Source organism: Nocardia sp. FBN12 (genome assembly GCF_050320175.1).
Lineage (GTDB): Bacteria > Actinomycetota > Actinomycetes > Mycobacteriales > Mycobacteriaceae > Nocardia.
Genome location: NZ_CP190048.1, coordinates 276,434 through 333,148, shown reverse-complemented (window position 1 = coordinate 333,148; position 56,715 = coordinate 276,434). Strand labels below are relative to the sequence as shown.

Genomic DNA, 56,715 nt, shown 5'->3' with positions numbered 1-56,715 from the left:
ACTGCAACCGGGCTGGCGCCTGCGGATCAACGACTTCCTGCTGACCTACTGCGTGTAAATACCTGCAGACCATCCCGACGCCCGTGCATCCAGCTCCACGGGCGTCGGATCGCGAATCGGCTCAGGCCTCGAGGGCGTCGAGCAGTGCCGCGCGCTGACGAGCACCGAGCCCACCGATACGACGATCCTCGGGAATCTCGGCCTGATCCATCAGCTTGGCGGCCTTGACCGGACCAACGCCCGGCAGTGCCTTGATCACGGCAGCGACCTTGGTCTTCTTCACCAGGTCATCGCTGTCGGCTTTCTTGAGCAGATCGGCGACGGTGACCTTGCCCTCCTTCACCTTGCCGATCAGTTCCGAGCGCGCCTTGCGCACGGCAGCCGCTTTGGCCAACGCCTCGGTGCGCTGTTCGGCGGTCATCGTAGGCAGTGCCATGTCTCCTCCGCTTCCACTCGTCACTCGAACATCTGATTGACGGACCGAGTAAACAGCACGAAATCGGCAGCACCAGTCCGACACACCGCGAGGATACGCCGATGAGTTTTGCGTGCCGAACCCGTCGTATTCATTGAAGGCCTTGCAAGACGGACCAAACGGACGAAAAGACAGGCGGTTCTCGCCGACGTAACACCGCGGTGACCAGCAGCGAAACATCATCAGAAGCACTTTTACGGGATCAAGGTTCAACGGCGAACCATGGAGGATCAACGAAGCTCCTCGGCCCGGGCGCGACCCGTTCTCGAACGGTCGTCACCGTCTCCCGCATCGCTGCACCGACAGCTACACAGTTGTGCGCCAGACATTTTCAGCGCCTGCGGGCCGAGCAATTCGGGCCCGCGGGTGTCGTCTCCCCGCTCGATGCGCAACAATGACGCGACCCGGCGAACCCTTTTGCTACCTGGAGTTGCGATGCGCGAGGAACACCCGCTCGATCACGAGGTCACCGCTCTGCCCGTGCGGGTGGAACGGGCCAGGCGTCGCATCGCCTATCAGTCCGACCCCGCACTGACCGACGCGCTGTCCGAAGACGAGTTGCGCGCCGAGCGCGAACTCGCCGAGAAGATCCGCACCTACGAGCGCGACCAGCGCTGGAAGCACATCAAGGCCGCCTCCTCGCACGCCGACCGTCTGCGTGACACCACCGCCGAACTCGAGCGGGCCGAGATGTCGGACCTGATGCTGGCCCGCAAGGCCATCGCCGCGCAACGCCGCGAATCCAACCCGCGCGCCCGGCTGGCCTCGCTGTATCAGCACCGCACCTGGTCGCTGCGCGCGCTGGCAGGCGTGGTGATCACGGGCATGCTGTGGTCGGCGGTGAACGTCCAGCACAACATCGCCCCCGGCGGACCGAGCGATCCGCTCTACTGGGCCAGCTTCGGCTTGGAGGCGATGATCAGCGTGTGCCTGATCATCATCATGATCGGCACCACGCGGGTGGCCGAGTGGGGCGTGATGGGCAACCGCAACCAGGTGCTGATCGCGGAGCTGTTCCTGCTCACGCTGACCATCGCCCTCAACACCTATCCCCATCTGAGCGCAGGGCACTGGTACGACGCCGCTGTGCACGCGGTGGCCCCGGTGATGATCGGTGTCGCACTGCTCATCCACAATGCCGCCAGCGCCCGCTACAGCACCGCGATCGTGCGTGCCAGTGCGGAGATCCCGGCAGACGACGGCGACGATCTCCTGGCCGCGCCGAGCCTGGGAAACCCGGCCACCATCTAATCGCTGCCAGCGCACAGCGAAGGGCCCCTCCGGATCAGATCCGAAGGGGCCCTTTGTCGTTGGCTTGTTACGCCGACTTCTCGCGACGCTCGGGACGCTGCGCCTTGCGCGGCACGATCGTCGGGAGGACGTTGTCGACGACGGTGTCGGCGTTCACGACCACCTTGGCGACATCGTCACGACCCGGGATGTCGTACATCACGGGCAGCAGGACTTCCTCCATGATGGCGCGCAGACCGCGAGCACCGGTACCACGCAGGATGGCCTGATCGGCGATCGCCTCGAGGGCGTCGGTGGTGAACTCGAGGTCGACGCCGTCCATCTCGAACAGGCGAACGTACTGCTTGACCAGTGCGTTCTTCGGCTCGGAGAGGATGGTGACCAGCGATTCCTTGTCCAGGTTCGTCACCGAGGCGACGATGGGCAGACGGCCGATGAACTCGGGGATCAGACCGAACTTGATCAGATCCTCGGGCATCACGTCGGCGAAGTGGTCGTCGGTGTCGACCTCGGCCTTGGAGCGCACCTCGGCGCCGAAGCCGATGCCGCGGTGACCGGTGCGGTCGGAGATGATCTTCTCCAGGCCCGCGAAGGCGCCCGCAACGATGAACAGCACGTTGGTGGTGTCGATCTGGATGAACTCCTGGTGCGGGTGCTTGCGACCGCCCTGCGGCGGCACACTCGCCTGGGTGCCCTCCAGGATCTTCAGCAGCGCCTGCTGCACGCCCTCGCCCGACACATCGCGGGTGATCGACGGGTTCTCGCTCTTGCGGGCGATCTTGTCGACCTCGTCGATGTAGATGATGCCGGTCTCGGCGCGCTTGACGTCGTAGTCGGCGGCCTGGATCAGCTTCAGCAGGATGTTCTCGACATCCTCGCCGACATAGCCCGCCTCGGTGAGCGCGGTGGCATCGGCGATGGCGAACGGCACGTTCAGCATCTTGGCCAGCGTCTGCGCGAGGTAGGTCTTACCGCAACCCGTGGGGCCGAGCATCAGGATGTTCGACTTCATCAGCTCGACGGCCTCACCGCGGCTGTCGCGGCCCTTGTCGCCCGCCTGGATGCGCTTGTAGTGGTTGTAGACCGCGACGGCGAGGGTCCGCTTGGCGGTGTCCTGGCCGATCACGTAGTTCTCCAGGAAATCCCGGATCTCCGAAGGCTTGGGCAGCTCGTCGAGCTTCACTTCGCTCGACTCGGCCAGCTCTTCTTCGATGATCTCGTTGCACAGGTCGATGCACTCGTCGCAGATATATACCCCGGGGCCCGCGATGAGCTTCTTGACCTGCTTCTGGCTCTTTCCGCAGAACGAGCACTTCAGCAGATCGCCGCCGTCTCCGATGCGCGCCATCTCGTAGGTCCCTACTTCCTTGTCCGAGTGCGACCGTCGTCCCCCGATTGGGCCGGAAATACGTCTCGGTGCCGTCAATCAGAGCAATGGTCCCTGAGTCGACCGTACCTGTTGTGCGCGAATGAGGTCGACAACTCGCGCATGTTTGTCTGCAGTGCTGTGCGGGTCCTCACCATTGTGAGCCACCGCGGGTGAAAAAGCCGGGCCCGCCGCCCAGATGAGGACAGCGGGCCCGGGCGTGTCACTTCTGTCCGCTGAGCTTGCGGTAGTCGAAGACCTGATCGATGATGCCGTAATCCTTGGCTTCTTCGGCGGTCAGGATCTTGTCGCGGTCGGTGTCCTTGCGGACCTGCTCCTCGGGCTTGCCGGTGTGGCGCGAGATGGTGACTTCCATCAGGCGACGCATCCGCTCGATCTCGGCCGCGGCGATCTCGAGGTCGGATACCTGGCCCTGCACACCGCCCGAGGACGGCTGGTGGATCAGGATGCGCGCGTTGGGCAGCGCGGCACGCTTACCGGGGGCACCGGCGGCCAGCAGCACCGCGGCGGCCGAGGCGGCCTGACCCAGGCAGACCGTGACCACGTCGGGGCGCACGTACTGCATGGTGTCGTAGATCGCCATCAGCGCGGTGAACGAGCCACCGGGCGAGTTGATGTACATGGTGATGTCGCGGTCGGGGTCCTGGGACTCCAGCACCAGCAGCTGCGCCATGATGTCGTTCGCCGAGACGTCGTCGACCTGGTTGCCCAGGAAGATGATGCGCTCCTCGAACAGCTTGTTGTACGGGTCGGAGGTCTTGACGCCGAACGAAGTCTGCTCGGTGAACTGCGGCAGGATGTAGCGCGACTGCGGGAGGCCCGCACGGGAGCCGCCGTGGCCGGCGCGCGGGTCGAAGAGGTTGGCCATCGTTATCTCCAAGCTTGTCTCGAGTGAGGGGGGACGGCGGCGGTTACTTCGCCTGGTTCGCGTGCGCGACCACGTGGTCGATGAAGCCGTATTCCAGGGCTTCCTTCGCCGTGAACCAGCGGTCGCGGTCCGCGTCCTCGGTCACCTGCTCCACCGACTTGCCGGTGTGCAGCGACTGCAGTTCGTTGAGCTCACGCTTGGTGTGGGCGAACTGCTCGGCCATGATCGCGATATCGGCCGCCGAACCACCGATGCCCGCCGACGGCTGGTGCATCATGATCCGGGTGTGCGGCAGCGCGAAACGCTTGCCCTTGGTGCCCGCGGTCAGCAGGAACTGTCCCATCGACGCCGCCAAGCCCATCGCGACGGTCTTGATGTCGCACTCGGCGAACTGCATCGTGTCGTAGATGGCCATGCCCGCGGTGACCGAGCCACCGGGCGAGTTGATGTAGAGCGCGATGTCCTTCGTCGCGTCCTCGGCCGAGAGCAGCAGGATCTGCGCGCAGATCTTGTTCGCGATCTCATCGTCGACCTGGGTGCCCAGGAAGATGATGCGCTCGCGAAGCAGCCGTTCGTATACGGAATCACTGAGGTTGAGTCCAGCGGTAGCGGCTGTCATGACCCCTGCCTGGTTGATCGTCACGGATACCTGCCTTCTCTTCTCACCGATTGCTACGGCCATACGAATACGGTTCGTCGTCACAAACACTAACGAAGCAGGGCGGCACCGAACTCCCGGCACCGCCCTTCTTCGCTCAGAGCGCAATCTCGCCGCGCTCGATTCCACTCTTCGCGAGACGCGCTGCGACATTGGTTCGCTCGCGGCGCTTCCTCACGTGCGCAATCAAATCACGCGTCCGAAAGCTACTCGGCAGCGGCGTCTACCGGCTCGGCGTCAGCGGATTCCGCAGGGTCACCGAACATTTCGGTGGTGTCGACCACGTTGCCGTCGGAGTCGGTGACCTTCACCTGACCGACAACTCCGGCAAGGGCCTTGCCGCGTCGCACGTCGGCGAAGACCGCGCCGAGCTGGCCGGCCTGCTGCACCTGCTGGATGAACTGCTCCGGCGACATGCCGTAACGCTGGGCCTGGAACAGGATCCGCTCGGTCAGCTCCTGCTGGCCGACCTGGGTGTTCTCGGCCTCGGCGATGGCGTCGAGCAGCAGCTGGGTCTTCACCGACTTCTCGGCAGCTTCCTGGGTGTCCTTGTCGAACTCCTCGCGGGAGGAGCCCTGCGCCTCGAGCGCCTCGGCCAGCTTGGCCTCGTCGTGGTCGAAACCGTGCACGGCGTCGTGGACCACGGCGTCGACCTCGGCCTTGACGACGGCCTCGGGCAGCGGAACCTCGACGGTCTCGAGCAGGGTGTCGAGCACCTTGTCGCGGATCGAACCGGCCTGCTCGACCTTCTTGACGCGCTCGACGCGGCCCTTCAGGTCTTCCTTGAGCTCGTCGATGGTGTCGAACTCACTGGCCAGCTGGGCGAACTCGTCGTCGGCCTCGGGCAGCTCGCGCTCCTTCACCGACTGCACGGCGACGGTGATCAGTGCTTCCTTGCCCGCGTGGTCGCCCGCGACCAGGGTGGAGGTGAACTCGGCGGACTCGCCGGCCTTGAGGCCGATGACGGCCTCGTCGAGGCCCTCGATCAGCTGACCCGAACCGACCTCGTGCGACAGGCCGGTGGTGGCCGCCTCGGGGACGTCCGCACCGTCGACGGTGGCCGACAGATCGATCGACACGAAGTCGCCGTCGGCGACCGCGCGCTCGACACCGGTGAGGGTGCCGAAGCGCTGACGCAGCGAGGTGAGCTGCTCTTCGATGTCGTCGTCGCCGATGGTGAAGGAATCGACACTCACCTCGATGCCCGAGTAATCGGGCAGGGTGATCTCGGGGCGCACGTCGACCTCGGCGGTGAACGCCAGCTCGTCGCCGTCTTCGATCTTGGTGATCTCGATCTCGGGCTGGCCGATGACCTTGACCGCAGCGGTCTCGACGGCCTCGGCGTACTTGTTCGGCAGTGCGTCGTTGACGACCTGCTCGAGCACGGCGCCACGGCCGACACGGGTCTCGATCAGCTTGGCCGGAGCCTTGCCGGGACGGAAGCCGGGGATCTTGATCTGCTGTGCCAGCGCCTTGTATGCCTTGTCGAAGTCGGGCTTCAGCTCCTCGAAGGGCACCTCGACGTTGATCCGGACCCGGGTCGGGCTCAGCTGCTCGACGGTGCTCTTCACGGACATACTCCTTGGTTCGTAGTTCATGGTGGTGTCCCCGCGTGGGGCGACGCGCCATAGTCAGGCACGGCTAAGCCAGGTGCGGCGCGTAACGCGCATCCCGACCAGGGTAGTTGACCGCCTACGTGCTCGCGCAATCGGCGGTTGGTTGTGGGTGCGCTAGCGGCCGACCTGCACGGCATCGGTCACGAAGACCAGCGTCTCGTTCGGCGCCACGCCGTTGCCACCTTCGCCGTAGCCGAGGTTCGGCGGCACGATCAGCAGCCTGCGCGTGCCCTGCTGCACGCCGATCAGGCCCTCGTCCCAACCCTGGATGACCTGGCCGGTACCGAGGGTGAGCCCGAACGGCTTGCCGCGCTGGAAGGAGCTGTCGAGCACCTGCTTGTCCGACCAGGTGACCAGCTCGTAGTTCATGGTCAGCGGCTGTCCGGCCACCGCGCCGGGCCCGGTGCCGACCACCAGATCCTTGGTGATCAGGGTCTTGGGCGCATCGCAGGTGTCGGGGATGGTGATCTTGGGCGTCTCGCCGAAACCACCGCTGACCTTCACGTCGTCGGCGGTGCACTCGAGACCCGTGCTGGCGGAGTTGCCCGCCGCGCTGGTGCTCGGGGAGCTGGTCGAATCCGTGTCCGAGCCGCAGGCCGCTGTGGTGATCGCGGCGGCCGCGACGAGTCCGATTCCGATGATCCTGCCGAGAGAATGCATGGCCCGCACAGTAATCGACCGTCGTTTCGGCATCGGGTACCGGCACGACGGTAGGCTCGTCGGTGCGTTTCTCCACCGGTGTCGCCGGTCCTCGATCGGCGCCCGTGCAGGCCCCGCGGCGCGGACGGCGCCGCAAACTCCGGCGAGTACGAGGAGAGCCCGCGATGACCACGTTCGGCGATACCGCGGCGGACAACGTCGGCGACGACCAGGGCGAGACGATCGCCCCCGAGCCCTACGTTCTCACCGACGCGCCCGGCCCGCTCGCCCGCGCCGAGCTCGTCGCCGTCGACGCGTGGTGGCGGGCGTCGAACTATCTCGCGGTCGGCCAGATCTATCTGATGAGCAATCCACTGCTGCGCACCCCGCTGGTCCCCGACGACATCAAGCCGCGTCTGCTCGGCCACTTCGGCACCGTGCCCGGGTTGAATCTGGTCTGGGCCCATGCCAATCGGGTGATCCGGGAGCGCGGGCTGAACGCGGTGTACGTCGCAGGCCCCGGCCACGGCGGCCCTGGTCCCAACGCCTGCGCCTGGCTCGAGAACGCCTACGCCGAACTCGAGCCCGACATCGCCCGCGACGTGGACGGCATGCGCGAATTCTTCCACCGGTTCTCCTTCCCCGGCGGCGTGCCGAGTCACTGCGCGCCCGAGACACCCGGTTCCTTCCACGAGGGCGGCGAGCTCGGCTACTGCCTGCTGCACGCCTACGGCGCGGCCCTGGACAACCCCGATCTCGTCGTGTTCTGCGTGGTCGGTGACGGCGAGGCCGAGACGGGTCCGCTGGCGGGCAGCTGGCACGCGAACAAATTCCTCAACGCGGGTCGCGACGGCGCGGTGGTGCCGATTCTCGCGCTCAACGAGTACAAGATCGCCAACCCGACGATCTTCGCCCGCATCCCCGAGTCGGAACTGGTCGAACTGCTGCGCGGCTACGGCTACGAACCGCTGATCGTCTCCGGCAACGACCCTGCACCGGTGCACCAGGCGATGGCCGCCGCGATGAACACCTGCATGGACCGGATCGCCCAGTACCAGCGAGCCGCCCGCGAGGACGGCGACACGACCCGACCGCGCTGGCCGATGATCGTGATGCACACCCCGAAGGGGTGGACCTGTCCCCCGGTGGTCGACGGCCAGCGGGTCGAGGGCACGTTCCGCGCGCATCAGGTGCCGCTGCCCAACGCGCGCACCGACCCGGAACACCGCCGGGTGCTCGAGCTGTGGTTGCGGTCGTATCGACCGGAGGAATTGTTCGACGACGACGGCTCGCCGGTGCCCGCCCTCGTGGAGCAGATCCCAACGCGGCCGATGAGCCTCAATCCGATTGCCAACGGCGGCTTGCTGATTCGCGATCTCGACCTGCCCGACTGGCGTGACTACTGCGTAGACGTCGTGGCGCCCGGCGCGGGGCAGCACGAGGCGACCAGGGTGCTCGGCAGCTGGCTGCGCGATGTCACCGCGCGCAATCCGCACAACTTCCTCACCTTCGCCCCCGACGAACTGGCCAGCAACCGGTTGCAGGACATTCTCGAGGTGACCGGACGCGACTGGCAGGGCGAAGTCGGGCGCTGGGACGTCGATCTGTCGCCGGTCGGACGCGCGGTCGAGGTGCTGTCCGAGCACATGTGCGAAGGGCTGCTCGAGGGCTATCTGCTGACCGGCCGGCACGGCGTGTTCACCTGCTACGAGGCGTTCATCCACATCGTCGACGCGATGTTCAACCAGCACGCCAAGTGGCTCGATGCCAGCCTGCAGGTGCCGTGGCGGCGCAAGATCCCCAGCCTGAACTACCTGCTCACCTCGCATGTGTGGCGCCAGGACCACAACGGTTTCACCCATCAGGACCCCGGTTTCCTCGATGTGGTGGCAAACAAGAGCCCCGACATCGTGCGCGTGTATCTGCCGCCCGACGCCAATACCCTGCTCTCGACCTACGACCACTGTCTGCGGTCGCTGCACTACGCGAATGTGGTGGTCGCGGGCAAACAGCCAGGGCCCGACTGGCTTTCGGCCGAGCAGGCGGGGCCGCACTGCACGCGCGGACTCGGGATCTGGGATTGGGCGTGTCACAACGACGATCTCGGCACGACGCCCGATGTGGTGCTCGGCTGCGCGGGTGATGTGCCGACGCTGGAAACTCTGGCCGCGGTGGCGATTCTGCGAGATCGGCTGCCGGACCTACGGATTCGATTCGTCAATGTCGTCGACCTGATGCGCATGCTGCCTGCCGACGAACACCCGCACGGGCTGCCCGATGCCGAGTTCGACGCCCTGTTCACCACCGACCGCCCGGTGATCTTCGCCTTCCACGGCTACCCGTGGCTGGTGCACCGGCTCACCTACCGCCGCACCAATCACGCCAACCTGCATGTGCGCGGGTACAAGGAGAAGGGCACCACGACCACGCCCTTCGACATGGTGATGCTCAACGATCTCGACCGCTTCCACCTGGTTCTCGACGTGATCGACCGGGTTCCCGGACTGCGTGAACAAGCGGCTGGGCTGCGCCAGGAGATCGTCGACGCCCGGTTGATCGCCCGCCGGTGGACCCGTGAACAGGGCGCCGACATCCCGGTCGTCGCGAATTGGGCCTGGCCGGACTCGGCGATCCCCACCGCGGAGTAACGCAGTTGCGGCGCGGGCCCGCCCTGCACGACGATGAAGAGGATATGACCGAACCCCGCCGCACCGACCTGCTCCCCCGCGACCGCCGCGACCTGACCGGACCGTTCGACGTGATCGGCGACGTCCACGGCTGCCGCAGCGAACTGGAGACCCTGCTCGGCGAGCTCGGCTTCGCGATCGACCGCGACGACCGCGGCCGCGCGATCGGCGCTACCCACCCCGAGGACCGCACCGCGGTTTTCGTCGGCGATCTCGTCGACCGCGGCCCTGACACTCCCGGCGTGCTGCGCCTGGTGATGGGGATGGTGGCAGCGAAGACCGCGCTGTCGGTCACCGGCAATCACGACCACAAACTGATGCGCGCCCTCGACGGCCGCAATGTCCGCATCGCGCACGGCCTCGAACAGTCGCTGGCCCAACTGGCCGACGAAGACCTCGAATTCCGGACCGCCGCACACGCTTTCCTGCGCGATCTGCCCGCCCACTATCTCCTGGACGGCGGCAAGCTCGTCGTAGCCCACGCCGGTCTGCCCGCGAGCCTGCACGGCAGCACCTCCGGCCGAGCCCGCTCCTTCGCCCTCTACGGCGCCCCCACCGGCGAACTGGACGAGCACGGCTACCCCGTCCGCTACGACTGGGCCCAGGACTACCGGGGCACCGCCACCGTCCTCTACGGCCACACCCCGGTGCACAATCTGACCTGGGTCAACAACACCCTCTGCCTCGACACCGGCGCGGTCTTCGGCGGCACGCTGTCGGCGGTGCGGTATCCGGAGCTGACCACGATCTCGGTTCCCGCCGAACAGGTCTGGAGCGAGCGCGCGGGCATCACCCCGGGCGCGGCCGTACCGGACTAGACCTCGCCGCGGTCCTTCTTTATCTTGCGCCAGCCGCCCGCCCGGTTGTCGGCGATGATCTGTTTCAGCATCTTCGCCAGTGCTCGTTCGTTGAGGGTCTCGCCCTCGTGGACCGCGACCGTTCGGGCGGTCTTGTTGTCGTGGCCACCGGTGATGATGTTGTCGGGGTCGGGAACGATCGCGCCGTCGTAGAGGAAGATGTTGACGTGCGTCTTAGCGGCGAGCAGGGCGCAGATATTGCCGTCGAGGACGAAGTAGGGCCGGACTCTTCGCTTGACTGTTTCCGTCACATCGGGGTCGACCCCGTGGACGAGGACGCGCACCTGGTGACAGATCGCCTGCTGCCAGGCGGGGAGCGCGTCGATGTAGGCGTCGACGCGTGGATCGGCGACATAGGTCATCGGTCGATCCTGGATCGATCGTCATCGAATCGTCAACGCGAAACCCGGGTGTGACGTCGGTTTCTCGTGAGGGCAGGCCTACGATCAGCGCTGGACGACCCACTCACTGTTGAGGAGAGGTTCATGCGCCGAACACTGCTCGCACTGTCCGTACTCTGCCCGCTCGCGGTTGCTGGTATCGCGAGCGCCGATCCGGCACCGCCGGGGACCGGGACGTTGACGGTGCGGGCGTTCACCGGGTCCGAACCGATCCCGGTGAACCGGGCCACGATCGAGGTGACACCGTGCGATGCGAAGCAGGTCGTCGCCACCCTGGTGAGCGGGGCCGACGGGCACGTCACGGCGGACCTGCCCGTCGGCTGTTACGAGGCGCGGGTGGCGACGGTGCCCGGCGGCTGCGGGCTCACCGATACCGAGCCGGTCCGGGTTACCGTGGCGGCGGGCACCGACGCCCGCGCGGGTTTCCGCTTCGGCTGCGCCTAATCCTGCGGTCCGCCCGCCACGTAGAGCACCTGACCGGACACGAAACCGGCACCCTCGCTCGCGAAGAAAGATGCCGTGTTGGCGATATCGGCGGGAGTGCCGACCCGGTTGACCGGGATCGCCGCGGCGGCAGCGGCTTTGAACGCCTCGAAGTCGGCGCCGACGCGGGCGGCGGTGGCCGCGGTCATGTCGGTTTCGATGAAGCCGGGGGCGATCGCGTTGGCGGTGACGCCGAACTTGCCGAGTTCGAAGGCGAGAGTCTTGGTGAAGCCCTGCATGCCCGCCTTGGCGGCGGAGTAGTTGGCCTGGCCGCGGTTGCCGAGCGCCGAGGTGCTCGACAGGTTCACGATGCGGCCGAACTTCGCCTCCACCATGTGCTTCTGCACCGCGCGGGTCATCAGGAAGGCGCCGCGCAGGTGCACGTTCATGACGGTGTCCCAATCGTCGACCGACATCTTGAACAGCAGGTTGTCGCGCAGCACGCCCGCGTTGTTGACCAGGATCGTCGGCGCGCCGAGTTCGGTGGCGATCCGCTCCACCGCGGCCGCGACCGCCGCTTCGTCGGAAACATCGGCACCGACGGCCAGCGCGGTTCCGCCCGCGGCCTCGATGGCGGCGACGGTGCCGGCACAGGCGGCTTCGTCGAGGTCGAGCACGGCGACAGCATTGCCGTCGGCAGCGAGTTTGGCGGCGACGGCAGCACCGATTCCGCGTGCGGCACCGGTGACGATCGCGACCCTGGAGTCAGAAGGCATGAGCGCCACTCTATCGCGCCCCGAAATCGAAAAAAGCCCCTGGTCCGGGGCTGGATTCGAGTGATGGTCGGGGTGACAGGATTTGAACCTGCGACCCTCCGCTCCCAAAGCGGATGCGCTACCAAGCTGCGCTACACCCCGATACTTCACCGGCGGAGTACACCGACGAGGCAATACATGTTTGAGCGGGTGACGGGAATCGAACCCGCACCATCAGCTTGGAAGGCTGAGGTTCTACCATTGAACTACACCCGCAGGCATACGACATCGATGGGATCGCCACGATGTCGTGTGCGCCACGACTGTACCGAACCCCGCGCGAAAAACGCCAATCCGGCCCCGGCTTGCCCGTCGAGGCGCGCGCATCGGGCGCCGGTGTACCCACTCCCCCACGCGACCAACCGTCGCCATGCCCGATTAGGGCCTAATGACCCTATCCCCGAAACACCCTCCCGGCGACGATGGTTGGTGCGCTCACGGGGACCGGCGCCTGCTCCACCGGGGGATTAAACAGGAGAATTTTCCTTAAAAACCTGGCACGTGGGCGGCGAGTAGGCCACCATGAGAGTGCGCGTGACGGTTATTGCCACATCGTCACGACTCGCACCCGTGCCAGGAGGGACCCATGGCGACGCAACGGCCACCGCCCAGCAGAGGGCATCACGCTGCACGTTTCGGACTCTCGAAATTCTTTTCGGGAAATATGTAACGCCGGAGACTCTGCAGCGATGTCATAGCCGATCGCCATTCGCGAGAGATGCGAGAACACGTTCTAGAACGTGACTTTTCGGTCTCGGGTGGCTTGCTAGGATCCTTTTTGCCGGACGGGGGTATCTGGAAAGGGGGCGGTGAGCGTGTGCCGAACTCGGTGGACCCAACCGCGTAGCAGTGCGAATGATCGAGGTGGCAAGTTCGTCGCCACCCACCGCCGGTGATCTCGATGACCCACATCGAGCCACCGGTAGCCGCGATGGCCCGCGCCTGGGCCCGCGCGGTCTGCGCCGAACCGGGCTCTTCCACGGCGCCGCACCAGTTGGAGCCGGTGCTCGTCGACATCGTCGAGCGGCTGCTGCACCTGGCCCGGACCGAACCGTTCCCGGTTCCACAGGCGCGCAAGCTCGGCGCGCGGTTGGCCGAGGCACCGTTCGAACGCACCAGAATGCTGGCCCATGCCAGTCGCTGGCTGCTCGGTTTCCCCTCGGGGGTTCCGGGTTCGCTGGTGGCGACCCGCTGGCCGCTGGTGGCCAGCCAGGCCATCGACAGCTACGCACAGGCACTGCAGGAACGCGCTCTGGCGCAACAGGAACAGAACATCTCGGCGAAAGTGTCACTGCGCGTACAGGAGATCGCCGCGCTGCAGCACCGCTTGCGCCACGAGGCGACCCACGACGCACTCACCGATCTGGCGAACCGCACGCTGCTGCAGGAACGGGTACGCGCGTTCGCCGCCGACCCGAGCCGCGGTGTCGGTGTGCTGGTGGTGGACCTGGACCGCTTCAAACAGATCAACGACGGCTACGGACACGCGATCGGCGACGAGGTACTGGTCGAACTGGCCAATCGTTTGCGTGAGGTGTGCCCGCCCGACACGGTGATCTGCCGTTACGGCGGCGACGAGTTCGTGGTGGCGGCCAACCCGCGCCGCGACACCCTCGGCGAGCTGGCTCACCGGGTGGTCGCGGCACTGCGCGACCCGGTGTGGTCGAGCGCGGGACCCGTACCGGTTTCGGCCAGCGTGGGCACCGCTTTCTGCCCACCGGGAAAGACGTGCGATTTCACCGATCTGTTGCGTCGCGCCGACCGCGCGATGTACTCGGCGAAATCGGCGGGCGGGCGGCGTTTCGCGCTCGCTGAATCGGGCGACCCCGAACTGGGAACGGCGGTCGCCGGCTGAGTCGGATCGCGAAGCCTGCACTTCGCGGTCCGGCTCAGCCGATTTCTACCCGGGCTGACAGGTGGGGCACCAGAAGAGGTTTCGGCCTTCCATGACCTTGTGCGCGATGGGAGTCGCGCAGACCCGGCAGGGTTCGCCCTGGCGCCGGTAGACATAGGTGCGGGGGCGGTCCTTGTTGTAGGACGGTGCGCCGGTGTCGTGTTCGGGGCGGACCACGTGCATGCGGCCGGTGCTGACGCCGATCGGCATGAGGTCGACCAGGTCGGCCCAGAGCGCGTCCCAGTCGGCCGGGGTGATCGACGTGCCAGGACGAAAGGGTGAGATGCCGTGGCGGAACAGGACTTCCGCGCGGTAGACGTTGCCGACACCGGCGATCAAGGCCTGGTCCATCAGCAGTGCGCCGATCGCCCTGCGGGAGCGGCGGATTCGCGCGCCCGCTCGTTCATGGTCGGCGTCGGCGCGTAACGGATCGGCGCCGAGTCGCGCGGTGAGTACGTCCACCTCGGGCGGCATCAGCACTTCACACGCGGTTGGTCCGCGCAGATCGGTGCCGAAATCCGTTGCGGCACCGAGCATTCGCATCCGTACCTGCCCGACCGGCGCCGTCATCGGCAACTCGACCTCGCTGAAGGTGCCATACAACCCGAGATGCACGTGCACCGTCAGCCCGGACACATAGTGATGCAGCAGATGCTTGCCATAGGCCTCAGCCCGCTCCAGCACCTGTCCGTCCACGAGCGCGGCACCCTCGGTGAACCGCCCCTGCGGACTCGAAACCCGTACCACCCCACCGGAAAACCGCTGCTGATGCAGCTGCGCTATCCGGTGGAGGGTGTGTCCTTCAGGCACTCAGTACGCGGGGATCTCGGGGGCTTCGCCGGACTTCTCGTAGTCGGCCAGGATGTCGATGCGGCGCTGGTGGCGCGGCTCTTCCGACCAGGCCTGCGCGAGGAACGCGTCGACGATCGCGAGGGCTTCGGAGGTGGAGTGCATGCGGCCGCCGATGCCGATCAGCTGGGCGTTGTTGTGTTCGCGAGCCAGCTTGGCGGTTTCGACGCTCCAGGCCAGGGCGCAGCGGGCGCCGGGGACCTTGTTGGCGGCGATCTGCTCGCCGTTGCCGCTGCCGCCGAAGACCAGGCCGAGCGAGCCCGGATCGGCGACGGTGCGACGCGCGGCTTCGATGCAGAAGCCGGGGTAGTCGTCGAGAGCGTCGTATTCGAGGGCGCCACAATCGACGACCTCGTGTCCGGCCTCCTGCAGATGGGCCTTGACGTGATTCTTCAGTTCGAAACCGGCATGGTCGGCACCCAGGTAAACGCGCATGGCTGCGATTGTCGCAGGCCCGCTTAGAGTCGTTTCATGCACCCGCACGAACCGCATTCCCCGCATTCGGCAGGTTCCCCGCCGGAGCACACCGACCCCCAGCCCGAGCACACGCCGTCGCTGAACAAAGACGCCGCGCCGCCGTCACCGTGGGCACAACCCGATCCACGGACCGGCGGTTTCCCCGCGCATGGCAGTGCACCGCAGCCGCCTTTCCCTGGCCCGACCGGCCAGTATCCGCCCGTCGCACCGGGTCAGTACGCTCCCGGCCACTACCCGCCCGGCGGTCCGCCCGCACCCCCGCTGCACCGCCCGCGCGGCCTGATGCCGTGGGACCGCCCCGCCCGGCATCCCTGGGAGATCCCGCTGCTGATCGTGGTCATCATGATCACCGCCGTCGCGTACCTGCTGGCGCTGCTGCTGATGACGGTCGAGTTGTTCGCCGATCCTGTCGTCGACGAGAACGGTGTGGAGCAAGCCGGTTCGATTGCCACCAGCCCGTATGTCCTGCTGCTGTTGTTCGCGCCGGTGCTGCTGTGGGCCGGTCGTGGCATGAACCTCGCGACCCAGCGCGTGAACGGGGTGAAGATGTCGCCCACCCAGTTCCCCGAGGGGTACCAGCTGGTGCAAGAGGCGGCGGCGCGATTCGGGATGCACAAGGCGCCGGACGCGTACGTGATCCTGGGCAACGGCCAGATCAACGCGTTCGCCGCCGGGCACGGGTTCCGCCGGTTCGTGGTGGTCTACAGCGACCTGTTCGAAATCGGCGGCGCCGCACGCGAACCCGACGGCCTCGCGTTCATCATCGGCCATGAGGTAGGCCATATCGCCGCGGGCCACGTGTCGTATTGGCGACAGCTCGGGATGTTCGTCGCGCCGTGGTTGCCGCTGCTCGGGTCGTCGCTGATCCGCGCCCAGGAGTACACCGCCGACAATCACGGCTTCTGTTTCCGTCCGCACGGCGCACCCACCGCGATGGCCACGCTGGCCGCGGGCAAGTACCTCAACACCGATGTCGGTGTCGACGAGATGGCCGATCGGGCCGCCTCCGACAGGGGCGGTTTCATCTGGCTGGTCAACGCGATGGCCAGCCACCCGGTGCTCACCTGGCGGATGTGGGCACTGCGCGATCGCAGCAAGCCGGGCCCGATGTTCTGGCGTCCGAGCGCCCCGCAACCCGGCATGATCGGGCCGCCGGGTGGTTATCCGCTGAATTCGGCGCCGCCGGCGTTGCCGCCGAAACCCGTCTGATCGGTGCGGGGGGGTGCCGACGCCGGCACCCCCCGCACTGCACGATCAGTCGAAGACCGGGTCCTCGGTGCGCGTGCGCTTGAGCTCGAAGAAGTGCGGGTACGAGGCCAGCGCGACCACGCCGTCCCACACCCGGCCCGCGTCCTCACCGCGCGGAATGCGCGAGAGCACCGGCCCGAAGAACGCGGAGCCGTTCACGTGGATGGTCGGCGTACCCACATCGGGGCCGACCTTGTCCATGCCCGCGTGATGGCTGGCCCGCAGCGCCTCGTCGTAGTCGGTGCTGGTGGCGGCCTTCGCGAGTTCGGCGGGCAGGTCCAGCTCCGCGAGCGAATCGGCGATCACCGCGTCGAAGGTTTCCTGTAGCGTCTCGCGCTCGTACTCGGACTTGCGGTCGTGGATCCGGGTGCCCATCGCGGTGTAGAGCGGGAGCAGGATCTCGTCGCCGTACTTCTGACCAGCGGCGATGACGACCCGCACCGGGCCCCAGGCGGCGGCCATCATGTCGACATAGACCTGCGGCAGGTCGTCTTTGCCCTCGTTGAGCACCGCCAGGCTCATCACGTGGAAGCGCGCCTCGATATCGCGCACCTTCTCGACTTCCAGGATCCACCGCGAGGTGATCCAGCACCACGGGCACAGCGGGTCGAACCAGAAATCGGCGACATCCTTGGTGGCCTGCTCGCTCACGATGGGTTCCTCTCGGGTCAGCTGCGGCGGGTGGGACCGCCGGTGTCGACTGGTGCAACCGCGGCGGCGCCGTAATCGTTCCCGTCGCCGAGAACGCGCACTAAGCTCGGGGTGCGAGGAGTCCGGGTCGTCCGCGAGAAGGGGTCCGTTCATGAGCTCGAATCAGCATTTCGTCGTCATCGGTGGGGGTCTGGGCGGGGCGAAGATCGCCGAAGCCCTGCGCGCCAACGACTTCGACGGCCACGTCACTGTGCTGGCCGCCGAAGAAGAGCTGCCCTACGAGCGCCCGCCACTGTCGAAACAGCATCTGGCGGGCACCCAGCAACTGCCCGATTTCACCGTGGACACGGCCTCCTGGTACCGCGATCACCACGTCGACCTGCGGCTCGGCACCACAGCGACCGCGTTCGATCCGATCGCCAAGACCGTGACGCTGCCCGACGGTTCCACGCTCGACTACGACAAGCTCGCCCTTGCCACCGGTTCGCGAGCCCGCACGCTCGACATTCCCGGCGCCGATGCGCCGAACGTCTACACCCTGCGCACCATCGGCGATTCGAACGCGCTGCTCGAGATACTGCGCACGGACCGGCAGCTGGTCATCATCGGGGCCGGGTGGATCGGCCTCGAAGTCGCCGCGCAGGCCCGCGCCAAGGGCGTCGAGGTTACGGTGATCGAGTCGGCCGACCTGCCACTGCTCGGCGCGCTCGGCCCCGAGATGGGCGAGTTCTACGCCGGTCTGCATCGCACGCACGGCGTCGACCTGCGCACCAACACCTCCGTCGACGCGATACTCACCGACGAGGGTGAGGCGACCGGCGTGCAGCTCGGCGACGGCACCGTAGTGCCCGCACAGGCGGTGCTGGTTGCGGTGGGCGCACAGCCCAATATCGAGACCGCGACCGCGGCTGGGCTGGCGGTCGACGGCGGCGTACTGGTGGACGCGGCGCTGTGCACCAGCAACCCCGATGTCGTCGCGGTGGGCGACATCGCCGAGCAGGACCATCCGCTGCTGCACCGGCCGATCCGCATCGAGCACTGGGCGACCGCGCTGAACCAGCCCGCCGTCGCCGCGCAGACGATGCTGGGCAAAACCGCTGTCTACGACCGGCTTCCGTACTTCTTCAGCGATCAGTACGACGTGGGGATGGAGTACTCCGGCTATGTCGGGCGCGGCGACGACGTGCGGGTGGTGGTGCGTGGCGAGCTCGACGAGCGCGAGTTCGTCGCGTTCTGGCTCGACGAGCAGAACAAGGTACGTGCGGGGATGAACGTCAACGTGTGGGATGTGACCGACCGGATCAAGGAGCTGATCGGCTCGGCGGAACCCGTAGATCCCGATCGGCTCACCGACACGAGCATCCCACTGTGACTCAGTTCACAGCGATGGTTGTGTCGAAGACCGCTCGCCGGCTCCGACCAACTGTCGAACGCGCCACAAGGGCGCATCGAGCAGGATGCCGAACCATGAAATTCATGCTGGTCAAGACCTATTCCGAGGCCGCGTACTGCGATATCGCGCTGCCGGAGTGGGCACCCGAGGACATCGCCGCCCACATCGACTTCCAGCGGGCACTGGGCGAACAGCTCGCCGCCGCGGGTGAACTCGTCGACGCCCAGGGCCTGGCCGCACCCGATCAGGCGATCATCGTCTGCTCCGATGGCCGGTCGGCACCGGTCGTGACAGACGGGCCTTTCCCGGAGACCAAGGAGTTCCTGGCCGGCTTCTGGGTGGTCGATGTCGATTCGGTCGAGCGCGCGGTCGAGATCGCCGCGCAAGCCTCCGCGGCGCCCGGCCCCGGCGGCAAGCCGATCGGTGAATACATCGAGGTGCGTCAGATCATGAGCGCACCCGACGTCGCGTGATCGAGGCACGCCCCCGCGTCGAGCACCTGCTGCGTGAACTTTCGCCGCAGGTCCTCGGCGTATTGGTCCGCCGCTTCGGCGATTTCGACCTCGCCGAGGATTCGGTGCAGGACGCGCTGCTCGCGGCCTCGACCCAGTGGAATCAGGAAGGGCTGCCGGACAATCCACGCGGCTGGCTGATCCAGGTGGCGCAGCGCCGGATGGCGGACGCGGTGCGCGCCGAGGTGGCGCGGCGACGCAGGGAGACCACGGTTTTCGTGCGGGACGTGCCCGTCGACGTGGTCGACCGCGATGACACCCTCGACCTGTACTTCCTGTGCTGCCATCCCGACTTGCCGCCTGCCGGGGCCGTCGCCCTGACGCTGCGGGCGGTCGGCGGCCTGAGTACCGCAGAGATCGCGGCCGCTTTCCTTGTCCCGGAATCGACGATGGGGCAACGTATTTCGCGGGCAAAGAAGCGACTGGCGGAATCGGAGCGGCCGTTCGCCGACGGCGCGCACGACAGCACCCGGGTGAGTGCGGTGCTGCAGGTGCTGTACGTGATCTTCACCGAGGGGCACACCAGCAGTTCGGGTGCGGGATTGCGGCGTGGGGATCTGTCGGCCGAGGCGATCCGGCTCACCCGCGCCCTGCGCGCGCTGGTCCCCGAGAACACCGAGGTCACCGGCCTGCTCGCGCTGATGCTGCTCACCGACGCACGCCGCGCCGCCCGCTGCGGACCACACGGCGAACTGATCCCCCTCACCGAACAGGACCGCTCGCGCTGGGACCGCCCGCAGATCACCGAGGGGCTGCGCCTGCTCACCGCGACCCTGCCCGCCGGGCTGACCGGGCTGTACCAGTTGCAGGCCGCCATCGCGGGCCTGCACGCCGAGGCCCGCCGCCCCGAGTACACCGACTGGTCGCGAATCCTGGTGCTCTACACCATGATCGAACGCCTTGCCCCGAACCCGATGGTCACCCTCAACCGTGCGGTGGCCACCGCGATGGTGCACGGTCCGGCCGCCGGGCTGGCGGTCGCGGACAGCGTCGCCGAACCGCTCTCGCGCTCACACCGGCTCGCGGCGGTCCGCGGGCACCTGCACGAAATGGCCGGTGAGCGGGCCGCCGCCGTGCGCGAGTACCAGCGCGCCGCGAGGCAGACCGCGAGCGTGCCGGAACGCGATTACCTCCTGCTGCGCGCCGCCGGACTGCGGGCGGGCGACGCGATCTGACGCGGCGCTACCGACCTCGACCGACGCCGTCTCCACTGGCAGACTCACTGCGATGACGGACGTATTCAGCGCGGGCGTGCTGGTGTATCGCCGGAGCGAGGCCGGGATCGAGGTGCTGCTCGGGCACATGGGCGGGCCGCTGTGGGCGAAGAAGGACGCGTCGGCCTGGTCGATTCCCAAGGGCGAGTACGAGCCCGAGGAGACCGCACGCGACGCGGCCGCGCGGGAGTTCACCGAGGAGCTCGGGCTGCCGGTGCCCGCGGGCGAGTGGCTCGACCTCGGCGAGGTGAGTTATCGCAGCGGGAGCAAGCGCAAGTTCCTCACCGTGTGGGCGGTCGAGGGCGATCTCGACCTTGCCGAGATAGTGCCGGGCACCTTCGAGATGGAGTGGCCGCCGCGGTCGGGGCGACTCGCGGAATTCCCCGAGATCGACCGCGCTGCCTGGTTCGATCCCGGCACCGCGGCGGACAAGCTCGGCAAAGGACAGCGCCCCTTCCTCACCCGGCTCACCGAACAGCTGCCATGAAATCGGAGTAGATTTCAACCATGCCCAGCGACTTGCAGCTGAAGATCATGAACACCGTCCACCGCACGCTGCTCACGGTGACCGGCGGGCGCATCGGCAACTCGATCTTCGGGATGCCGTCGCTGCAACTCACCACGATCGGCCGCAAAACCGGTGACCCACGCAAGGTCATGCTCACCACACCCGTCATCGACGGCGACACGATCGTCGTCGTCGCCTCCCGCGGTGGCGACCCCACCCATCCCGCTTGGTTTTTGAACCTGCGCGACAACCCGAACGTCGAGGTGTCGCTGCGCGAGGGTCCCGAGCGCCCGATGACGGCCCACGTCGCCACCGCCGAGGAACGCGCGACACTGTGGCCAAGGGTCACCGCGGCCTACAAGGGGTACGCGGACTACCAGACGAAAACCACCCGCGAGATCCCCTTGGTCCTCCTCACGCCGAGAAGCTGACTGCGCGCGCTCATCGCTTGGCGCGACTCCGTCGCAGCGAAGGTGTGCGCTACACCAGCGCTGCCCGGAACTCCGTGGGACTCGTCCCGCGGAGCCGCTTGAACGCCGCGCTGAAGCCGAAGGCATCGGAGTAGCCGACGGTTGTCGCCACCTGCGCGACGCTGCGGGCGGGGTCGGCGAGCAGTTCCTCGGCTTCGGCCATTCGCCACTCGGTGAGGTAGGCCAGTGGCGGTTCGCCCATCACCTCACTGAAGCGCCGGGCGAACAGGGCGCGCGAGACCGCCGCCTCGGTGGCCAGGCTCGCCACGGTCCAGCGGTGGAACGGCCGGTCGTGGATGGCGGTGAGCGCGGGGCCGACGATCGGGTCGGCCATCCCGCGGTACCAGGCGGGCGCGCAGTGTTGCTGTTCGGCGAGCCAGGAGCGCAGCGTGCAGACCAGCGCCCAGTCCAGCAGCCGGTCCATCAGCGCCTGCGAGCCCGCGCTGAAGCGCACCGCGTCGGCGGCGGATCGTTCCAGCCACAAACACATCTCAGGGTCTTCGTGGACCACCATCACCTGCGGCAGCGCCCGCAACAGCCGCTCGTGGCGTCGCCCCGAGGCGCGATAGGCGCCTACCAGCAGCGAAGTCTCCTCCGGTGCGCCCTCTTTCGCGGGCGCGTCGATCAATTCGGGTACCGCACAGTCGAAATCGGCGGGACCGAAGCCGTCCGGCACGAAACAGGACAGCTCGTAGCGCGCGTGCGGACTGTCCAGCGCGGCGGGAGTATCGACCAGATGGAACGGTTCACCTGCCTGCACGAGCGCGGTGTCACCGGCGATCAGACTCGTGCGTGAGCCATCCGCGAGCACCAGCGTGCCGCCACCACGCAGCACCGTCACCATGATCAGCGGAGCACGGTCGGCGAAGCGAATCGTCCACGGTGGGCGCAGCACAGCATGGGCGACGACCGATCCTTCGGCACGAATGCCGCTCAGCAACGAACTCAACGGGTCCACAGCACCAGCGTAGACGAATTCCTATCGACCCGAGATGATCAGCCATAGATCGTCCACGCATTTCGCGGTTGACTCGATACACCGGGCCGAACAGCCCGCACCACGATCGAACAGGAGCTCACCGTGACCCAGTCCGCCGCCACCACGACTGCCACCGCCGAACTGACCACCACCGGATCGAGCACCGCCGACTCCGCACCGACCGCGCTCGTCGTGCTCGGCCACCATCGCGCCGACTCGCTGTCGGCCCATATCGCGGGCCGGGCCGTCGACCGGCTCACCGCCGCCGGCTACGCCATCGATTTCCTCGATCTGCACGCCGAGAATTTCGACCCGAGGATGACCGTGGCCGACCAGCCCGAGTGGGGCAACCGCGACAAGGTCTACTCCCCCACCGCCGAGGCGCACATGCGGCGCGTGCTGGCCGCCGACGTCATCGTCGTGGTGTTCCCGGTCTATTGGCAGAGCGTGCCCGCGATGCTCAAGGGCTGGATCGATGCTGTCTGGAACTACGGTTTCGCCTACGGCCGCAGCAAGCCACGCCTGGCGGGCAAGCGCATCCTGTGGCTCGGATTGGCCGGTGCCACAGCCGGTGACGCGATTGTCCCCGGCATGCAGCAGCTGCTGGAGGCCCAGCTCAACGTGGGTCTGGCCGAATACGCCGGTATCGCGATTTCCCGGGTCGGGCTGCTCCCCGACGCCGAGGAGCAGCCCCAAAGTATCGATGCCGAGGGCAATCTCGTGATCGGCGAGGCGATCAGCGGCGACGCGCGGACCACCCACTACGCCGCCTTCGAGGCAAAAGCCGAAGCCTTCGTCGACGACTTGCTCGCCCTCGACCTGGTCAATGCTTGATATACGAGATCCCTACTCCGACAACGCCATCGACGCGTACACGCGCTGACCACCCGGCGTGATCGGCGCGCACCGGACGATCGGCCCGACTGCGCAGTGACCCTCCCTGGTCACTGCGGGGTCGGGCCTGCGGCCTGATCGCCTCGTTCGGTTCCAGGATGACCCGGGACGTAGCCCGGTTGAATACGGTCACAGACCGGCGAGACCGTCGCGCAGGACTCCGTAGAGCTCGGTGGGGTTGCCGGATTCTGCGGCGGACTTGTCGATCAGGTCGATGGCGGCGGCGGTGAACTCGTCGCTCTGCGGCTGCACGTAGTCCGCCGGATTGTCGATGCCCGCCGCAAACCCTTCCAGCAAGGTCGCCATCGTCTGCAGGAACGGCCCCATCAACTCGGCCAGGCGCGCGGCCGAGCCACCCGTGGAGCGGACCATCGCGCCGCCCTGACGGAACGCGGCGAACATGGCGTACATGCCGCCGAGGATCGAGACGTCGTACATGGCGGCGGCACCGAGATCCTCGCCGACGAATTCGGCGCGACCGAACAATTCCAGCACCGCGCGGAATCGCTCGAATCCGGCGACGGCACCGCTGTAGAGCACGAAAGCCGCAGGTCCACCGATCATTTCGGGCACCGCCATGATGCCGCCGTCGATCAGCTCGACCGCCTCGGCCTCGGCCCAGCGACCCAGCGAGCGCGCCTGCTCCGGCGAGGTGGTGGTCAGATTGACCACCACCTTCCCGCGCACCTGCGCCGCGGCGGGCTCGAGGTGTTCGCGCACCGCGGCGTCGTCGAGCACGCACAGGATCACCAGGTCCCCCGCCGCCATCGCCTCGGCGGCATTCGCCGCGACCTTCGCGCCGTGAGCCACCAATGCCTCGGCCCGCGCCGGGGTGCGGTTCCATACCGTCACCTCATGGCCGCCCGCCAGCAGAGCCTTCGCCAGCGCGGCACCCATCGCGCCGAGTCCGATCACCGAAACATGCTGTGCTGCAGTCTGGTTGGCCATTGTTCTCCTTGTTCCGAAGTTCTTCGCTGCCGCTCGGCAACGCACTCCTAGAATCTAGGGTTACACTACAATCGACAAGTACCGACTATGAAGTGCAATACCCACCAAAAGGTAAGTAAGGCGACCATGAAGCTGCGAGAACGTCCCTATTCCTGCGGTATCGATGCCGCGCTCGACGTTGTCGGCGGGAAGTGGAAGGCGCTGATCCTGTGGGCCCTTTCCACCGGCACCCAACGCTTCGGCGACCTGAAACGGCTGATCCCCGGCGTGACCGAGAAGATGTTGATCCAGCAGCTACGCGAGCTCGAACACGACGGCATCATCGGCCGCGAGGTCTACGCGCAGGTGCCCCCGAAGGTCGAGTACTCGCTCACCGAACGGGGGGTGTCACTCAACGCGGCGCTGGTCACCCTCGGCGCCTGGGGCAACGAGAACTTGGAACATATCTGCGCGGTCAAGGGTGTGGACGCACCCGTGCACTGACGCGATACTCCAACGGCCCATCGACCGGCGCCGCCGCGGATCAAGCCTGATTCCACCGCCGGCCGGTGATGCGTTCGTAGGCCTCTTCGTACTTGCGACGCGTCCCCTCGACGACGTCGGCGGGGATCTCGGGGCCCGGATATTCCTTGTTCCAGCCGGTCGAGGTCGACCAGTCGCGCACGAACTGCTTGTCGAAGGAGCGCTGGGCCCGGCCCGGCTCCCACTCGTCGGCCGGCCAGAAGCGGGAGGAATCCGAGGTCAGCACCTCGTCACCGAGGGTGAGAACATCACCGTCCCAACCGAATTCGACCTTGGTGTCGGCCACGATCACGCCCGCCTTCGCCGCGTGCTCGGCTCCGCGCGAGTAGATCTCGAGGGTGAGATCACGCAGCTTCTCGGCCACCTCGCGACCCTCTTGATTCACCACATCGGCGAAGCTGATCGCCTCGTCATGGCCTTCGGAAGCCTTGGTCGACGGGGTGAAGATCGGCTCGGGCAATTTGTCGCCGTCACGCAGCCCGGCAGGCAACGCGATCCCCGACACGGTCCCCGACCGCTGGTACTCCTTCAGCCCCGACCCGGTCAGATATCCCCGCGCGATGCACTCGACCGACAGCATCTTCAACGGCTTCACCCGAATCCCACGCCCGGCGAACTCGGCGGGCACGTCGGTCGCCGAGACCACGTGATTCGGAATCCCGGTGAAGTACTCGAACCACCAGTTCGACAGCTGCGTCAACAACGCGCCCTTGTCCGGAATCGGCGTCGGCAGCACCACGTCATAGACCGAAACCCGGTCCGACGCGACGAGCAGCAGGGTATCGCCGTCCTCGTAGAGGTCACGAACTTTCCCGGCGTGCACATGCTTCAACGTCGAGCCTCCGAATCCTGGGTCCACATACTGAGTATGTACGAACTCTACAGACGGCCCCGAGCACCGAATCACGCCTGGTCACCGCGACGCGGAGCCGGTCACTTCCCTCGTGATGCTCGCCACGGCCGCAGTGTGGTCGCACCACCGTCGTAGCGGCCTGGGCGAGAAACTCGTGAGCGGGGGCCGACGGCAAGTGGCATTGTGGACGCCGAACTACCGTGCCGTGTTCGTCGACGACGAAGGAGATCAATGTCCGCCCCGAATCTCACCCGCGACCAGGCGGTCGAACGCGCGGCCGTGGTGGCCGTGCAGAACTACCGGATCGAACTCGACCTCACCGATCAGCCGCGCGGTGCCGGGTCCGAGGTGTCGGACACGTTCGGGTCGAAGACCACTGTCACCTTCACCGCCACTCCCGGCGCGAGCACGTTCATCGACCTGGTGGCGCCGCGGGTGCGCTCGGCGGTGCTCAACGGGGTCGCGCTCGAGGTGACCTCGTATGACGAGTCCGCCGGGATCGCCTTGCCGGAGCTGGCCGAGAACAACGAGCTGGTAGTCGAGGCCGAGTGCGAGTACTCGCACACCGGTGAGGGTCTGCACCGGTTCGTCGATCCGACCGACGACAAGGTGTACCTGTACTCGCAGTTCGAGACCGCCGATGCCAAGCGGATGTTCGCCTGCTTCGATCAGCCCGACCTCAAGGCCACCTTCGACATCGTCGCCACCGCGCCCGCGGACTGGGTGGTCATCTCCAACGGTGCCGATATCGAGCAGCACACAATCGGCGCGGTCGTGCGCCACACCTTCGCCACCACCCCGCGGATGAGCACCTACCTGGTCGCCATGATCGCGGGCCCGTACGCGAAGTGGTCCGACACCTTCACCGACGCGAGCGGCGAAATTCCACTTGGTCTGTACTGCCGGTCCTCGCTGGCCGAGTACATGGACGCCGAACGGCTGTTCACCGAGACCAAGCAGGGTTTCGAGTTCTACCACAACAACTTCGGCGTGCCCTATGCCTTCGGCAAGTACGACCAGCTGTTCGTGCCGGAGTTCAACGCGGGCGCGATGGAGAACGCCGGCGCTGTCACCTTCCTCGAGGACTACGTGTTCCGGTCCAAGGTGACCCGCGCGTCGTACGAGCGTCGCGCCGAGACCGTGCTGCACGAGATGGCGCACATGTGGTTCGGCGACCTGGTCACCATGAAGTGGTGGGACGACCTGTGGTTGAACGAGTCGTTCGCGACCTTCGCCTCGGTGCTGTGCCAGGCCGAGGCCACCGAATACACCAGCGCCTGGACCACTTTCGCGAATGTGGAGAAGTCCTGGGCCTACCGCCAGGACCAGCTGCCCTCGACCCACCCGATCGCCGCCGACATCCCCGACCTGCACGCGGTGGAGGTCAATTTCGACGGCATCACCTACGCCAAGGGCGCTTCGGTCCTCAAGCAGCTCGTGGCCTACGTGGGGCTACAGCCGTTCCTGGCCGGTCTGCGTGCCTACTTCGCCGAACATGCCTACGGCAACGCCACTTTCGACGATCTGCTCGCCGCGCTGGAGCAGGCGTCGGGGCGTGACCTGTCGGACTGGGGCGCGCAGTGGCTCAAGACCACCGGCCTCAATATCCTGCGCCCCGATTTCGCCGTCGCGGCCGACGGCACGTTCTCGAGCTTCGCGGTCGTGCAGGAAGGCGCCGCGCCGGGCGCGGGCGAGTACCGGGTGCACCGGATCGCGGTCGGTGTCTACGACGATGTCGACGGAAAGCTGGTGCGCACCAACCGCGTCGAACTCGACCTCGACGCCGCCGGGCGCACCGAGGTGCCCGAGCTGGTCGGCGTGCCGCGCGGTGCGCTGGTGCTGGTCAACGACGACGACCTCACCTACTGCTCGCTGCGTCTGGACCCCGATTCCCTCGACGTGGTCGTGCAGCGCGTCGGTGACATCGCCGACTCGCTGCCGCGCACGCTGGCCTGGTCGGCGGCCTGGGAGATGACCCGCCAGTCCGAGATGAAGGCGCGCGATTTCGTCGCTCTCGTGCAGCGCGGGATCGGCGCCGAATCCGAGATCGGAGTGGTGCAGCGGCTACTCATGCAGGCCAGCACCGCCATCGGGAGCTACGCCGATCCGGAGTGGGCCGACCAGGTCGGCTGGCCGGAATTCGCCGACCGGCTACTCGAACTGGCTCGCGGTGCCGAGGCGGGTTCGGACTACCAGCTGGCCTTCGTCAACGCGCTGACCGGGGCAAAGCTGGAATCACGCCACCTCGACGCACTGGCGCGGCTGCTCGACGACGATCCGAGCGCGGCAGGTCTGGCCGGACTCACCATCGACACCGATCTGCGCTGGCGCGTCGTCACCGCACTGGCGGCGGCAGGCCGGATCGACGCCGGCGGTGTCGATTCCCCGACCATCGACGCCGAACTCCAGAACGACCCGACCGCGGCAGGCAAGCGCCAGGCAGCCACGGCAGCCACCGCGCGCCCGATCGCCGAGGTCAAGGCGCAGGCTTGGCACACCGTGATGGCCGACGACTCCGTCCCCAACATCACCGCCCGCGCCATCGTCGGCGGCTTCGCCCCCGCCGGCCAGGGCGCGTTGCTCGCCCCATACGTGGACAAGTACTTCGCCGACATCTCCGCCGTATGGGAACGCCGCTCGAGCGAAGTCGCCCAAACCGTCGTGATCGGCCTGTACCCCCACTGGGCGATCACCGAGGAAGCCGTCGCCAAGGCCGACGAATTCCTGTCCGGCAACCACCCGCCCGCCCTGTACCGCCTGGTCTCCGAAGGCCGTGCCGGCATCGAACGCTCCCTGCGCGCAAGGGAATTCGACGCCAAGTAGAAACGCACCAGGGAGGGCGGCGGACACAATGCCGCCGCCCTCCCCGCGTACCAGCCACACCACCCCCAACACCAACTCACCCCGGTCCGCAGCCCACCGACTCCCAGCTACACCGGCCGCCCCAAAGACCGCACCCCTACCGCACTTCCAACCACACCGGCCACCCCAAAGACCGCACCCCTACCGCACTTCCAACCACACCGGCCACCCCAAAGACCGCAGCCCTACCGCACTTCCAACCACACCGGCCACCCCAAACCCGCAGGCCTACCGCACTTTCAGCCGCAGCGGTTACCCCAAACCCGCAGGCCTACCGCATTCCAGACCACACCGTGCACATGGCCTGTCCCCGTCTTCCACACCCCACAAAACCCACCCACCGCACTCCCGACCCCTAGGGAGGGACGGCCACGAAGTGGCCGGTCGCGGCCGGGTCGCCGGTTAGGCGCCGGTGCGTAGGCGACGAAGGAGCAAGCACCGGTGCCTAACCGGCGGCCCCTAGGGGCCGCGACTCGAGCGCGCCAGCGCTCCAATAAACACAGCCAGCGCCTCTAGGACTACTCAAACCCCGGAGCTCTGCCATACCAACACGTCCTGGGTCTACTCAAACCCGCGCCCCTGCCACACACACACACGTCCCGGGCCTATCCAACCCGCCGGAGCCCAGCCAGACAGCCCCCTGCGACCACCCGAACCCCAGCCCCCGCAGAACACGCTGCTGAGAGCAGATCCGCCCACAGCAGCATTACCAGCGAACCACCATGCAAACGAGGCACCGTGGACCCATGGCACACGACGAGAAAACCCCGATGTTCAGCTGGCGGGCCCGCGAGCAACTGTTCGGCCGCCGCATCCTCGTCCTCGACGGCCCCCTCGACGACGACAACGGCACCCTGCTGATCACCCAACTACTCACCCTCGGCGCCCAGAGCCCCGAGGCCGGGATCTCACTGTGGATCCACTCCCCCGGCGGTTCCGTCCCGTCGATGCTGGCGATCCGCGACGTGATGCGGCTCGTGCCGTGCGAGGTGTCCACCCTGGCGCTCGGATTAGCTTGCAGCGCAGGGCAATTCCTGCTCTCCTCCGGCGCACCGGGTAAGCGGTACGCCCTGCCGCACGCCCGCGTCCTCATGCACCAGGGGTCGGCGGGAATCGGTGGCAGCGCAGTGGAGGTGGAAGTGCAGGCCGACGACCTGCGCTACACCGTCGACACCGTGCTCGGCCTCATCGCGGAGGACACCGGCCAGCCGTTCGACCGTGTGTACGAGGACTCGCTGCACGACCGCTGGTTCACCGCACCCCAGGCACTCGAGTACGGGTTCATCGACCACATCGTCGAATCGTTCGACCAGGTCGTCCCGAACCGTCACCGCATCGGGATCACCGCATGATCTGCTTCCCGCGCCGACAGCGGCCACTGATCGCGCACGCACATGGGTAGCTCACCGGGTGCGAGCGCACACGACCAACAGCACGACCGCCTGCCGCCGACACGATCCACGAGGCAGACGAATCAGGCAGAAATACTCGGAGAGGGCCGGATCTCATGACGTACACGATTCCGAACGTGGTGTCCCAGCATCGCGGCGGTGGTGAGCGAATCACCGACATCTACTCGCACCTGCTCAGCGAACGCATCGTCTACCTGGGCACTCCCATCGACTCCGGCGTCGCCAACGCCCTCATCGCCCAGCTCCTGCACCTGGAATCCGACAGCCCCGGCCAGGCGATCAGCCTCTACATCAACTGCGAAGGCGGCGACTTGTCCGCCATGCTCGCCGTCTACGACACCATGCGATTCATCAAGGCGCCGGTGCACACCACCTGTGTCGGACAGGCGATCGCGGTCGGTGCCGTTCTCCTCGCGGGTGGCGCGGCCGGTCATCGGGCGATGCTCCCGCATACCCGAATCGTGTTGCACCAGCCCGCGACTCGCGGCCAGGGCACGATTCCCGACCTGATCCTGCAGGCCGACGAGATTGTCCGCATGCGTGCGGCGATCGAGGCGATCCTGTCCAAGCACACTGGTCAGACCCCGGAAACCCTGCGCCGCGATACCGACCGCGACCGGGTGTTCACCGCCGACACCGCACTCGAGTACGGACTGGTCGACCAGGTACTGCACGAGCGGGACTGATCGGGAGCCGAGACTACGCTGGGAGTTCACAACACCGCTCGAGCGGTGGACATTCGACCGAGATCCGGATTGTATACGCCCAGCGTGGGATCCCGGCTCGAGCCCCTGTACCCGAGCCGGGTTGACCTGATACCTACTGCTTTTCGATGCGGTCCAGGTAGACGCGGCGGACCTTGTCGTCGACCCCGTTGATCGCGGCATCGTCGTTGGCAGCTTTGCGGATGGCCCGCAACACCGGCTCCGGCACCAGGCCCGACGCGTTCGCCATCAGCCCGACATACCCGGGCACCGCCGTCTCGGCTGCCCGAGTCCTGACCGAGCGGACAACCGCGGCGGCGATGTCCTCGGGATCGACGGCGGGCAGGATGCCGTAGTCGATGCCGGAGCTGAGTTCGGTGCGCACCGCCGACGGCAGCACCGCACTCACGCTGACACCGGTGCCATCCATTTCCAGCCGGGTGGCGGCGGTCAGGCCGACCACCGCGTACTTGCTGGCGTTGTACACGGCGAGGCCCTTGAGCGGGAACTTGCCCGCCAGCGAGGCGACGTTCACGACATGGCCGTAGCCGCGCGCGACCATGCCGGGCAGTGCCAGCCGCATGCCGTGGATGACGCCGTAGACGTTGACGTCCATCGTGAGCTGGTCGATGCGGTCGGACTGCGCCAGGAACGGGCCGTTCGGCATCACGCCGGCATTGTTCACCAGCACGTCGAGCGGGCCGTGCCATTGGGCGACCGCATCGAGAAACTGTGCGTAGGAAGCCTTGTCGGTGACGTCGAGCGCGTGGCCCATCGCGTGGTCACCGATCTCGGTGGCGGCCTGTACCGCCAGCGCTTCATCGAGGTCACCGAGCGCGACATAGGCGCCCGCCTCGACGAACGCATTGGCGGTGGCCAGCCCGATGCCGCGGGCGGCACCGGTGATCGCGATCGTCGCGCCTGCGAGATCGATCCGTGGGTAGCTCATCGTGTGGCCTCTCGTCTGGTGGTCGGTCTGCGGGTCGCGCACCCGATGGTGATCGACGTGCGCGCGGTGGAAGCGCTCACGCGGGCACTGTCACGTCGGTGATGGTGAAGTCGGCGGGGTCGAACGCGCTGACGCGGGTGGTGAGTTCGCCGGTGGACCAGGGCCAGCTGAAACTGTTGCGGCCGTTGGCGTCCATGTAGTAGCTCTGGCAACCGCCCGCGTTGTAAACGGTGCCCGCGAGCGCGGCCTGCACCTGGTCGACGTAGCGCGCCTGCACCTCGGGCCGCACGTCCAGCCCCGCCCAGCCTTCGCGCCGGGCGCTCTCGATTGCCGAGACGAGGAAGGCGACCTGGGCTTCCAGGATGGCGAACGCCGAGGAGTGGCCGGTGCCGAGGCTGGGGCCGAGCACGGTGAACGCGTTGGGGAAACCGGTGGTGACGGTGCCGAGATAGGCCTCGGGCGAGCCCTTCCAGTGCTCGGCCAGGGTGCGGCCGTCGGCGCCGCGGACGATGTCGGCCAGCGGGGTGTCGAGGATGTGGAAGCCGGTACCGAGGATGACGGCGTCGACCTCGACGGTGGTGCCGTCGGCACCGACCACGGTGTTGCCTCGGAATTCGGCGACGCCGGTGGCGTGCACGTCGACGTTGTCGCGGGTCAGCGACTGGAGGTAGCTGTTGGAGAACAGGATTCGCTTACAGCCGAGCAGATAGTCCGGCGTCAGCTTCGCCCGCAGTGCCGGATCACGCACCACGGCACGCAGATACGCCGACCCCACGGCCTGCACGGTCTGCATCAGCGGCCGTGGATGCCGGAACGCGACCCCGAGAGCCTCCATCAACGCGTACTCGGTCGATCGCAAGGCCTTGTGCGCGAACGGGAATCGCCGCATCACCTTCTTCTCGAAGCCGGGTACGCGGTGATCGAGCTTGGGCAGCACCCATTGCGCGGTGCGCTGGAACAGGTGCAGTTCGGCGACCTCGGGCACGATCGCGGGCACGAATTGCACCGCGGACGCACCAGACCCCACCACCGCGACCCGCTTGCCACGCAGGTCGTAGTCGTGTTTCCAGCGCGCGGAATGGAAGACCTCGCCGGGGAATTCGGCCAGCCCCGGGATCTCGGGCAGGTTCGGTTCGTTCCACGGACCCGCGGCCGACACGACGAAGCGGGCGCTCAGCGGGCCCTCGCTGGTCTCCAGCCGCCACAGTTGCGCGGCCTCGTCGAACCGCGAACCGACCACCTCCACCCCGAAGCGGGTGTGCTCGACCAGCCCGTGCTCGCGCGCCACCCGATCGACGTAGGCGAGGATCTCGGGCTGGGTCGCGAACAGCCGCGACCACTCAATGTTGGGCGCGAAGGAGAACGAGTACAGGCCGGAGGGCACATCGCACGCGCAGCCGGGATAGGTGTTGGCTCGCCAAGTGCCACCGAAGGTTTCGGCCTTCTCGACGATCACCACATCCTCGACACCGGCCTCGATCAACTTGATCGCCGCGCAGATGCCGGAGACACCCGCTCCGATCACAACGACCTCGTGCTGGCGGCTCATGCGACTTCTCCTTCGAACGAAACAAATGGTGCGCCGATCCCGGCGCCGGTGCTGACGGAATCCGCGACCCAGCCGGTCGGGCGGATCATGCGGGTCGGCCCGCGAGGGTGGAAGCGCGCAGCGCATCGGCGACCCGGGCCGGGACACCGCGACGGGCCGCGGCGAGGGTGGCGGGACGGCGGGCCGAATCCATGAAGTTCGCGCCCATGGCGGCGTGCTCCTCGGGGCCGGGTTCGACCCGGATCACGCGGGTGCCCGCGGCGCGCAGCAGGGCCACTTCGCGGTCGAGGCCGCGGGTCATCTGCGCGCGGAGCAGGCGTTCGACGCGGTTCAGGCCGGTGGCCGGTGCGCCGCCCTCGGACGTCATCGGGGCGATGACCACCACCTCGTCGAGTTCCAGTGGCAGCAGCAGATCGGCCGACACCGACGACACCGTACCGCCGTCCACATAGTCCTTCCCGCCGATCCGCGCAGGCGGGAACCAACCGGGGATGGCCCAGGACGCGGCGATCGCGTCACCCAGGTCGACCGGCGCCGAACCAGTCGGATCTCCGGCCGTCGCGATGCCGCTGCCCCTTCGGTTCGCGCCGAAGGCGACTCGCGTGCCTGTTGCCGTGTCGGCGCCCACCACCCAGGTCGCGGGATGGCTCACCCAGCCGCTCGGGTCGGCGAGCGCCTGGCCGAACGATCGCAACCAGTCGGCGTCACCGCGGCCACACGGAAGGAGTCCGGCCAGCGCGGAGTAGGGCGAACGAGCGCGCAGACCGGCACCGACCAGGCCGAGGCCGGGGAATCCGAGCCTCGGAAGCGGGGGGAATTTGCCGGGGTCGACGGCAATGTGGGCGGCCAGGATCGGGTCGGCGCCGGGGGCTTTGCCGAGGGCGGCGAGCAGGTCAGCGGGGGTGCGGCCGGAGCCGAGGGCCGCGACGAGTTCCGCGCCCGCGGAGGTGCCGATCAGGACATCGGCGGTGCGGGTGTCCCAGTTCATCGCGCGTTCGACGGCGTCGAGGGCTACCGCGGTCCAGGCGAAGCCGAGCAGGCCACCGCAGCCGATCGCTAAGCCACGTCGTGTTGTCATATTTCGAATACTAACGGTATTTGAATTCCAGCGGTAGCCCATCTTGCTAAACTCCTGCACATGGCCAGGATGACGCGCAAGGAGTCGCACGCTCTCACGCGTGAACGACTGGTCGAGACTGCCAAGCGGCTGTTCATGGCCGACGGCTACAACGTGACCCCGCTGGAGAAGGTGGCCACCGAGGCCGGGTTCTCCAAGGGCGCGGTGTACTCCAACTTCGCGACCAAGCACGAATTGGGCCTCGCCGTGCTCGATGTCGTGCACGTGGAGCGCGCGCAGTCGCTCGTGGACGCGATGCTGCCGCACGACACGATGGCGGCGCGGATCGAAGGTTTCGCGCGATGGGCCGACGAGAACATCGGTGATGTCGGCTGGACCGCGCTGGAGGTCGAGTTCGCGACGAGCACCCGGCACATGCCCAAGATCCGCACCGAGCTCGCCGATCGCCGACGCACCCTGACGACGATGCTCGCCACGGTGATCCAGACACAGGCCGATCAGCTCGGCCTCGAACTCCCGATTGCCGCCGAAGATGCCGCGCTGCAACTACTCTCGCTCGGCATCGGCCTCGGGGTGCAACGCGCGATCGACCCCGAACTCCCCGTCAGCGCGATCGTCGATCTACTCCGCAGCCAGATCGCCGCCGCGCGAACAAGCGCGTCAGTGGACGGTTGATCGCCAGGACATCTCGCAAGCGTCGTCCGAGCGGAAAAGCACATGACCGGTTGATCTCGATGGACAGCGACAGGCGATGCCGCTGCGAACAGGTGCAAATCAGGCGGCGAGCAGGACGGCGTTCGGAGCCAGCGACATCGGGCCCGCGTGGGAGGGGGCGATCTGGCGTTGCCCGCCCAGAACCACCGCACGCGCCGGCACAAGTGCGTACCTACGCATCGATTCGGCCACCTGGGCGACCAGTTCGCCCAGCGACGTACCGAGGGCACCGGCCAGCGCGGCGATCATCTCGCTGGACGGCTCTTTGCGCCCGCGCTCGACTTCCGAGAGGTATTGCGGCGAGATACCCGCGCGACCAGCGGTGTCGACGAGTGTGGAGCACTGCTCCAAACGCAGGGCCCGCAGGCGTTCGCCCAGTGCCTCACGCCAGAGTGGTTCCGGCCGCGACCGCTGTTCGCCGCGTCCGCCTGGAATCACCCGCAACCCGTTGTGCTCGCCCATACTCCGAGCGTAGGGATACCGGCACCGAAACACCCGGCTCTTCTGCTCTCGGCGTAACCGAGGTACAAACCTCACCGATTGATGCCGAAGCAGGTGTCGGCCCAGCCGAGGGCGTCGGCGAAGGAGGCGGAGACGATTTCGCTGTGGTCGACGTCGTCGTATTTGCGGTAGTCGACCGACTCGCCGCGTGCCTGCTGTTCGGCGACCATCGCATCGGTCGCGTTCAGCGGGACGGTGAGGTCGGAACGGCCCTGGAGAACAAGGACCGGAACGGTGAATCGGAGGCCGCTCGGGTCGTTGTCGTCGAGGACTCGCAGCAGCCCCGAGACGTCGCCGTCGGAGGTGAAGACGTCCTTCGCCGACAGACCGCCCCACTTGCTCTTGTCGCGCAGTCCGCCGGTGCATTCGGAGTCGGCGACCGGCAGCAGGGACTGCGCACGGCCGGTGAGGAATCGGGCGGGGTCCACATCGGTCACTGTCTGGGCGCCGCGAACCAACAGCGGTAGGTACACCGACACATCGCCGGTACCGAGTTTGCCCAGCGGATTCGACGCCGCCCACTTCGCCATGCGCACCTGTTCGCCCAGGTGCGAGGCGGGTGCCAGCGCGATGGCCCCGAGCAACGGCGAATTCGGCGTCCAGCCCTTGGCGTCGACGGCGGCGAACAGGGCCGCGTGACCACCTTGGGAATGCCCCATCGCCACCCAGCGTGATCCGACCGACTTGTCGATTTCCCTTGCCGCCGTGGCGATATCGGCCATCGCCCGCTGTTCGGTCTCACCGATCATGTACCCGTGACCGCCCGGCGTCCCCAAGCCCTGGTAGTCGGTTCTGGCGACCGCGTACCCCTTGGCCACCCAGCGAGCCTGTTCGTCTCGGCTCGGCGAGGAACCTTCGGAGCGCGAGGCCGCGCAGACATCGGCGACCCCGGTGCTACCCGGCCCCCAGGAAATGAGCGGCCAACCACCCGCGGGCGCAACACCTTCGGGCACCGCGAGCGTTCCTGACACCGCGACGGGCTTCTCCTGCGCATCCAGCGACCGGTACAGCGTCAGGTAGTTGCGGGCGCCGGGCACGACCTGCGCCCCGGTGAGTGGCTGCGAGCGGATCACCGAACCACGCTGCCCCGGAATCGATTCCGCGCTGGGGTTGTAGAACGCGGAAAGAGGTGCGGCGGCGGCGAATTCGACCGGCTGACTGTCCTGCGCGCAGGACGACGCCGTCAGCGCCAGGCACGCCGCCGCGAGCACCCGAGTGATACGTGCGTGCAAGTTTCCCCCCGATATGCCGACGGCCGACGATGTGGCCGATAGACCGCCGACCAGGTTACTCGATGCCATCCGGACGGCCGGGCACCCCCGATGCCCAGCCGTCCACCGAGCTCAGCGCACGACCCGGCCGAGGAAGTCGTGGATCAGCGCGGCGATCTCGGGTCCGTGCGTCTCCAGCGCGAAGTGGCCCGCGTCGAGCAGATGCAGTTCGGCGTCGGGCAAGTCACGCAGGTAGGCGCGGGCACCGTCGGCGCCGAAGATCTCGTCGTGCTCGCCCCAGGCGATGAGTGTCGGCGGCCGGTGCTCGGCGAAGTACTTCTGGAAGCCGGGGTAACCGTCGAGGTTGTTCTTGTAGTCGAAGAACAGTTGCAGCTGGATCTCCTTGTTGCCGGGACGGTCCAGGTAGGACTGGTCGAGGGTCCACGTATCCGGGCTCACCAACGCGAGCCGGTCGGCCGGAACACCGTGCGTGTACTGCCATTTCGTGGCGTCGAGCTCGAGCAGCTTGCGCACTTCGGGCTCATGGGTGACACGGTCGGTCGCGTGCGCGAACAGCACCTCCCAGAACGGGGTGAAGCCCGCCATATAAGCGTTGCCGCTCTGGGTGATGATGGCGCTGACCCGCTCGGGGTTGCGCGCGGCGATCCGCAGACCGATGGGGGCGCCGTAGTCCTGGATGTAGAGCGCGAAGCGTTCGATGCCGAGGGTGTCGAGCAGTTCGCGGGTGAGCTCGGTGAGCTTGTCGAAGGTGTAGTCGAATTCGTCGACCGATGGCATCGACGACTGGCCGAAGCCCAGGTGATCGGGGGCGATCACGTGATAGTCGTCGGCGAGCGCAGGGATGAGGTTGCGAAACATCGCCGAGGTGGACGGGAAGCCGTGCAGTAGAAGCAGAGTCGGCTTGTCCGGGTCGCCCGCCTCGCGATAGAAGAGGGACTGCCCCTGGATCTCGACGGTGTGGTGGCTGATCTGGTTCATCATGGCATTTCCTAACTCGCTAAATTGATTTCAGCGGTTAGAACCTGACAGGCGGTGTCCGTATTCCTTCGTCACGAAAGTCCGCAAACACCAACGGCGCGTTCACCATGAGGTGAACGCGCCGTCCGGAAGAGAACGAGCTAGCGGCCGATCGCGGCGGCCATCACGCGGGAGGCCGAGATCAGGCCGTCGATCAGGTTGCCCTGACGGAACGAGGCCAGGGCGGCGGTGACGCCGAGCTGGCAGATGCGGTCGTTGGCGCGCTCGGCCACGTTCGCACCGGAGCGGACCTCGATCGCGCCCTGGTTCGGGGACACGGCGATGAGCACCGAATCGGCCGACTCCGGGGTGTTCGGCAGGATCGCGTCGGCACCGGCCGCCGGATCGGCGCCGAGGTCGCCGAGGTAGATGTTGAAGCGGACCTTGGTGGCGCGGGTCGCCTCGGTGAGCGCGTTGTCGAGGGAGATGCGCTCATGGTCGGTAAACGGCACCTCGTCGAACACGGTGCCCGGCTCGTGCACGCCGGACACGCGGCCGCTGCTGGTCAGCGCGAATCCGTGCGGCAGGTCGGCCTCGACCACCGCGGGCCAATTAGAACTTGCCACTTGCCCGGCCTCCGATCAGCTCCGCATGCGCGGTTTCGAGAGCCGCATGACTGCCATGCGGCTCGGCGGTGTGGTGACCCGCCGCAGCGGTCACCTCATCGGTCGCACTCCACAGCACCGGCCGGTGGGTCCACTTCTGCCCGAGTGCGAAGTGGGCCGGCTTCTCACCGGGGAATGGCTTACCGAGATAGGACAAGCCCGCGATCGCGAAGTAGATCGCGGCCGGGATGCCGACGAAGATCAGCACTGTCTCGAGAATGCTCACGCTCCAAAGGTAGACGATGCTGTGTAGTAGTTCATCCCCCGGCTGTCCCTAACGCGCGTGTCACACCAACCAGGCCGCCGCGTTCGGCGGCAACCGGTCGTCGGCGACGGGCGCGCTGGACAGCAGCACGTCCCCCGGTGGCAGCTGGATCGAGCCGTCGGAGGCGTTGAGCACACAGGTCAGCCCGCCTGGACGACGGAAGGCCAGGCAGCCGTCGGGACTGCCGTACCACTCGATCCGCTGACCCGCGAACTCCGGGCGGGTGGCACGCAGGTCGATCGCCAGTCGGTACAGCGACAGCGTCGAGTGCAGGGTTTCCAGTTGCGCTTCGACGGTGCGTTCGGCCCAGTCGGCCGGGATCGGCAACCACGGCGTGCCCTGGGTGAATCCGAACGGTGTGGTCGCGCCTTCCCACGGAATCGGCACCCGGCAACCGTCGCGGCCGCGTTCGGTGTGGCCGGTGCGCTCCCACACGGGGTCTTGCAGGACCTCGTCGGGCAGGTCGTCGACATTGGGCAGGCCGAGTTCGGCGCCGTTGTAGATGAACACCGCGCCGGGCAGGGCGAGTTCGACCATCATCATCGCCCGCGCCCGTGCGACGCCGGCCTTGCCGCCGCCGTAGCGGGTCACCTCGCGTTCGATGTCGTGGTTGGACAGCGTCCAGGTGGGCGGGGCGCCCGCGTCGGCGACCGCGTCGAGCGAGTGCGTGATCGCGTCGTGGACGCCCTGTGCGGTGAAGGGAGTCTCGGCGAGCCGGAAGTTGAACGCCAGGTGCAGTTCGTCGGGGCGGACGTACTCGCCGAAGCGGACGTTGTCGTCGACCCATACCTCGCCGATCGAGACCGCTGCCGGATAGTCGTTCAGCACCGTGCGGATACGGCGGTGTATGGCGTGCACGCCCGGGTTGTTGAAGCGGGGATCGTCGTCGTCGTGGACGAGCATCTTGGTCTCGACCTTGTCCATGTCGGGCAGGCCTTCGGGCTTGGCCATGCCGTGCGCGACATCGAGGCGGAAACCGTCGACGCCGCGGTCGAGCCAGAAGCGCAGGGTCTTCTCGAAGTCGTCGGCGATCTCGGGGTTGTCCCAGTTCAGGTCGGGTTGTTCGGGCGCGAAGATGTGCAGATACCACTGCCCCGGCTTGCCGTCGGGCTCGGTGATCCTGGTCCAGGCGGGGCCGCCGAAGATACTCGGCCAGTTGTTGGGCGGCTCTTCGCCGTTCTCTCCGCGACCGTCGCGGAAGATGTAGCGGGCGCGTTCGGGACTGCCCGGCGCGGCCTCCAATGCCTCGGCGAACCACACGTGTTCGGTGCTGGTGTGGTTGGGCACCAGATCCATCGTCACTTTGATCTCGCGGTCGTGCGCCTCGGCGATCAACTCGTCCAGCGCCGCCAGCCCGCCGAACAGCGGGTCGATATCGCGCGGATCGGACACGTCGTAGCCGCCGTCGGCCTGCGGTGACCGCATCACCGGACAGATCCACAGCGCGTCTACGCCCAATAGCTCCAGGTACCCCATCTTCTCGCGCACACCGCCCAGATCGCCGACACCGTCACCATCGGAGTCTGCGAACGAACGCGGGTAGACCTGATAGAACACGGCGGTTTTCCACCACGGAGCGGTGCTTGCTTCCCCCGGCACCGGCGAGGCAGGTGTCTGTGTCACACGTGCAATATTGCCAAAGTTCGCCCGGGATAATCATGTGAGGTGAGACTTTCTGCGAATCCCGCAAATAACCAGCGTTCGCCACGGTGCTGCGAAACATCGTGGTAAAAGGCGGCGTCGACCCGAAACCGGGGCGCTATCTGCTGGTCATCAGCGAACAGCAGGCACCCGTACCATCGGGGGAGGCGCCTACGGGGCGTTTTGGAGGGACGCTGCGGGAATACGGTGTACGCCTACTGGGGTCAGGCTGGAGCGTTCTGAAGGGACGCTGCGGGAATACGGTGTACGCCTGCTGGGGTCAGGCTGGGGAATTCTGGAGGGATGCTGCGGCCATTTGGAAGTAGTCGAGCAGGGCCTTGCGGTGTTCGTCGTCCAGGATCGACGGTTCGATCTCGCCGACCGCGATCCGCATGCATCGCATCCAGGCGTCGCGCTCGAGCGGTCCGATGACGAACGGGTTGTGGCGCATGCGCAGGCGTGGGTGTCCCCGCTCGTCGGAGTAGGTGCGCGGACCACCCCAGTACTGTTCGAGGAACATCCGGAACCGTCGCTCGGCCGGCCCGAGGTCTTCCTCGGGGTACAACGGACGCAGGATCTCGTCTGCGGCGACCTCTCGATAGAAGACCGACACCAGACGGCGAAACGTCTCCGCGCCGCCCACGGCTTCGTAGAAGGAGGTCGTTGTCTGCTCACCGGTACTCACGCGCTCCATTGTGCCCCGTTCACCACGGTCACGAACGCGCTGCCCTTCAACCACAGTTCATCCGGAAGTTTGAAAAATAGCCGTGCAATACCGGCAGAACCATGGTCAACTGGGGTCAGTATCGGCCCCAGATACCACATGATCCTGCCAATCATGAAATTGAGGTCAAGAAGATGAAGCAGCGACCGAGCGCCCGTTCACACGAGGCGCGCACGCACCGACAACTCCAGCCCGCCGACGTCCACAACCGTGGCTCGGGGGCTGTTCCGCTGCGTATCTTGTCCGATTCTCATCCGGGCGCACACGGTCATCACGACCTGCCGCATATCCCCGCGCCTCTGCACCTCGCCGGAGACCACGACGCCGCCGCATGGCGCAAACGCCGGGTTCTCCTCCTCAACGCCACTTACGAGCCGCTCACCGCGCTGTCCGCGCGTCGCGCCGTCGTCCTGCTGATCTGCGCCAAAGCCGACGCCGTCCACGACGATCCGGAAGGCCCGGTCCTGCACTCCGCGGGCTCGCAAGTCGCGATTCCCTCCGTCATCCGCCTGCGCACCTATGTGCGGGTGCCCTATCGCGCCCGCGTGCCGATGACCCGCGCCGCGCTCATGCATCGCGACCACTACCGCTGTGGATACTGCGGCGGCAAAGCCGAGACCATCGACCACGTGATCCCCCGCAGTCGCGGTGGCGAACACTCGTGGGAGAACTGCGTCGCCAGCTGCGCCCCCTGCAATCACCGCAAGGCCGACAAGATGCTGGCCGACCTCGGCTGGCACCTGCGCCATCCCCTGGTCTCCCCCAAGGGCCCGCACTGGCGACTGCTGTCCACCACCGCCGATCTGGATCCGATCTGGTTGCAGTACCTCGGCGAAGGAGCCGCCTGACACACTGCGGTCGATCGACTCAGGCGCTCTCGATGACCATCGTCGCCCAGGTTCCCGGTTCGAGGGCTTCGAAGATGTGCGGGAGATCGCCCAGGTAGCGGATGTAGTCGCCGGGGCGCATCTCCACGGGCTCGTCAGCCGGGCCCGCCATGGCGTGGCCCGCTGCCAACACGACATGTTCGACGACGCCGGGGCTGTGCGGATCCGAGCGGCGGGTGTGGCCGGGTTCGGCCGCGATGCGGTACACATCACAGCGGGTGTGTGACTGGCCCGCTGCGAGCAATGTCACCCGGTAGTCGGCATCGGCCGATGGGACGGGCGCGCCCTCGTCGGCGCGGATGACCTGCACATTGGCGCGCGGTGGGTCGAGCAGCCGGGAGAACGGCATCTCGAGCGCCACGCACAGCGCCCACAGGGTCTCCAGACTCGGATTGCCCGTGCCCGATTCCAGTTGCGACAGTGTGGATTTCGCGACGCCCGCGCGACTGGCGACCTCCGTCAGCGATAAGCCGGCGCGGCCGCGTTCACGACGCAGCGCCGCCGCGATCACCGCCTGGGGCGGTCCGACGACAGGGTCCTGCCGGTCCATCTACGCCTCCTGAGGGCTGGCGATACCGCGTTGACTTTACCCACCCCATGCGTTCAATATAAACAACATGCGTTCGATCTGGCGAACACTCGACCGGGGAACCGTGGCTGCCGTAGCCGCGGCGTGCTTTGCCGTCGGCCTGTTCGGTGTGTCCTACGGCGCGTCGACGATCGCGGCCGGGTTCCCGATGTGGATGCCGATCGTGATGGCGGTGACGGTGCTCGCGGGCGGCTCGGAGCTGCTGTTCTTCGGGATCGTCGCGGCCGGTGGTAGTCCGCTGGCGGCGGTGGTGGCCGGGCTGCTGCTCAATGCGCGGCATCTGCCGTACGGGCTGTCGGCGCCGGAGGTCTTCGGGAGCGGCTGGAAGCGGGTGCTCGGTATCCACGTCCTCAACGACGAGTCGGTGGCCTTCGCCACGGCCCCCGGCGATCAGGAGCGCAAACGTGCCGCGTATTGGGCATGCGGGATCGGCGTCGCGCTGTGCTGGCCGCTGGGCGCGACCCTCGGCGCGGCACTGGGTTCGCTGGTCCCCGATACGTCGGCGCTCGGACTGGACGCGGTGTTCCCGGTGATCCTGCTCGCGTTGATCCTGCCCGCACTGCGCGATCGTGCGACGTTGCGTCCGGTGCTGGTCGGCGCCGGGTTGGCGGTAGCCGTGACGCCGTTCGTGCCGGCGGGACTGCCGGTATTGATCGCACTGGCCGGACTGGTCTTCGCGCTCCGACCGCCCGCGACCGCTGCGGATCCGGTGACGGCATGAACGCGCCATATCTGCTGCCCGCGATGTTGGCACTGGCCGTCGGCACCTACGCCCTCCGCTGGACCGGGCCGGCGATGCGACACCGACTACGGTTGTCCCCCAGGGCAATTCACCTTCTCGACACCGGCGCTCTGATCCTGCTCGCCGCACTTGTCGCGACGGCGACTCTGCCGACCGGTTCCGGTCATCTCGGCGTCGCCCTTCCCGCAGGCGTCGCCATCGGCGGGGTGCTCGCCTGGCGCCGCGCTCCTTTGCTCGTCACAGTGCTGGCCGCGGCGGCCACCACCGCACTGCTACGACTCATCGGCGTGCACTGACCGCCCCTGGCGCCGCGGGCGCGATGCGATTCAGCTGGGCGACAACGGAATCCCACCGCCCAGCCGCCGAGCCACCGAGCCATAGCGCGCATCCAACCGCAACCAGGTCCGGGTCGCCCGAACCCGTACCAACTCCGAGGGCTGAATCCGCCGCGACTCCGTCTTCTCCCCCGCATGCGGTATGAAATCCATTGCGGTGAGCGCGAAGACCACGCGCATCGGCACCTGCACCTCGAGGTCGCCGGGACCGGTGACGGTGAGCACCGACTGATCGAGCAGCGACGCGGGCGGGCCCTTGGGCCCCCCGTGTTCGCGTGCCACGTCGGCGCCACGTTCGGCCAATTCGACGAGCGCTCGCGCGGGGATGTCGTCGACGTGGGTGAATCCATCTGTCGGCGGTAGCGCACCACGCCAGGCCGAGTCCAACGAGTAGCCGAGGTCGATCGGGTGGCCCGTGCCGAGCCCGGCGAGGACCATGTCCGCGCCGACGGTGACATCATCGACACCGAGTTCAGCGGTGATCGTGCGCACCGCGAGCGTCTCGAACCCCGTTGCGACCCAAGCTGATACAAGGCTGGACCCCCGCCGCCGCAACCGGACGACAGCGGCCGGATCCAGCCGGATGGCGCGGCTGAGAAAGGTGGCCAGGTTTTCGCGTTCGGCCGGGTCGGGCGTGTGCAGCACCCGCTGTTCGGAGCTCACGAAATCAGGCCCGCCACAACGCCAGGTAGTCACGTTCGGACTCGGCGAGCCTGCGCAGCCGCTGCGTGTCGATGTCGAACGCGGCGAGCTGCGTAGTCGCGATGACCGCGGGCGGCGAATCGGGGGCCGCGCCATCGGCCCGCACTTCGTAACCGATGGTGAAGTCGACCGCGCGCAGCTGCTTGACCCACATGGCGATGTCGAGCGGGGTGTCCTCGTGCCGCAACTGCCCGCGATACTTCACGTGCAGGTCGACCAGCACACACCCTTGCCGTCCCATCGACGCCGTCGGCTTGTCGTCGTCGAACAGCCACGGAATCCGCGCCTCTTCCAGCAGGGTCACCATCCGAGCGTGGTTGACGTGCTGGAACACGTCCATATCCGACCAGCGGATCTCGACTTTCGCGTGAAAACGCTGCGGCAACACCAACTCCGGTGCGGACGTGGCGGTGTTGCCGTTCGGCGAACTCGTCACCGTGGTACCTCCGATTGGGCGCCCACCCCGCTCACCATGCTCCGCACCTGTCGCGCGGCAACCGACAGTGTGGCGAGGTCGTGGGTCCCGGACTCGAACAATTCCGACAGAGCCGCGCGCGCACGACCCAGCCGGGACTGGTTCTTCGACTCCCAGTATGCAATTTTTTCGTCGGCCGTTTCCTCCGGGTCGCCCCCGGAGAGCACATCGAGGGTCAGCGAACGCAGCGAACCGTACATGTCATCGCGCAGCGCGAGCCGGGCAAGCGCGTGCCAGCGGTCGCCCCGTTCGAGGTGGCTCACCGCCTCGAGCAGCCAGTCGATCTTGAGATGGTCGTTGAGCGCGTAGTACAGACCGCCCACTTCGGCACCGTCGCGATCGGTGATATCGGCGATGTCGACGATGTCGAGCAGCGGGAACAGCCCGAGCAGCCCGAACACCTCGGTGGCCAGGTCGGTCGGCGCACCGCGCGCGATCAGCTCGCCCGCGCCCTGGGTGAGCGAGGTGACGTGGTGCCCGCGCAACCAGCCCGGTACCTGCGGCGCCAGCTCCTGCACCCGGCGGTGATACCGGTTGATCTCGGCGCCGACCGCGATCGGCTGCGGCCGGTTGGTCAGCAGCCAGCGCGAGGCCCGGTCCAGTGTCCGCTTGGATTCCAGTTCCAGCAGGTCACACACCCCGGCGGGCGCATCGGAGCTTCGGATGCGCGACCACACGTCGTGGAGCTGGAAGATCTCGCTGGCCGCGGCGAACGCGCGCACCGTGTCGGAGGTGGTAGCGCCGACCTCTTCGTTGAGCCGATGGGCGTAGGTGATGCCGCCGTAGTCGACGGCCTCGTTGACGATCATCGTGGTGACGATCTCGCGGCGCAGCCGATGCTTCTTGATCGCCGCACCGAACTGTTCGCGCAGCGGCGTCGGGAAATACAGCGGCAGCTTGGTCGCGAAATAGGTGCTGTCGGGCAGATCGGTGTCGAGCAGATCGGCCTTGAGTCCCAGCTTCACATGCGCGAGCAGGTTGGCCAGTTCGGGCGAGGCCAGACCGGCGCCCGCCTCAGCGCGACGGGCCAGTTCGGCTGGCGAGGGCAGCGCTTCGAGCTCACGATCCAAGCCTCGGCGCTGTTCGAGGTCGGTGATGACACGGCCGTGCACCGTGAGCATCTGGGGCGCGTCGGTGCGCGCGATACCGATCAACACGTTCTGATCGACGTTGTCCTGCAACACCATTCGAGCCACTTCATCGGTCATCGAGGCCAGCAGCGGATTGCGGTCGGCGGGGGCGAGTCCGCCCGCGCTGACCACACCGTCCAGCAGCACCTTGATGTTGACCTCGTGGTCGGAGCAGTCGACGCCGGCGGAGTTGTCCAGGGCATCGGTGTTCATCTTGCCGCCGTTGCGGCAGAACTCGATCCGGCCGAGCGCGGTGGCGCCCAGGTTGCCGCCCTCGCCGATCACCTTGACCCGCAACTGATTTCCGTCGACCCGCACCGCGTCGTTGGACTTGTCGCCCACCTCGGCATTGGATTCGGTGCTCGCCTTCACATAGGTGCCGATGCCACCGTTCCACAGCAACTGCACCGGCGCGAGCAGGATCGCGCGCACCAGCTCCGGCGGCGAAAGCGTCTGCACGGAGTCGGGCAGGCCGAGGGCGGTCCGTGCCTGCGGCGAGATCGGCACCGACTTCACGGTCCGCTCGAACACGCCGCCGCCCGCACTGATCAGGCTCCGGTCGTAGTCGGCCCACGACGATCGCGGCAGCGCGAACAACCGTTCACGTTCGGCGAAGGAACTCGCGGCCTCGGGGTTCGGGTCGAGGAAGATGTGCCGGTGGTCGAACGCGGCGACCAGCCGGATGTGCGGCGAGAGCAGCATGCCGTTGCCGAACACATCGCCGCTCATGTCGCCGACACCGACAACGGTGAATTCCTGGCTCTGGGTGTCGATGTCCATCTCCCGGAAGTGGCGTTTGACCGCTTCCCACGCACCCTTGGCGGTAATGCCCATCGCCTTGTGGTCGTAGCCCGCCGAGCCACCGGAGGCAAAGGCATCACCGAGCCAGAATCCGTAGCGCAGGGCCACATCGTTGGCGATATCGGAGAAGCTGGCGGTGCCCTTGTCGGCGGCGACCACCAGGTAGGTGTCGTCACCGTCGCGGCGCACCACCCGATCGGGCGGCAGCACCGCACCGGTGGCCAGATCGACATTGTCGGTGACATCGAGCAGCCCGGAGATGAAGGTGCGGTAGCAGGCGACACCCTCGGCGATGCTCGCCTGGCGGTCGACAGCCGCGTCGCCGATCGGCGCGGGCGGGCGCTTCACCACGAAACCGCCCTTGGCGCCGACCGGCACGATCACCGCGTTCTTCACCGCCTGCGCCTTGACCAGCCCCAGGATCTCGGTGCGGAAATCTTCCAGCCGATCCGACCAGCGCAGGCCGCCGCGTGCCACCGAACCGAACCGCAGATGCACGCCCTCGACCCGCGGCGAGTACACGAAGATCTCGAATTGCGGTCGCGGCTTCGGCAATTCGGCGATCTCGCGCGGCTCCACCTTCAGCGCCAGGTAGTCGCGCGGACGGCCGTCGGCGTCGAGAACGTAGTTGTTGGTTCGCAGCGTGGCCTTGATCAGACCGAGCATGGCGCGCAGGATGCGGTCGGCATCCATGCTGACCACCTCCTCGATCCCGGCCCGCACCCGCGCCTCGAGCTCGGCAGCGGCCTCGGCGGAGACAGTGGCCGGATCGAATCGGGCGGCGAACAGGTCGACGAAATCGCGCGCGACCTCCGGGTGAGCCAGCAGTACGCGGGCGATATTGACCTGGGAGTACGGGAAACCGGCCTGCTGCAGGTACTTCGCGTACGCACGCAGGATCGCGACCGACCGCCACGGCAAGCCGGCGCGCAACACGAGTTCATTGAGTCCGTCGGCTTCGGCCCGGTCGTACCAGACCGCTTCGAAGGCGTCGGTGAATCGGGTGCGCAGTGCGTCGATCTGGTCGGGGGCCTCGAGCAACAGGGCGGCGTCGAGGTCGCCGCCGAGCGCGTTGCGCAGCAATTCGGGGCGGGCAGCCAGCCCGAAATCATAGATCCAGCGCTCGGTGCCGCCGTCACGTTCGAGCTGGTAGGGACGTTCGTCGACCACCTCGACGCCGAGGCTCTGCAGCACCGGGAGCACCTGGCTCAGCGAGACACCGGAACCGGCGATGTAGAGGCTGAACCGCCACGAACCGGGCGCCGCCTCGGGCCTGCGGTACAGGTACTGACCGATGCCACCCTCGGTGAGCTGCTCGAGCCGCACGATGTCGGCCAGCGCGCGGGCAGGGGTGAAGTCCTCCTTGTAGCTTTCGGGCAGTGCGTCCGAATACCGTTTGACCACAGCGGGATCGAGCACGGTGGAGGAGGCGACCGCATCGCCGATCCGGTCGTCCCAGGTGTGGCTGGCCGCGTTGAGCAAGGACTGCAGTCGCAGCCGGTTGTCCTCGGAGGTGTCGGTGGCGGCCCCGCCGGTGGCGTCGGCGGGCAACATCACCGTGAAATACACACTGGCGAGCTCGCTTTCGCTCACCCGCGCCGAATAGTCGATGTCGACACCGCCGAGTTCGGCGACCAGGATCTCCTGCATCTCCAGGCGGACCGCGGTGGTGTAGCGATCACGCGGCAGATACACCATGCAGGCCACGAAGCGGCCGTAGCCGTCACAGCGCAGGAAAAGCCGGACCTGCCTGCGCAAACCGACGCCGAGCACCGCGACGGCGGTGCGCCGCATGGCCTCGGTGTCGGCGGAGAACAGTTCGGTGCGCGGGAACGACTCGATCACCTCGAGCATCGCCTGCCCGGAGAACGAGTCCTTGTCGAACCCGGCGCCTTCGATCGCGGTGCGAACCCGGCGGTTGATCACCGGGATGTCGAGCACGTTCTCGTGCACCGCGCTGACGGTGAACACGCCGATGAACAGGTGCACGCCCAGCACCGCGCCCGCCTCGTCGACGTCGGCGACACCGACGAAGTACGGGTACACCGAGCGGTGCACGGTCGCGCGCACCAGCCCCTGGGTGAGCAGCAGCAGCGGGCGGTCCTCACCGTTGATGGGCACCTGGAAGTCGGTGCCGATGTCGGGGCGAAGGACGCCGAGGCTCGCGCCGGGCACCGCGCTCGACACGGTGTGTCCGTTCTCGACACCACGGCGGTAGCGCGCGTATCCGAGCAGGGTGAAGTTGCCGTCGGCCAGCCAGCGCAGCAGCTGGGCGCAGTCGGACACCTCGACGGCGGGGAACGGCGTGGCACCGGCCGCAGCGGCCCGGTCGAGCTCGTCGGCGAGCGAACTCTGCACCGCGGCCATGGCCTCGGTGTCGTCGATCACCTGGCGGACGTCGTCGATCACCTCGGGCATGGTGCGTTCGATGTGATCGAGCTGGGCTCTGCCGGTCGACGGGTGCAGCTGCAGGTGCATCCACGATTCGGTGAGTCCGGTCGCGCCGTGGCCGTCCACCTCGTGCGCCGCGGCGCCGGTGAGGTGGCCGTCCTCGTCGCGGGTGACCTCGAAGATCGGGTGGATCACCTCGGAGACGCTCACCTGCATCCGGCCAAGCGCCGCGGTGACCGATTCCACCAGCAGCGGCATGTCGTCGGTGACGACCTGGACCGCCGCGCCCATTCCGGTCCCGTCGTCGGGGTGGTGTACCCGCACCTTGGCGTTGCCCGGCCGGCGAACGGCGGCCAATTCCATGTGGTGCCGGAAGATCTGGGTGATTCCGGGGATCGGGAAGTCCACGTCGCCGGCATCGACGTGTCGGAAATACGCCTCCTCGAGAGTCGCGAGATCGCCGCGCAAACTCTGCGGCATTCCCGCGGCCCACGCCGCACTGGAGATTTCCGACGAGACCGTCATCGTTTAGCCCACTCCCATGGATTGTGGTTCGCTTCGATTTCGCAACGCAGGTGACGCATTTTCGAGACTAGCTCCGGGTACTCGAACACGCTGAGGGAATTCGGGCTTGCCGCGCCGGTAACTTGGGGAATGCTGGATGAACGCGCAGGGTGCGCCGATCGGCACAACGCCGACGGCCCGGCGGAGCGACCGTTCACAGATCGTTCCACCGGGCCGTCATGCGGGCCGCGCGTATCAGTCGCGCGTCAGCTTGCGGTGCGTAACACGGTGCGGGCGAGCGGCTTCGGCGCCCATACGCTCGATCTTGTTCGCCTCGTACGCCTCGAAGTTGCCCTCGAACCAGTACCACTTTGCTTCGTTGTCGTTGTCGCCTTCCCACGCCAGGATGTGGGTGCAGGTGCGATCGAGGAACCACCGATCGTGGGAGATCACGACGGCGCAGCCGGGGAACTGGTCGAGCGCGTTCTCGAGCGAACCGAGGGTTTCGACGTCGAGGTCGTTGGTCGGTTCGTCGAGCAGGATCAGGTTGCCGCCCTCCTTGAGGGTCAACGCCAGGTTCAGGCGGTTGCGCTCACCACCGGAGAGCACACCGGCCGGCTTCTGCTGATCCGGCCCCTTGAAGCCGAACGCGCTGACGTAGGCGCGCGAGGGCATCTCCTGGTTGCCGACCTGGATGAAATCCAGCCCTTCGGAGACGACCTGCCAGACGTTCTTCTTCGGGTCGATGCCTCCGCGGTTCTGGTCGACATAGCTCAGCTTGACCGTCTCGCCGACCTTCACCTCACCGCTGTCGGGCGATTCGAGACCGACGATGGTCTTGAACAGCGTGGTCTTACCGACACCGTTGGGTCCGATGACGCCGACGATACCGTTGCGCGGCAGCGTGAACGACAGATCCTTGATGAGCTGACGATCGCCGTAGCCTTTGTCCAGGTTCGACACGTTGACCACGATGTCACCCAGTCGCGGACCCGCGGGGATCTGAATTTCCTCGAAGTCCAACTTGCGGTGCTGCTCGGCCTCGGCCGCCATTTCCTCGTAGCGACCCAGTCGAGCCTTGTTCTTGGCCTGACGGGCCTTGGCGCCGGACCGCACCCATGCCAGTTCGTCCTTGAGGCGCTTCTGCAGCTTCTGGTCCTTCTTGCCCTGGACCTCGAGCCGCTGCGCCTTCTTCTCCAGGTAGGTGGAGTAGTTGCCCTCGTAGCCGATGGCGCGGCCACGGTCGAGCTCGAGGATCCACTCGGCGACGTTGTCGAGGAAGTACCGGTCGTGGGTGACGGCCAGTACGGCGCCCGGATAGTCGGCGAGGTGCTTCTCGAGCCAGAGCACACTCTCGGCGTCGAGGTGGTTGGTCGGTTCGTCGAGCAGCAGCAGATCGGGCTTGCTCAGCAGCAACTTGCACAGTGCGACGCGGCGACGCTCACCACCGGAGAGGTTGGTGACCGGCTCGTCCGGCGGCGGGCAGCGCAGCGCGTCCATGGCCTGCTCGAGCTGGGAGTCGACATCCCAGGCATCGGCGTGGTCGAGGAACTCCTGCAGCTTGCCCATTTCGTCCATGAGCTCATCGGAGTAGTCGGTGGCCATCAGTTCAGCGATCTCGTTGAACCGATCCAGTTTGACCTTGACCTCGCCGAGGCCCTCCTCCACGTTGCCGCGGACGGTCTTCTCCTCGTTCAGGTCGGGTTCCTGCATGAGGATGCCGACCGTGGCGCCCGCGCCGAGGAACGCCTCACCGTTGTTCGGCCGGTCCAGGCCCGCCATGATCTTCAGCACGCTGGATTTACCCGCGCCGTTGGGACCCACCACACCGATCTTGGCGCCGGGAAGGAAGTTCAAGTACACGTCGTCGAGGATGACTTTGTCGCCGTGCGCTTTGCGAACCTTGATCATCTGATAAATGAACTCAGCCATACGCGGAAGCCTATCGGTGGGGGAAACAGGGACGGGATGCGGAAAGGTCGGGTGCCGCGGAAACAGCCCTCATGCGTCGACTTGCTCGGCACGGTTGGTGCTCGACACCACGTCCGGCGATCGCGCGGGGAGGGGATCCGCCACGGTCGTAGAGGCTACGGCACCGGGCGCGGTCGGCGCATACTCGGTGGCAGCGTCGTCGATCCTTGATATGGCAGCGCCGCGGGGGTCGGAAATATTCCGCACCGCCGCGTGTGGCAGCGATCGCATGCCCTCGGACCGGCGAACCACACTCGCATGGCAACGCGCCAGATCGGGACCGACCGCGACCGCGCGCATCTCCAGATCCCGCCGCTCGGTGCCGTCCTTACCGCGGTACTCGTGCGAGCGCAGTTGCCCGTAGGCGATCACCGGATCGCCACGGTGCAACGAACGGTCGACCCCCGCGACCAGCCTGCGCCAGCAACTGATCGTCAGATACAACGTCCCGTTGTCGGTCCACTCCCCCGTTTTGGCGTCGAATCGCCGCGAATTGCTCGCCATCCGGAAGGTCAGCATCTGCTCGCCGTTGCTGAGATCGCGCCGTATCGGATGAGTGATGACGGTGCCGATCACCGTCGTGTGTGCCTCGTACATCGAAGTCGCCCCCCGCTCGAATCCACCGCTTGTCGCTCTGACCACCCAAGGATGACCTGGCGAGCGGGCGGGTGGGACGCGCCGAGTGAATCTGTGGATGAATCGGGCAGTTGTGGATATCGACCGTGTCAGAGCACGGGAAGCTCGGTGTTCGCCCCGCACAGGACCACAATCGGCCGCACGCCGGGCGCCGGCGTGTACACACCGCTCTGCACGGCGGCCAGCGCGGCGGCACCCTCGAGTTCGACCACCACCCGGAACTCACGCCAGAGGTATTCGCGGGCGGCGGTGACCGCGTCGTCGGCAACCGCGAGCGCGGGCATCTGGTGCCGCTGGGCGATGTCGAAGGCGATATCGCCGACCCTGGTCGCGCACAGCAGTTCGGTGGCACGCGAGGGCACGTCGATATCGACCGGCGCGCCGGCCGCGAGCGCGGCCGAGAGCACCGGGATGTGCTCGGATTCGATGCCGACGATCTCCCTGCGCCTGCCCAGCGCCGCGCCGAGGCCCGCGATCAGCCCACCGCCGCCGACGGCGGCCAGCACCGGCGGCCTGCCACGCACCTGCTCTTCCAGCTCGAGCCCGATCACACCGGCGCCCGCCACCACGGCGGGCATGTCGTAGGCGTGCAGATGGTCGGCGCCGCGCTCGGCGGCCAGCGTGACGGCCCGTCGTTGCGCCTCGGCGTAAGTCGTTCCGTGCCACAGCACTTCGGCACCGTGCGCCCACATCGCGGCCACCTTGGTGTGCGGCGCGGACTCCGGCACGATGATCGTGCATTCCATGCCGAGCTGCGCGGCAGCCAACGCGACGGCGATGCCCGTATTACCCGCCGAGGCGACCACCACATGGTCGGTCTCGCTGTCGGTGGTCAGCAGAGCGTTGAGCGCGCCGCGCACCGTGAAGGTGCCGCCGTGCTGGAGGAATTCCATTTTCAGTGAGACCGGCACCGACCCGGTCGGGCCGTCCACGCTCGTGTGGAACACCGGTGTCTTGCGCACCCGCCCGGCCAGCCGCCGCCGCGCCGCCCGCACATCGGTGCGCAGCACCCGTTCCGGCTCGGCCCGCTCAGTCGATTCGCTCGACGGCACACCGAATCCGCTCACCGGCGGACCTCGCCGTCACGACGCGCCAGCTCCGCGTACATCGCGTTGACGGCGGTCAGGTCGGCGTCGTTGTCCCGGTCAGCGGCCCGATCGGTGCGCTTGGCCAGCTTGGTGTCGCTGCGTGACCACTGGATCAGCAGGGCGAGCATCACCACGACCAGCGGCACCTCGCCGCTGGCCCAGGCGAAACTGCCGCCGTTGCGCTGATCGGCGAGCAGGTCGATGTTCCAGCCGAGGTCGAGGGTGCGATAGAACCAGTCGCCGAGCACGGTCGTCATGCTCATCAACGCGATGCCGAAGAAGGCGTGGAAGGGCAGCGTGCCGAACACCATGGCGAGTTTGGTCAGCGGCGCCACCTCGCGGGGCTTGGGATCGATGCCGATCACCACCCAGTAGAACAGGTAGCCGCTGAGCAGGAAATGCGCGTTCATCATCAGGTGGGCGGCGTGCGAGTCGACATAGGTGTCGAATATGCCGCCCAGGTACAACGCGTAGAACCCGGCGACGAAGATCAGTGACGCCACCACGGGCTGGGTGAGAAACCGCGAGACCGGGTTGTGCACGGCCGCCAGGATCCACTCGCGCGGGCCGGGCACACCCCCGCGTCCAGCGGGTGGGAGCGCGCGCAAGGCCAGGGTCACCGCACCACCGAGCGCGAGCAGGATCGGCGCCAGCATCGACAACGCCATGTGCGCGCCCATGTGCACGCTGAACATGGCCGGTGAATAGCGCCCGACCCCCGACGACGTGGCGATCAACAGCACCAGGCAGCCGCTGCACCAGGCGATGGCGCGCCCTATCGGCCAGGCATCGCCGCGCTTGCGCAGCCGGTAGACGCCGAGCAGGTAGACGGCGGCCAACACGATCGCCAGGGTTCCGAAGATCAGATCGAAGCGCCAGTCGAACAGCAGCCTGCTCACCGTAGGCGGTCCCGCGAGGGTGTAGCCGAGCTCCACCTCGACCGGTGTCGGCACCGTGGTCGGCGGCGGTGGCGGGGTACGCCCGAGGCCGACTGCCAGGCCGATGGTCGCCGCGAAGATCAGCATCTCCACGCCGGCGAAACGGATGAGTGTGCCGCGGTCGCGCGGGTCTGCGGCCAGCGCGGGCAGCGAGGCCCTTCGCTGCAGATAGCCGACGGCGCCGAGGACAAGCAGCGCGGCCGCTTTCGCGAGGACCAGCCTGCCGTAGGTGGTGGTGAACAGGTCCGACGCGGGCAGCCGCACCCAGGCGTTGATCACGCCGCTGACGCCGATCACCACGATCGAGATGGTCGCGGCCACCGAGAACCGCCGGGCCGCGATATCGGTATTCGCGCCGCCACGCATCGCGTGCGCCAACACCGCCACCAGTCCGCCCACCCACACCGCGGCCGACACCATGTGCAGGATCAGCGAATTCGTCGCGACATCATGGGAGCCACCGGAGGACGAATGCCCGGTCAGCGCCAGCGGCATCATCGTCACCACCGCGCCCGCCAGCAGGACCGGCGTCCAGCCCCAGCGCAGCGCGCACCGGCACCCGATCGCCACGATCAGCGCGAGCAACACCGTCGTGCGCCAGGCGCCCGCCACCTCGACCTGCGTGATCACCGGCCACAACACTTCGGGTCGCCAGATCGCGCTCACCGGCTGACCGGTCGTATCCGACACCGTCAACGGCACCAGGAGCGCGGCACTCGCGGCCCACACCAGCGCGGCGTCCGAGGCCCGCCGCACCGCCCGATACCCGCCCGCTTCGAGCAGGCCACCGTCACGCGGTGGCAGCAGGAATGCCGCGAACAACAGCGAGCCGACGGTCATCGCGGCGGCCAGATCGGCCACCGCGCGCAACGCGGGCAATCCATATGTTGTCAACGGCCCCGGATCGGGTATACCGAGCAAACTGAGCGCGTGCGCCGCCGACAATCCGACGACCATGGCCGCGACCACCGCGGCGATACACCCGGCCACGACGCTGAGCACACCGAACGTCGCCGCCGGACCCGAGTCCGCCGACGGTCCGCCGTCGACGGCGGGTCCAGCGGAAGGGTCCTGCGATAACGACATGACAACGAGGGTAGTTCGACGTGCCCCGGCCCGCCCCGAGGGGGCGCCACACCCGAGCCCCAACCCGACGATCCGGTCGGTCGCTATACTTTTCGAGCTGGACAGCACGGCCGACTTCGGCCAAGGTAAAAGCGACTGCCTCCGTAGCTCAGTTGGATAGAGCAAGAGCCTTCTAATCTCTAGGTCGCAGGTTCGATTCCTGCCGGGGGCGCAAATGGCCTCTGACCTGCATGAATTGCCGGTCGGGGGCCATTCTCGACTTCAGCACAACGATCCAACAGCTAGAGTTTCGTCAGCCCGGCGATGGCGATGTTGTCATGACGCTTGGTGGACCGGCGGCGGGGTCCAGGTTCCGTCGAGGGCTTCGGCGGCGGGCGCGTAGAGGCGCAAGGTGATGCCCATCGGACCGGTCGGCGCGGGCAGCCAGTTCGGTTCGCGGTCGGGGCCCGGGTTCTTGTGCGAGATGTAGATGTCGAGCGATCCGTCGGAGTTGTAGGTCAGCGGATCGCGGTCGCCGAGGGCGTAGCGGTCGAGTTCGTTGGCGATCTGGAAGCCCTCCAGGTCATACATCGTGACCGACCAGAACGCCGCGACCGGCGGCAGTTTCCCGGCGTCGAAGTGGAGCACATAGTCGTTGTCGCCGACGAGCGGGTTGCCCGCGGCGTCACGAACCAGCAGCGGGTAGATCGCATCCTCGGCAGGGTTGGCACCGAGCCCGATCAGCGTGACCGCGGACCTGCGAAAGTAGTCGTTGCCGTAGACACCGATGGTGTAGAGGATGCTCATCCAGCCGTCGATGGGCGGGATCATCGTGGTCCGCGCGGCGAGGAGATCGGCACGCGCCGCGCTGACGCCCGCGTCGATCTCGGCGAGGTCGGCGGCGGAGAACCGCGTCGGGTCGAAGTCCTGGCCGACGACGATACCGAGCAACGAGATGCGGGCGAGGATGGAAAAGTCGGTCGGGTGAGCGGGGATCGTCTGCAATACGGAGGCAGCGTGGCCGAAGAACTCCGTCGCGGTCATCTCGTTGACCGTGCGGAGCGGTTCGATCTCGCTGACCAGGGCCGGATCGGGGACGAACGGCGGCCGGTCGCCGAGCTCGGTGATCTGTAGTCCGGCCTGGAACTCGTTGACCGAGGCGTAGTCATCGGGGCCGTTCGCCTGAGTTCGCCCGATCACCCACACGATCGGGGTCGGCGCCTCGATCACCGGGATGCCGGCGGGCAACTGGCCGCGATAGCTCGGCCCGACGACGACATAGTCCTTGGCCTCGGTGCCGGTTGTTCGCTTACCCGGTGCGGCGAACGCGTCCGTCCAGGCGTCGAGCATCGGCATCATGTAATACCGGCCGTGACTGTCGGGAATATGAATCTGGACCGGACCGCCGGTGAGGTCAAGCCACGCCGACGAGTACAGCGTGTCGAAGTTCGGGCGTACGACCGCGCGAAAATCGACATCAGGCAACTCGCGCATGTGATGGAACTGGTTCGGCGGTCCGAAACCCGGGGTCGAACCAGCCGGGGAGTTCGTCTGCTGCCGCCGGGTGACATCCATCGTCACCAACGAGTACAGGTAGACGTACGCCTCGTAGCTCAAGGTTTTCAGATCACTGGACAACACGCTCATTACGCCTCCGCTGCAGATCATGATCCCGGTGAGGTCGGCCGCATCCATCGTCGATGCCGGCACCGCGAGAAA

At 67.2% G+C, this 56,715-nt stretch carries 54 protein-coding genes and 3 tRNA genes (1 of these 57 running past the window's edge); 22 read left to right on the top strand and 35 right to left on the bottom strand.

Features of this window, described 5'->3' with window-relative positions:
- On the top strand, positions 1-58 hold the end of the coding sequence (locus ACQHI0_RS01875) for an FHA domain-containing protein (RefSeq protein WP_427906213.1). It extends 1,130 nt beyond the left edge of the window; 58 of the gene's 1,188 nt are visible here — the last part of the coding sequence; its start codon lies off the left edge, out of view; the stop codon is at positions 56-58.
- Between the two features lie 63 nt (positions 59-121).
- Here the strand turns inward: ACQHI0_RS01875 and mihF are convergent, their stop codons facing one another.
- Positions 122-436: an integration host factor, actinobacterial type gene (mihF, locus tag ACQHI0_RS01870; RefSeq protein ID WP_019045768.1), complete on the bottom strand. Its 315-nt coding sequence runs from the start codon at positions 434-436 to the stop codon at positions 122-124.
- A gap of 474 nt (positions 437-910) precedes the next feature.
- Here mihF and ACQHI0_RS01865 point away from each other — a divergent pair, with 474 nt between their 5' ends.
- Entirely contained in the window at positions 911-1,726 is an 816-nt protein-coding gene (locus ACQHI0_RS01865; RefSeq protein WP_427906212.1) for a hypothetical protein, read from the top strand.
- A 67-nt stretch (positions 1,727-1,793) separates the two neighbouring features.
- On the opposite strand, the gene clpX is transcribed toward ACQHI0_RS01865, so the two are convergent.
- From clpX to ACQHI0_RS01840, 5 genes are all read right to left on the bottom strand, one after another.
- The gene (clpX, locus tag ACQHI0_RS01860; RefSeq protein ID WP_266298437.1) at positions 1,794-3,074 is read right to left on the bottom strand and encodes an ATP-dependent Clp protease ATP-binding subunit ClpX; all 1,281 of its coding nucleotides are present in this window, start codon (positions 3,072-3,074) and stop codon (positions 1,794-1,796) included.
- A 241-nt stretch (positions 3,075-3,315) separates the two neighbouring features.
- Entirely contained in the window at positions 3,316-3,981 is a 666-nt protein-coding gene (locus ACQHI0_RS01855; protein WP_427906211.1) for an ATP-dependent Clp protease proteolytic subunit, read from the bottom strand.
- A gap of 43 nt (positions 3,982-4,024) precedes the next feature.
- Entirely contained in the window at positions 4,025-4,600 is a 576-nt protein-coding gene (locus ACQHI0_RS01850; RefSeq protein ID WP_056821854.1) for an ATP-dependent Clp protease proteolytic subunit, read from the bottom strand.
- A 245-nt stretch (positions 4,601-4,845) separates the two neighbouring features.
- The gene (tig, locus tag ACQHI0_RS01845) at positions 4,846-6,210 is read right to left on the bottom strand and encodes a trigger factor (protein WP_427906210.1); all 1,365 of its coding nucleotides are present in this window, start codon (positions 6,208-6,210) and stop codon (positions 4,846-4,848) included.
- Between the two features lie 159 nt (positions 6,211-6,369).
- Positions 6,370-6,915, bottom strand: a complete 546-nt coding sequence (locus ACQHI0_RS01840) for an FKBP-type peptidyl-prolyl cis-trans isomerase (RefSeq protein WP_427906209.1) — start codon at positions 6,913-6,915, stop codon at positions 6,370-6,372.
- Between the two features lie 164 nt (positions 6,916-7,079).
- Between ACQHI0_RS01840 and ACQHI0_RS01835 the strand changes: the two genes are divergently transcribed.
- Entirely contained in the window at positions 7,080-9,542 is a 2,463-nt protein-coding gene (locus ACQHI0_RS01835) for a phosphoketolase family protein (RefSeq protein WP_427906208.1), read from the top strand.
- 44 nt (positions 9,543-9,586) lie between these two features.
- Positions 9,587-10,399, top strand: coding sequence for a metallophosphoesterase (locus ACQHI0_RS01830; protein WP_427906207.1), 813 nt, complete (start codon positions 9,587-9,589; stop codon positions 10,397-10,399).
- On the opposite strand, the gene ACQHI0_RS01825 is transcribed toward ACQHI0_RS01830, so the two are convergent.
- Positions 10,396-10,800: a DUF1801 domain-containing protein gene (locus ACQHI0_RS01825; protein WP_427906206.1), complete on the bottom strand. Its 405-nt coding sequence runs from the start codon at positions 10,798-10,800 to the stop codon at positions 10,396-10,398. The two genes, ACQHI0_RS01830 and ACQHI0_RS01825, sit on opposite strands and share 4 nt — an antisense overlap.
- Positions 10,801-10,923: 123 nt before the next feature.
- Between ACQHI0_RS01825 and ACQHI0_RS01820 the strand changes: the two genes are divergently transcribed.
- Positions 10,924-11,283, top strand: coding sequence for a hypothetical protein (locus tag ACQHI0_RS01820; protein ID WP_427906205.1), 360 nt, complete (start codon positions 10,924-10,926; stop codon positions 11,281-11,283).
- On the opposite strand, the gene fabG is transcribed toward ACQHI0_RS01820, so the two are convergent.
- The 3 genes from fabG to ACQHI0_RS01805 form a co-directional block, all read right to left on the bottom strand.
- Positions 11,280-12,038 (bottom strand): 3-oxoacyl-ACP reductase FabG, encoded by a 759-nt coding sequence (gene fabG / locus ACQHI0_RS01815; protein WP_427906204.1) that lies wholly within the window; start codon positions 12,036-12,038, stop codon positions 11,280-11,282. The genes ACQHI0_RS01820 and fabG overlap by 4 nt on opposite strands.
- A gap of 64 nt (positions 12,039-12,102) precedes the next feature.
- A tRNA-Pro gene (locus ACQHI0_RS01810) sits at positions 12,103-12,179 on the bottom strand.
- A gap of 43 nt (positions 12,180-12,222) precedes the next feature.
- Positions 12,223-12,293: transfer RNA gene (locus tag ACQHI0_RS01805), tRNA-Gly, on the bottom strand.
- Positions 12,294-12,978: 685 nt separating this feature from the next.
- Between ACQHI0_RS01805 and ACQHI0_RS01800 the strand changes: the two genes are divergently transcribed.
- Positions 12,979-13,932 carry a GGDEF domain-containing protein gene (locus tag ACQHI0_RS01800; protein ID WP_056821857.1) on the top strand — a complete coding sequence of 318 codons (954 nt, stop codon included), beginning with the start codon at positions 12,979-12,981 and terminating at the stop codon, positions 13,930-13,932.
- Positions 13,933-13,977: 45 nt separating this feature from the next.
- Here the strand turns inward: ACQHI0_RS01800 and ACQHI0_RS01795 are convergent, their stop codons facing one another.
- A complete protein-coding gene (locus tag ACQHI0_RS01795; RefSeq protein WP_427906203.1) occupies positions 13,978-14,781 on the bottom strand; it encodes an Fpg/Nei family DNA glycosylase in 804 nt (267 codons plus the stop codon).
- The gene (locus ACQHI0_RS01790; protein ID WP_427906202.1) at positions 14,782-15,255 is read right to left on the bottom strand and encodes a ribose-5-phosphate isomerase; all 474 of its coding nucleotides are present in this window, start codon (positions 15,253-15,255) and stop codon (positions 14,782-14,784) included. It abuts the gene before it with no gap.
- Positions 15,256-15,291: 36 nt separating this feature from the next.
- On the opposite strand from ACQHI0_RS01790, the gene ACQHI0_RS01785 reads away from it, so the two are divergent.
- The gene (locus ACQHI0_RS01785) at positions 15,292-16,506 is read left to right on the top strand and encodes a M48 family metallopeptidase (protein ID WP_427906201.1); all 1,215 of its coding nucleotides are present in this window, start codon (positions 15,292-15,294) and stop codon (positions 16,504-16,506) included.
- Between the two features lie 45 nt (positions 16,507-16,551).
- Here ACQHI0_RS01785 and ACQHI0_RS01780 read toward each other — a convergent pair whose 3' ends face one another.
- Positions 16,552-17,196 (bottom strand): DsbA family protein, encoded by a 645-nt coding sequence (locus ACQHI0_RS01780; RefSeq protein ID WP_427906200.1) that lies wholly within the window; start codon positions 17,194-17,196, stop codon positions 16,552-16,554.
- 151 nt (positions 17,197-17,347) lie between these two features.
- Here ACQHI0_RS01780 and ACQHI0_RS01775 point away from each other — a divergent pair, with 151 nt between their 5' ends.
- From ACQHI0_RS01775 to ACQHI0_RS01755, 5 genes are all read left to right on the top strand, one after another.
- A complete protein-coding gene (locus ACQHI0_RS01775) occupies positions 17,348-18,568 on the top strand; it encodes an NAD(P)/FAD-dependent oxidoreductase (protein ID WP_427906199.1) in 1,221 nt (406 codons plus the stop codon).
- A gap of 95 nt (positions 18,569-18,663) precedes the next feature.
- Complete coding sequence (locus ACQHI0_RS01770; RefSeq protein ID WP_427906198.1) at positions 18,664-19,062, top strand: YciI family protein; 399 nt, start codon at positions 18,664-18,666, stop codon at positions 19,060-19,062.
- Positions 19,059-20,276: an RNA polymerase sigma factor gene (locus ACQHI0_RS01765; RefSeq protein WP_427906197.1), complete on the top strand. Its 1,218-nt coding sequence runs from the start codon at positions 19,059-19,061 to the stop codon at positions 20,274-20,276. Before ACQHI0_RS01770 ends, ACQHI0_RS01765 begins: the two co-directional genes overlap by 4 nt.
- 52 nt (positions 20,277-20,328) lie before the next feature.
- On the top strand, positions 20,329-20,802 hold the full coding sequence (locus ACQHI0_RS01760; RefSeq protein WP_427906196.1) for an NUDIX domain-containing protein: 474 nt from the start codon (positions 20,329-20,331) through the stop codon (positions 20,800-20,802).
- Positions 20,803-20,822: 20 nt separating this feature from the next.
- A complete protein-coding gene (locus ACQHI0_RS01755) occupies positions 20,823-21,254 on the top strand; it encodes a nitroreductase family deazaflavin-dependent oxidoreductase (protein WP_427906195.1) in 432 nt (143 codons plus the stop codon).
- Between the two features lie 49 nt (positions 21,255-21,303).
- Here ACQHI0_RS01755 and ACQHI0_RS01750 read toward each other — a convergent pair whose 3' ends face one another.
- Positions 21,304-22,251, bottom strand: a complete 948-nt coding sequence (locus tag ACQHI0_RS01750) for an AraC family transcriptional regulator (protein ID WP_427906194.1) — start codon at positions 22,249-22,251, stop codon at positions 21,304-21,306.
- A 123-nt stretch (positions 22,252-22,374) separates the two neighbouring features.
- Between ACQHI0_RS01750 and ACQHI0_RS01745 the strand changes: the two genes are divergently transcribed.
- Positions 22,375-23,106, top strand: a complete 732-nt coding sequence (locus tag ACQHI0_RS01745) for an NAD(P)H oxidoreductase (RefSeq protein ID WP_427906193.1) — start codon at positions 22,375-22,377, stop codon at positions 23,104-23,106.
- A gap of 189 nt (positions 23,107-23,295) precedes the next feature.
- Here ACQHI0_RS01745 and ACQHI0_RS01740 read toward each other — a convergent pair whose 3' ends face one another.
- A complete protein-coding gene (locus ACQHI0_RS01740; protein WP_427906192.1) occupies positions 23,296-24,159 on the bottom strand; it encodes an NAD(P)-binding domain-containing protein in 864 nt (287 codons plus the stop codon).
- 81 nt (positions 24,160-24,240) lie between these two features.
- On the opposite strand from ACQHI0_RS01740, the gene ACQHI0_RS01735 reads away from it, so the two are divergent.
- On the top strand, positions 24,241-24,597 hold the full coding sequence (locus ACQHI0_RS01735) for a winged helix-turn-helix transcriptional regulator (protein WP_427906191.1): 357 nt from the start codon (positions 24,241-24,243) through the stop codon (positions 24,595-24,597).
- A gap of 40 nt (positions 24,598-24,637) precedes the next feature.
- On the opposite strand, the gene ACQHI0_RS01730 is transcribed toward ACQHI0_RS01735, so the two are convergent.
- Positions 24,638-25,468 carry a phosphoribosylaminoimidazolesuccinocarboxamide synthase gene (locus ACQHI0_RS01730; protein ID WP_427909047.1) on the bottom strand — a complete coding sequence of 277 codons (831 nt, stop codon included), beginning with the start codon at positions 25,466-25,468 and terminating at the stop codon, positions 24,638-24,640.
- Between the two features lie 252 nt (positions 25,469-25,720).
- Between ACQHI0_RS01730 and pepN the strand changes: the two genes are divergently transcribed.
- The 3 genes from pepN (at position 25,721) to ACQHI0_RS01715 (ending at position 30,449) form a co-directional block, all read left to right on the top strand.
- Positions 25,721-28,312 carry an aminopeptidase N gene (gene pepN / locus ACQHI0_RS01725; RefSeq protein ID WP_427906190.1) on the top strand — a complete coding sequence of 864 codons (2,592 nt, stop codon included), beginning with the start codon at positions 25,721-25,723 and terminating at the stop codon, positions 28,310-28,312.
- A gap of 785 nt (positions 28,313-29,097) precedes the next feature.
- The gene (locus ACQHI0_RS01720) at positions 29,098-29,703 is read left to right on the top strand and encodes a ClpP family protease (protein ID WP_427906189.1); all 606 of its coding nucleotides are present in this window, start codon (positions 29,098-29,100) and stop codon (positions 29,701-29,703) included.
- Positions 29,704-29,858: 155 nt separating this feature from the next.
- Entirely contained in the window at positions 29,859-30,449 is a 591-nt protein-coding gene (locus ACQHI0_RS01715; protein WP_427906188.1) for a ClpP family protease, read from the top strand.
- 133 nt (positions 30,450-30,582) lie between these two features.
- Here the strand turns inward: ACQHI0_RS01715 and ACQHI0_RS01710 are convergent, their stop codons facing one another.
- From ACQHI0_RS01710 to ACQHI0_RS01700, 3 genes are all read right to left on the bottom strand, one after another.
- Entirely contained in the window at positions 30,583-31,416 is an 834-nt protein-coding gene (locus ACQHI0_RS01710; protein WP_427906187.1) for an SDR family oxidoreductase, read from the bottom strand.
- A 76-nt stretch (positions 31,417-31,492) separates the two neighbouring features.
- On the bottom strand, positions 31,493-32,965 hold the full coding sequence (locus ACQHI0_RS01705; RefSeq protein WP_427906186.1) for a flavin-containing monooxygenase: 1,473 nt from the start codon (positions 32,963-32,965) through the stop codon (positions 31,493-31,495).
- An 85-nt stretch (positions 32,966-33,050) separates the two neighbouring features.
- Complete coding sequence (locus ACQHI0_RS01700; RefSeq protein WP_427906185.1) at positions 33,051-34,043, bottom strand: patatin-like phospholipase family protein; 993 nt, start codon at positions 34,041-34,043, stop codon at positions 33,051-33,053.
- 60 nt (positions 34,044-34,103) lie between these two features.
- Between ACQHI0_RS01700 and ACQHI0_RS01695 the strand changes: the two genes are divergently transcribed.
- Positions 34,104-34,718, top strand: coding sequence for a TetR/AcrR family transcriptional regulator (locus ACQHI0_RS01695; RefSeq protein ID WP_427906184.1), 615 nt, complete (start codon positions 34,104-34,106; stop codon positions 34,716-34,718).
- Positions 34,719-34,817: 99 nt separating this feature from the next.
- Here the strand turns inward: ACQHI0_RS01695 and ACQHI0_RS01690 are convergent, their stop codons facing one another.
- The 7 genes from ACQHI0_RS01690 to ACQHI0_RS01660 form a co-directional block, all read right to left on the bottom strand.
- Complete coding sequence (locus ACQHI0_RS01690; RefSeq protein ID WP_427906183.1) at positions 34,818-35,219, bottom strand: helix-turn-helix domain-containing protein; 402 nt, start codon at positions 35,217-35,219, stop codon at positions 34,818-34,820.
- Between the two features lie 71 nt (positions 35,220-35,290).
- Complete coding sequence (locus ACQHI0_RS01685; RefSeq protein WP_427906182.1) at positions 35,291-36,490, bottom strand: alpha/beta hydrolase family protein; 1,200 nt, start codon at positions 36,488-36,490, stop codon at positions 35,291-35,293.
- 111 nt (positions 36,491-36,601) lie between these two features.
- Positions 36,602-37,468 (bottom strand): alpha/beta fold hydrolase, encoded by an 867-nt coding sequence (locus tag ACQHI0_RS01680; protein WP_427909046.1) that lies wholly within the window; start codon positions 37,466-37,468, stop codon positions 36,602-36,604.
- 140 nt (positions 37,469-37,608) lie between these two features.
- The gene (locus tag ACQHI0_RS01675; protein WP_427906181.1) at positions 37,609-38,073 is read right to left on the bottom strand and encodes a DUF5130 domain-containing protein; all 465 of its coding nucleotides are present in this window, start codon (positions 38,071-38,073) and stop codon (positions 37,609-37,611) included.
- Complete coding sequence (locus ACQHI0_RS01670) at positions 38,060-38,338, bottom strand: aa3-type cytochrome oxidase subunit CtaJ (protein ID WP_194829561.1); 279 nt, start codon at positions 38,336-38,338, stop codon at positions 38,060-38,062. The genes ACQHI0_RS01675 and ACQHI0_RS01670 overlap by 14 nt, the downstream gene beginning before the upstream one ends.
- A 60-nt stretch (positions 38,339-38,398) precedes the next feature.
- Entirely contained in the window at positions 38,399-40,000 is a 1,602-nt protein-coding gene (locus ACQHI0_RS01665) for a glycoside hydrolase family 13 protein (protein WP_427906180.1), read from the bottom strand.
- 298 nt (positions 40,001-40,298) lie between these two features.
- On the bottom strand, positions 40,299-40,712 hold the full coding sequence (locus tag ACQHI0_RS01660) for a globin (RefSeq protein WP_427906179.1): 414 nt from the start codon (positions 40,710-40,712) through the stop codon (positions 40,299-40,301).
- Positions 40,713-40,876: 164 nt separating this feature from the next.
- On the opposite strand from ACQHI0_RS01660, the gene ACQHI0_RS01655 reads away from it, so the two are divergent.
- Complete coding sequence (locus ACQHI0_RS01655) at positions 40,877-41,590, top strand: HNH endonuclease (protein ID WP_427906178.1); 714 nt, start codon at positions 40,877-40,879, stop codon at positions 41,588-41,590.
- 19 nt (positions 41,591-41,609) lie between these two features.
- On the opposite strand, the gene ACQHI0_RS01650 is transcribed toward ACQHI0_RS01655, so the two are convergent.
- The gene (locus tag ACQHI0_RS01650) at positions 41,610-42,179 is read right to left on the bottom strand and encodes a helix-turn-helix domain-containing protein (RefSeq protein WP_427906177.1); all 570 of its coding nucleotides are present in this window, start codon (positions 42,177-42,179) and stop codon (positions 41,610-41,612) included.
- 67 nt (positions 42,180-42,246) lie between these two features.
- Here ACQHI0_RS01650 and ACQHI0_RS01645 point away from each other — a divergent pair, with 67 nt between their 5' ends.
- On the top strand, positions 42,247-42,939 hold the full coding sequence (locus ACQHI0_RS01645; protein WP_427906176.1) for an AzlC family ABC transporter permease: 693 nt from the start codon (positions 42,247-42,249) through the stop codon (positions 42,937-42,939).
- The gene (locus ACQHI0_RS01640) at positions 42,936-43,256 is read left to right on the top strand and encodes an AzlD domain-containing protein (RefSeq protein WP_427906175.1); all 321 of its coding nucleotides are present in this window, start codon (positions 42,936-42,938) and stop codon (positions 43,254-43,256) included. The genes ACQHI0_RS01645 and ACQHI0_RS01640 overlap by 4 nt, the downstream gene beginning before the upstream one ends.
- Positions 43,257-43,286: 30 nt before the next feature.
- On the opposite strand, the gene ACQHI0_RS01635 is transcribed toward ACQHI0_RS01640, so the two are convergent.
- The 7 genes from ACQHI0_RS01635 to ACQHI0_RS01605 form a co-directional block, all read right to left on the bottom strand.
- Positions 43,287-43,958, bottom strand: a complete 672-nt coding sequence (locus ACQHI0_RS01635; RefSeq protein ID WP_427906174.1) for a hypothetical protein — start codon at positions 43,956-43,958, stop codon at positions 43,287-43,289.
- 4 nt (positions 43,959-43,962) lie between these two features.
- Entirely contained in the window at positions 43,963-44,433 is a 471-nt protein-coding gene (locus tag ACQHI0_RS01630) for an acyl-CoA thioesterase (protein ID WP_427906173.1), read from the bottom strand.
- Complete coding sequence (locus ACQHI0_RS01625; protein ID WP_427906172.1) at positions 44,430-49,319, bottom strand: NAD-glutamate dehydrogenase; 4,890 nt, start codon at positions 49,317-49,319, stop codon at positions 44,430-44,432. The genes ACQHI0_RS01630 and ACQHI0_RS01625 overlap by 4 nt, the downstream gene beginning before the upstream one ends.
- A gap of 234 nt (positions 49,320-49,553) precedes the next feature.
- Entirely contained in the window at positions 49,554-51,230 is a 1,677-nt protein-coding gene (ettA, locus tag ACQHI0_RS01620; RefSeq protein WP_427906171.1) for an energy-dependent translational throttle protein EttA, read from the bottom strand.
- Between the two features lie 69 nt (positions 51,231-51,299).
- Positions 51,300-51,866, bottom strand: coding sequence for a single-stranded DNA-binding protein (locus ACQHI0_RS01615; RefSeq protein ID WP_427906170.1), 567 nt, complete (start codon positions 51,864-51,866; stop codon positions 51,300-51,302).
- A 128-nt stretch (positions 51,867-51,994) separates the two neighbouring features.
- Complete coding sequence (locus ACQHI0_RS01610; protein ID WP_427906169.1) at positions 51,995-52,972, bottom strand: serine/threonine dehydratase; 978 nt, start codon at positions 52,970-52,972, stop codon at positions 51,995-51,997.
- Positions 52,969-55,017 (bottom strand): cytochrome c oxidase assembly protein, encoded by a 2,049-nt coding sequence (locus tag ACQHI0_RS01605; RefSeq protein WP_427906168.1) that lies wholly within the window; start codon positions 55,015-55,017, stop codon positions 52,969-52,971. Before ACQHI0_RS01605 ends, ACQHI0_RS01610 begins: the two co-directional genes overlap by 4 nt.
- Before the next feature lie 137 nt (positions 55,018-55,154).
- Between ACQHI0_RS01605 and ACQHI0_RS01600 the strand changes: the two genes are divergently transcribed.
- Positions 55,155-55,228: transfer RNA gene (locus ACQHI0_RS01600), tRNA-Arg, on the top strand.
- A gap of 104 nt (positions 55,229-55,332) precedes the next feature.
- On the opposite strand, the gene ACQHI0_RS01595 is transcribed toward ACQHI0_RS01600, so the two are convergent.
- Entirely contained in the window at positions 55,333-56,643 is a 1,311-nt protein-coding gene (locus ACQHI0_RS01595) for a DUF1254 domain-containing protein (protein ID WP_427906167.1), read from the bottom strand.
- Positions 56,644-56,715: the final 72 nt, after the last annotated feature.

Bases quoted from the DNA above. Each gene is read 5' to 3' on its own strand.
- mihF (WP_019045768.1), bottom strand. From the start codon at position 436: ATGGCACTGCCTACGATGACCGCCGAACAGCGCACCGAGGCGTTGGCC.
- ACQHI0_RS01865 (WP_427906212.1), top strand. From the start codon at position 911: ATGCGCGAGGAACACCCGCTCGATCACGAGGTCACCGCTCTGCCCGTG.
- clpX (WP_266298437.1), bottom strand. From the start codon at position 3,074: ATGGCGCGCATCGGAGACGGCGGCGATCTGCTGAAGTGCTCGTTCTGC.
- ACQHI0_RS01855 (WP_427906211.1), bottom strand. From the start codon at position 3,981: ATGGCCAACCTCTTCGACCCGCGCGCCGGCCACGGCGGCTCCCGTGCG.
- ACQHI0_RS01850 (WP_056821854.1), bottom strand. From the start codon at position 4,600: ATGACAGCCGCTACCGCTGGACTCAACCTCAGTGATTCCGTATACGAA.
- ACQHI0_RS01840 (WP_427906209.1), bottom strand. From the start codon at position 6,915: ATGCATTCTCTCGGCAGGATCATCGGAATCGGACTCGTCGCGGCCGCC.
- ACQHI0_RS01835 (WP_427906208.1), top strand. From the start codon at position 7,080: ATGACCACGTTCGGCGATACCGCGGCGGACAACGTCGGCGACGACCAG.
- ACQHI0_RS01830 (WP_427906207.1), top strand. From the start codon at position 9,587: ATGACCGAACCCCGCCGCACCGACCTGCTCCCCCGCGACCGCCGCGAC.
- ACQHI0_RS01825 (WP_427906206.1), bottom strand. From the start codon at position 10,800: ATGACCTATGTCGCCGATCCACGCGTCGACGCCTACATCGACGCGCTC.
- ACQHI0_RS01820 (WP_427906205.1), top strand. From the start codon at position 10,924: ATGCGCCGAACACTGCTCGCACTGTCCGTACTCTGCCCGCTCGCGGTT.
- fabG (WP_427906204.1), bottom strand. From the start codon at position 12,038: ATGCCTTCTGACTCCAGGGTCGCGATCGTCACCGGTGCCGCACGCGGA.
- ACQHI0_RS01800 (WP_056821857.1), top strand. From the start codon at position 12,979: ATGACCCACATCGAGCCACCGGTAGCCGCGATGGCCCGCGCCTGGGCC.
- ACQHI0_RS01790 (WP_427906202.1), bottom strand. From the start codon at position 15,255: ATGCGCGTTTACCTGGGTGCCGACCATGCCGGTTTCGAACTGAAGAAT.
- ACQHI0_RS01785 (WP_427906201.1), top strand. From the start codon at position 15,292: ATGCACCCGCACGAACCGCATTCCCCGCATTCGGCAGGTTCCCCGCCG.
- ACQHI0_RS01775 (WP_427906199.1), top strand. From the start codon at position 17,348: ATGAGCTCGAATCAGCATTTCGTCGTCATCGGTGGGGGTCTGGGCGGG.
- ACQHI0_RS01770 (WP_427906198.1), top strand. From the start codon at position 18,664: ATGAAATTCATGCTGGTCAAGACCTATTCCGAGGCCGCGTACTGCGAT.
- ACQHI0_RS01760 (WP_427906196.1), top strand. From the start codon at position 20,329: ATGACGGACGTATTCAGCGCGGGCGTGCTGGTGTATCGCCGGAGCGAG.
- ACQHI0_RS01755 (WP_427906195.1), top strand. From the start codon at position 20,823: ATGCCCAGCGACTTGCAGCTGAAGATCATGAACACCGTCCACCGCACG.
- ACQHI0_RS01735 (WP_427906191.1), top strand. From the start codon at position 24,241: ATGAAGCTGCGAGAACGTCCCTATTCCTGCGGTATCGATGCCGCGCTC.
- pepN (WP_427906190.1), top strand. From the start codon at position 25,721: ATGTCCGCCCCGAATCTCACCCGCGACCAGGCGGTCGAACGCGCGGCC.
- ACQHI0_RS01720 (WP_427906189.1), top strand. From the start codon at position 29,098: ATGGCACACGACGAGAAAACCCCGATGTTCAGCTGGCGGGCCCGCGAG.
- ACQHI0_RS01715 (WP_427906188.1), top strand. From the start codon at position 29,859: ATGACGTACACGATTCCGAACGTGGTGTCCCAGCATCGCGGCGGTGGT.
- ACQHI0_RS01710 (WP_427906187.1), bottom strand. From the start codon at position 31,416: ATGAGCTACCCACGGATCGATCTCGCAGGCGCGACGATCGCGATCACC.
- ACQHI0_RS01705 (WP_427906186.1), bottom strand. From the start codon at position 32,965: ATGAGCCGCCAGCACGAGGTCGTTGTGATCGGAGCGGGTGTCTCCGGC.
- ACQHI0_RS01700 (WP_427906185.1), bottom strand. From the start codon at position 34,043: ATGACAACACGACGTGGCTTAGCGATCGGCTGCGGTGGCCTGCTCGGC.
- ACQHI0_RS01695 (WP_427906184.1), top strand. From the start codon at position 34,104: ATGGCCAGGATGACGCGCAAGGAGTCGCACGCTCTCACGCGTGAACGA.
- ACQHI0_RS01690 (WP_427906183.1), bottom strand. From the start codon at position 35,219: ATGGGCGAGCACAACGGGTTGCGGGTGATTCCAGGCGGACGCGGCGAA.
- ACQHI0_RS01680 (WP_427909046.1), bottom strand. From the start codon at position 37,468: ATGAACCAGATCAGCCACCACACCGTCGAGATCCAGGGGCAGTCCCTC.
- ACQHI0_RS01660 (WP_427906179.1), bottom strand. From the start codon at position 40,712: ATGGAGCGCGTGAGTACCGGTGAGCAGACAACGACCTCCTTCTACGAA.
- ACQHI0_RS01655 (WP_427906178.1), top strand. From the start codon at position 40,877: ATGAAGCAGCGACCGAGCGCCCGTTCACACGAGGCGCGCACGCACCGA.
- ACQHI0_RS01650 (WP_427906177.1), bottom strand. From the start codon at position 42,179: ATGGACCGGCAGGACCCTGTCGTCGGACCGCCCCAGGCGGTGATCGCG.
- ACQHI0_RS01645 (WP_427906176.1), top strand. From the start codon at position 42,247: ATGCGTTCGATCTGGCGAACACTCGACCGGGGAACCGTGGCTGCCGTA.
- ACQHI0_RS01640 (WP_427906175.1), top strand. From the start codon at position 42,936: ATGAACGCGCCATATCTGCTGCCCGCGATGTTGGCACTGGCCGTCGGC.
- ACQHI0_RS01625 (WP_427906172.1), bottom strand. From the start codon at position 49,319: ATGACGGTCTCGTCGGAAATCTCCAGTGCGGCGTGGGCCGCGGGAATG.
- ettA (WP_427906171.1), bottom strand. From the start codon at position 51,230: ATGGCTGAGTTCATTTATCAGATGATCAAGGTTCGCAAAGCGCACGGC.
- ACQHI0_RS01615 (WP_427906170.1), bottom strand. From the start codon at position 51,866: ATGTACGAGGCACACACGACGGTGATCGGCACCGTCATCACTCATCCG.
- ACQHI0_RS01605 (WP_427906168.1), bottom strand. From the start codon at position 55,017: ATGTCGTTATCGCAGGACCCTTCCGCTGGACCCGCCGTCGACGGCGGA.
- ACQHI0_RS01595 (WP_427906167.1), bottom strand. From the start codon at position 56,643: ATGAGCGTGTTGTCCAGTGATCTGAAAACCTTGAGCTACGAGGCGTAC.